At 68.4% G+C, this 56,225-nt stretch carries 57 protein-coding genes (2 of these 57 only partly in view); 26 read left to right on the top strand and 31 right to left on the bottom strand.

From position 1 onward, the window contains the following. Positions 1-4,538, bottom strand: the 5' portion of a protein-coding gene (locus AB0G47_RS13480) for an FtsK/SpoIIIE domain-containing protein (protein WP_360768163.1). The gene continues 160 nt to the left of window position 1, outside the view; 4,538 of the gene's 4,698 nt are visible here — the first part of the coding sequence; its start codon is at positions 4,536-4,538; the stop codon falls past the left edge of the window. A 226-nt stretch (positions 4,539-4,764) separates the two neighbouring features. Between AB0G47_RS13480 and AB0G47_RS13485 the strand changes: the two genes are divergently transcribed. Further along, entirely contained in the window at positions 4,765-5,064 is a 300-nt protein-coding gene (locus AB0G47_RS13485) for a WXG100 family type VII secretion target (protein ID WP_360768166.1), read from the top strand. Between the two features lie 473 nt (positions 5,065-5,537). Here the strand turns inward: AB0G47_RS13485 and AB0G47_RS13490 are convergent, their stop codons facing one another. The 7 genes from AB0G47_RS13490 to AB0G47_RS13520 form a co-directional block, all read right to left on the bottom strand. Continuing rightward, positions 5,538-6,143 carry a hypothetical protein gene (locus AB0G47_RS13490; protein ID WP_360768169.1) on the bottom strand — a complete coding sequence of 202 codons (606 nt, stop codon included), beginning with the start codon at positions 6,141-6,143 and terminating at the stop codon, positions 5,538-5,540. Further along, on the bottom strand, positions 6,140-6,769 hold the full coding sequence (locus tag AB0G47_RS13495; RefSeq protein ID WP_360768172.1) for a hypothetical protein: 630 nt from the start codon (positions 6,767-6,769) through the stop codon (positions 6,140-6,142). The genes AB0G47_RS13490 and AB0G47_RS13495 overlap by 4 nt, the downstream gene beginning before the upstream one ends. After that, positions 6,753-7,097, bottom strand: coding sequence for a hypothetical protein (locus AB0G47_RS13500; RefSeq protein WP_360768174.1), 345 nt, complete (start codon positions 7,095-7,097; stop codon positions 6,753-6,755). Before AB0G47_RS13500 ends, AB0G47_RS13495 begins: the two co-directional genes overlap by 17 nt. Before the next feature lie 131 nt (positions 7,098-7,228). Then, the gene (locus AB0G47_RS13505) at positions 7,229-8,494 is read right to left on the bottom strand and encodes a putative T7SS-secreted protein (RefSeq protein WP_360768175.1); all 1,266 of its coding nucleotides are present in this window, start codon (positions 8,492-8,494) and stop codon (positions 7,229-7,231) included. A 12-nt stretch (positions 8,495-8,506) separates the two neighbouring features. After that, positions 8,507-8,800 (bottom strand): hypothetical protein, encoded by a 294-nt coding sequence (locus AB0G47_RS13510; protein WP_360768177.1) that lies wholly within the window; start codon positions 8,798-8,800, stop codon positions 8,507-8,509. An 819-nt stretch (positions 8,801-9,619) separates the two neighbouring features. After that, positions 9,620-10,705, bottom strand: coding sequence for a hypothetical protein (locus AB0G47_RS13515; protein WP_360768180.1), 1,086 nt, complete (start codon positions 10,703-10,705; stop codon positions 9,620-9,622). After that, a complete protein-coding gene (locus tag AB0G47_RS13520) occupies positions 10,702-11,373 on the bottom strand; it encodes a hypothetical protein (protein ID WP_360768183.1) in 672 nt (223 codons plus the stop codon). The genes AB0G47_RS13515 and AB0G47_RS13520 overlap by 4 nt, the downstream gene beginning before the upstream one ends. Positions 11,374-11,675: 302 nt before the next feature. Here AB0G47_RS13520 and AB0G47_RS13525 point away from each other — a divergent pair, with 302 nt between their 5' ends. The 4 genes from AB0G47_RS13525 (at position 11,676) to AB0G47_RS13540 (ending at position 15,032) form a co-directional block, all read left to right on the top strand. Continuing rightward, positions 11,676-11,945, top strand: coding sequence for a hypothetical protein (locus tag AB0G47_RS13525; RefSeq protein WP_360768186.1), 270 nt, complete (start codon positions 11,676-11,678; stop codon positions 11,943-11,945). 68 nt (positions 11,946-12,013) lie between these two features. Continuing rightward, positions 12,014-13,291: a putative T7SS-secreted protein gene (locus AB0G47_RS13530; RefSeq protein WP_360768189.1), complete on the top strand. Its 1,278-nt coding sequence runs from the start codon at positions 12,014-12,016 to the stop codon at positions 13,289-13,291. Further along, positions 13,291-14,130 carry a hypothetical protein gene (locus AB0G47_RS13535; RefSeq protein ID WP_360768191.1) on the top strand — a complete coding sequence of 280 codons (840 nt, stop codon included), beginning with the start codon at positions 13,291-13,293 and terminating at the stop codon, positions 14,128-14,130. Before AB0G47_RS13530 ends, AB0G47_RS13535 begins: the two co-directional genes overlap by 1 nt. Next, positions 14,127-15,032 carry a hypothetical protein gene (locus AB0G47_RS13540; RefSeq protein WP_360768193.1) on the top strand — a complete coding sequence of 302 codons (906 nt, stop codon included), beginning with the start codon at positions 14,127-14,129 and terminating at the stop codon, positions 15,030-15,032. The genes AB0G47_RS13535 and AB0G47_RS13540 overlap by 4 nt, the downstream gene beginning before the upstream one ends. Positions 15,033-15,094: 62 nt before the next feature. On the opposite strand, the gene AB0G47_RS13545 is transcribed toward AB0G47_RS13540, so the two are convergent. From AB0G47_RS13545 to AB0G47_RS13620, 16 genes are all read right to left on the bottom strand, one after another. Next, on the bottom strand, positions 15,095-15,694 hold the full coding sequence (locus AB0G47_RS13545; RefSeq protein WP_360768196.1) for a hypothetical protein: 600 nt from the start codon (positions 15,692-15,694) through the stop codon (positions 15,095-15,097). Further along, positions 15,691-16,194 carry a hypothetical protein gene (locus AB0G47_RS13550; RefSeq protein ID WP_360768198.1) on the bottom strand — a complete coding sequence of 168 codons (504 nt, stop codon included), beginning with the start codon at positions 16,192-16,194 and terminating at the stop codon, positions 15,691-15,693. The genes AB0G47_RS13545 and AB0G47_RS13550 overlap by 4 nt, the downstream gene beginning before the upstream one ends. 148 nt (positions 16,195-16,342) lie before the next feature. Continuing rightward, positions 16,343-16,726, bottom strand: a complete 384-nt coding sequence (locus tag AB0G47_RS13555) for a hypothetical protein (protein WP_360768199.1) — start codon at positions 16,724-16,726, stop codon at positions 16,343-16,345. Positions 16,727-16,771: 45 nt separating this feature from the next. After that, positions 16,772-18,142 (bottom strand): hypothetical protein, encoded by a 1,371-nt coding sequence (locus AB0G47_RS13560; RefSeq protein ID WP_360768202.1) that lies wholly within the window; start codon positions 18,140-18,142, stop codon positions 16,772-16,774. Continuing rightward, positions 18,139-18,438, bottom strand: a complete 300-nt coding sequence (locus AB0G47_RS13565) for a hypothetical protein (protein WP_360768205.1) — start codon at positions 18,436-18,438, stop codon at positions 18,139-18,141. Before AB0G47_RS13565 ends, AB0G47_RS13560 begins: the two co-directional genes overlap by 4 nt. A 345-nt stretch (positions 18,439-18,783) precedes the next feature. Beyond that, positions 18,784-19,419, bottom strand: coding sequence for a hypothetical protein (locus tag AB0G47_RS13570; protein ID WP_360768208.1), 636 nt, complete (start codon positions 19,417-19,419; stop codon positions 18,784-18,786). Beyond that, a complete protein-coding gene (locus AB0G47_RS13575; protein WP_360768210.1) occupies positions 19,416-20,132 on the bottom strand; it encodes a hypothetical protein in 717 nt (238 codons plus the stop codon). Before AB0G47_RS13575 ends, AB0G47_RS13570 begins: the two co-directional genes overlap by 4 nt. Next, positions 20,122-20,535 carry a hypothetical protein gene (locus AB0G47_RS13580; protein ID WP_360768213.1) on the bottom strand — a complete coding sequence of 138 codons (414 nt, stop codon included), beginning with the start codon at positions 20,533-20,535 and terminating at the stop codon, positions 20,122-20,124. The genes AB0G47_RS13575 and AB0G47_RS13580 overlap by 11 nt, the downstream gene beginning before the upstream one ends. A gap of 11 nt (positions 20,536-20,546) precedes the next feature. Then, positions 20,547-21,893 carry a DUF308 domain-containing protein gene (locus AB0G47_RS13585; RefSeq protein WP_360768215.1) on the bottom strand — a complete coding sequence of 449 codons (1,347 nt, stop codon included), beginning with the start codon at positions 21,891-21,893 and terminating at the stop codon, positions 20,547-20,549. A 68-nt stretch (positions 21,894-21,961) separates the two neighbouring features. Next, positions 21,962-22,255 (bottom strand): hypothetical protein, encoded by a 294-nt coding sequence (locus tag AB0G47_RS13590; protein ID WP_360768216.1) that lies wholly within the window; start codon positions 22,253-22,255, stop codon positions 21,962-21,964. A 176-nt stretch (positions 22,256-22,431) separates the two neighbouring features. Next, the gene (locus AB0G47_RS13595; protein ID WP_360768219.1) at positions 22,432-23,718 is read right to left on the bottom strand and encodes a hypothetical protein; all 1,287 of its coding nucleotides are present in this window, start codon (positions 23,716-23,718) and stop codon (positions 22,432-22,434) included. Next, complete coding sequence (locus AB0G47_RS13600) at positions 23,708-25,819, bottom strand: hypothetical protein (RefSeq protein ID WP_360768220.1); 2,112 nt, start codon at positions 25,817-25,819, stop codon at positions 23,708-23,710. Before AB0G47_RS13600 ends, AB0G47_RS13595 begins: the two co-directional genes overlap by 11 nt. Positions 25,820-25,903: 84 nt before the next feature. Further along, positions 25,904-26,929 carry a hypothetical protein gene (locus AB0G47_RS13605; RefSeq protein ID WP_360768223.1) on the bottom strand — a complete coding sequence of 342 codons (1,026 nt, stop codon included), beginning with the start codon at positions 26,927-26,929 and terminating at the stop codon, positions 25,904-25,906. After that, positions 26,926-27,606 carry a hypothetical protein gene (locus AB0G47_RS13610; protein WP_360768225.1) on the bottom strand — a complete coding sequence of 227 codons (681 nt, stop codon included), beginning with the start codon at positions 27,604-27,606 and terminating at the stop codon, positions 26,926-26,928. Before AB0G47_RS13610 ends, AB0G47_RS13605 begins: the two co-directional genes overlap by 4 nt. A gap of 124 nt (positions 27,607-27,730) precedes the next feature. Continuing rightward, positions 27,731-28,405 carry a hypothetical protein gene (locus AB0G47_RS13615; protein ID WP_360768228.1) on the bottom strand — a complete coding sequence of 225 codons (675 nt, stop codon included), beginning with the start codon at positions 28,403-28,405 and terminating at the stop codon, positions 27,731-27,733. 515 nt (positions 28,406-28,920) lie between these two features. After that, the gene (locus AB0G47_RS13620) at positions 28,921-29,805 is read right to left on the bottom strand and encodes a serine protease (protein WP_360768229.1); all 885 of its coding nucleotides are present in this window, start codon (positions 29,803-29,805) and stop codon (positions 28,921-28,923) included. A gap of 154 nt (positions 29,806-29,959) precedes the next feature. On the opposite strand from AB0G47_RS13620, the gene AB0G47_RS13625 reads away from it, so the two are divergent. From AB0G47_RS13625 to AB0G47_RS13675, 11 genes are all read left to right on the top strand, one after another. After that, positions 29,960-30,412: a hypothetical protein gene (locus AB0G47_RS13625; protein ID WP_360768232.1), complete on the top strand. Its 453-nt coding sequence runs from the start codon at positions 29,960-29,962 to the stop codon at positions 30,410-30,412. Between the two features lie 388 nt (positions 30,413-30,800). Beyond that, positions 30,801-31,541 carry an RcpC/CpaB family pilus assembly protein gene (locus AB0G47_RS13630; RefSeq protein ID WP_360768235.1) on the top strand — a complete coding sequence of 247 codons (741 nt, stop codon included), beginning with the start codon at positions 30,801-30,803 and terminating at the stop codon, positions 31,539-31,541. A 17-nt stretch (positions 31,542-31,558) separates the two neighbouring features. Then, entirely contained in the window at positions 31,559-32,413 is an 855-nt protein-coding gene (locus AB0G47_RS13635; RefSeq protein ID WP_360768237.1) for a hypothetical protein, read from the top strand. After that, positions 32,410-33,720 carry an ATPase, T2SS/T4P/T4SS family gene (locus AB0G47_RS13640; RefSeq protein WP_360768239.1) on the top strand — a complete coding sequence of 437 codons (1,311 nt, stop codon included), beginning with the start codon at positions 32,410-32,412 and terminating at the stop codon, positions 33,718-33,720. Before AB0G47_RS13635 ends, AB0G47_RS13640 begins: the two co-directional genes overlap by 4 nt. Before the next feature lie 7 nt (positions 33,721-33,727). Continuing rightward, on the top strand, positions 33,728-34,756 hold the full coding sequence (locus tag AB0G47_RS13645) for a type II secretion system F family protein (RefSeq protein ID WP_360768242.1): 1,029 nt from the start codon (positions 33,728-33,730) through the stop codon (positions 34,754-34,756). After that, positions 34,753-35,682 carry a type II secretion system F family protein gene (locus tag AB0G47_RS13650; protein WP_360768244.1) on the top strand — a complete coding sequence of 310 codons (930 nt, stop codon included), beginning with the start codon at positions 34,753-34,755 and terminating at the stop codon, positions 35,680-35,682. The genes AB0G47_RS13645 and AB0G47_RS13650 overlap by 4 nt, the downstream gene beginning before the upstream one ends. An 80-nt stretch (positions 35,683-35,762) precedes the next feature. Beyond that, positions 35,763-36,014, top strand: a complete 252-nt coding sequence (locus AB0G47_RS13655) for a hypothetical protein (protein WP_360768246.1) — start codon at positions 35,763-35,765, stop codon at positions 36,012-36,014. A gap of 37 nt (positions 36,015-36,051) precedes the next feature. Then, positions 36,052-36,498 carry a TadE family protein gene (locus tag AB0G47_RS13660; RefSeq protein WP_360768249.1) on the top strand — a complete coding sequence of 149 codons (447 nt, stop codon included), beginning with the start codon at positions 36,052-36,054 and terminating at the stop codon, positions 36,496-36,498. Positions 36,499-36,533: 35 nt separating this feature from the next. Continuing rightward, the gene (locus AB0G47_RS13665) at positions 36,534-36,944 is read left to right on the top strand and encodes a TadE/TadG family type IV pilus assembly protein (RefSeq protein WP_360768251.1); all 411 of its coding nucleotides are present in this window, start codon (positions 36,534-36,536) and stop codon (positions 36,942-36,944) included. 2 nt (positions 36,945-36,946) lie between these two features. Then, positions 36,947-37,417 (top strand): pilus assembly protein TadG-related protein, encoded by a 471-nt coding sequence (locus tag AB0G47_RS13670; protein ID WP_360769010.1) that lies wholly within the window; start codon positions 36,947-36,949, stop codon positions 37,415-37,417. A 1,135-nt stretch (positions 37,418-38,552) separates the two neighbouring features. After that, positions 38,553-38,669, top strand: coding sequence for a DUF397 domain-containing protein (locus AB0G47_RS13675; RefSeq protein WP_360768253.1), 117 nt, complete (start codon positions 38,553-38,555; stop codon positions 38,667-38,669). Here AB0G47_RS13675 and AB0G47_RS13680 read toward each other — a convergent pair. Next, positions 38,651-39,040 (bottom strand): DUF4345 family protein, encoded by a 390-nt coding sequence (locus AB0G47_RS13680; RefSeq protein ID WP_360768256.1) that lies wholly within the window; start codon positions 39,038-39,040, stop codon positions 38,651-38,653. The two genes, AB0G47_RS13675 and AB0G47_RS13680, sit on opposite strands and share 19 nt — an antisense overlap. Positions 39,041-39,097: 57 nt before the next feature. After that, entirely contained in the window at positions 39,098-40,666 is a 1,569-nt protein-coding gene (locus AB0G47_RS13685; protein WP_360768259.1) for a substrate-binding domain-containing protein, read from the bottom strand. A 178-nt stretch (positions 40,667-40,844) separates the two neighbouring features. On the opposite strand from AB0G47_RS13685, the gene AB0G47_RS13690 reads away from it, so the two are divergent. From AB0G47_RS13690 to AB0G47_RS13700, 3 genes are all read left to right on the top strand, one after another. Then, positions 40,845-41,189, top strand: a complete 345-nt coding sequence (locus tag AB0G47_RS13690; RefSeq protein WP_360768262.1) for a hypothetical protein — start codon at positions 40,845-40,847, stop codon at positions 41,187-41,189. A gap of 108 nt (positions 41,190-41,297) precedes the next feature. After that, the gene (locus AB0G47_RS13695) at positions 41,298-41,939 is read left to right on the top strand and encodes a hypothetical protein (protein ID WP_360768265.1); all 642 of its coding nucleotides are present in this window, start codon (positions 41,298-41,300) and stop codon (positions 41,937-41,939) included. 23 nt (positions 41,940-41,962) lie between these two features. Beyond that, positions 41,963-42,505 (top strand): SMI1/KNR4 family protein, encoded by a 543-nt coding sequence (locus AB0G47_RS13700; RefSeq protein ID WP_360769013.1) that lies wholly within the window; start codon positions 41,963-41,965, stop codon positions 42,503-42,505. 49 nt (positions 42,506-42,554) lie between these two features. On the opposite strand, the gene AB0G47_RS13705 is transcribed toward AB0G47_RS13700, so the two are convergent. From AB0G47_RS13705 to AB0G47_RS13715, 3 genes are read right to left on the bottom strand one after another with little or no spacing between them, the layout of a single operon-like run. Beyond that, a complete protein-coding gene (locus tag AB0G47_RS13705; RefSeq protein WP_360768267.1) occupies positions 42,555-42,923 on the bottom strand; it encodes a hypothetical protein in 369 nt (122 codons plus the stop codon). 16 nt (positions 42,924-42,939) lie between these two features. Beyond that, a complete protein-coding gene (locus tag AB0G47_RS13710) occupies positions 42,940-44,049 on the bottom strand; it encodes a hypothetical protein (protein ID WP_360768269.1) in 1,110 nt (369 codons plus the stop codon). Beyond that, positions 44,046-44,696: a hypothetical protein gene (locus AB0G47_RS13715; protein ID WP_360768272.1), complete on the bottom strand. Its 651-nt coding sequence runs from the start codon at positions 44,694-44,696 to the stop codon at positions 44,046-44,048. The genes AB0G47_RS13710 and AB0G47_RS13715 overlap by 4 nt, the downstream gene beginning before the upstream one ends. Positions 44,697-45,129: 433 nt before the next feature. On the opposite strand from AB0G47_RS13715, the gene AB0G47_RS13720 reads away from it, so the two are divergent. The 6 genes from AB0G47_RS13720 to AB0G47_RS13745 all read left to right on the top strand — a co-directional run bounded on the left by AB0G47_RS13720 (position 45,130) and on the right by AB0G47_RS13745 (position 54,328). After that, positions 45,130-48,141 carry a BTAD domain-containing putative transcriptional regulator gene (locus AB0G47_RS13720; protein WP_360768275.1) on the top strand — a complete coding sequence of 1,004 codons (3,012 nt, stop codon included), beginning with the start codon at positions 45,130-45,132 and terminating at the stop codon, positions 48,139-48,141. A gap of 94 nt (positions 48,142-48,235) precedes the next feature. Next, positions 48,236-48,940 carry an A24 family peptidase gene (locus AB0G47_RS13725; RefSeq protein WP_360768277.1) on the top strand — a complete coding sequence of 235 codons (705 nt, stop codon included), beginning with the start codon at positions 48,236-48,238 and terminating at the stop codon, positions 48,938-48,940. 96 nt (positions 48,941-49,036) lie between these two features. Continuing rightward, a complete protein-coding gene (gene mqnC, locus AB0G47_RS13730; protein ID WP_360768280.1) occupies positions 49,037-50,236 on the top strand; it encodes a cyclic dehypoxanthinyl futalosine synthase in 1,200 nt (399 codons plus the stop codon). 7 nt (positions 50,237-50,243) lie between these two features. Continuing rightward, positions 50,244-50,843 carry a hypothetical protein gene (locus AB0G47_RS13735; RefSeq protein WP_360768283.1) on the top strand — a complete coding sequence of 200 codons (600 nt, stop codon included), beginning with the start codon at positions 50,244-50,246 and terminating at the stop codon, positions 50,841-50,843. A gap of 144 nt (positions 50,844-50,987) precedes the next feature. Further along, positions 50,988-51,680 (top strand): demethylmenaquinone methyltransferase, encoded by a 693-nt coding sequence (locus AB0G47_RS13740; protein WP_360768285.1) that lies wholly within the window; start codon positions 50,988-50,990, stop codon positions 51,678-51,680. 152 nt (positions 51,681-51,832) lie between these two features. Next, complete coding sequence (locus AB0G47_RS13745; RefSeq protein WP_360768288.1) at positions 51,833-54,328, top strand: zinc ribbon domain-containing protein; 2,496 nt, start codon at positions 51,833-51,835, stop codon at positions 54,326-54,328. Here AB0G47_RS13745 and AB0G47_RS13750 read toward each other — a convergent pair. Further along, a complete protein-coding gene (locus AB0G47_RS13750) occupies positions 54,318-54,647 on the bottom strand; it encodes a PASTA domain-containing protein (protein WP_360768290.1) in 330 nt (109 codons plus the stop codon). The genes AB0G47_RS13745 and AB0G47_RS13750 overlap by 11 nt on opposite strands. Positions 54,648-54,802: 155 nt before the next feature. Next, positions 54,803-55,327, bottom strand: coding sequence for a GNAT family N-acetyltransferase (locus tag AB0G47_RS13755; RefSeq protein ID WP_360768293.1), 525 nt, complete (start codon positions 55,325-55,327; stop codon positions 54,803-54,805). 97 nt (positions 55,328-55,424) lie between these two features. Between AB0G47_RS13755 and AB0G47_RS13760 the strand changes: the two genes are divergently transcribed. Beyond that, positions 55,425-56,225, top strand: the 5' portion of a protein-coding gene (locus tag AB0G47_RS13760) for a geranylgeranyl reductase family protein (protein WP_266863372.1). It continues 489 nt past the right edge of the window; 801 of the gene's 1,290 nt are visible here — the first part of the coding sequence; the start codon lies at positions 55,425-55,427; its stop codon lies off the right edge, out of view.

Here is a 56,225-nt window from a genome sequence, read left to right on the forward strand (position 1 = left end):
TTCTTCACGTCGACCTGCCAGCCGGAGAAGCCGCTGCATACGTCCTCCTCGTCACCGGCGAGGACGATCGCGAGGCCCTGGTCGGCGCCGCGCTGGACGATGCGCTTGAAGTGGCCCTCGGCGTCGCAGTCCTCCAGCATTTCGGCGTCGTCGATGAGCACCACGATCGGCTCGTCCAAAGAGGCCGGGTCGATGGCCTCCTCGAAGTCGTCCTCGTCGATGTCGTCGCCGGTGAAGACCTTCAACACGCCCTCGGTGCCTTCGAGTTGGCGCAGTGGCGACTGGCGCGGGGCCGCGATGACCAGACGTACGCCCTGTGCGAGATAGGACCGGGCCATGTTCATCAGGACCGTGGAGCGGCCGGACTTGGCCGGACCCGCGATGACGAACGCCGGTACGCCGTCGGCGAGATCGGGGCCGTGGCCCATGACCTCGTCGCCGCCGATGCCCACCAGGGCCCACAGCTTGGAGCGGGAGGCCTCCGGGTCGCGCAGCTCCCAGGCCTCGTCGAAGGAGATGCGGCTCGGCAGCGTGTCGACGCGGAACGGGCGCCGATGGCGCGGCACGTCCGCGTCGCGGGCCGTGGCCGCCTCGCCGATCGCGGTGACCGCGGCGGCCTGCCCCTGTCCGGTGACATCGTCCGAGAGCAGCGCGAACTGTGTCTCCGTACCGCTCTCGTTCTTGTACGCGCGGCCCGGCGGGATCTCCTCGGGCACCTTCTTGCTGGGGATGCCGAGCATCGAGAAGTCGGAGCGGTCCGCGAGCCGCAGGCCGTACTTGTCCTCGGTGAGGGAGGAGATGCGGCCGACGAGCAGCTGGCGGTCACCGGTCAGGATCATGTGGATGCCGACGCTCGCGCCCTCACGCATGATCGTCGTGAGCTCGTCCGTCAGGCTGCCGTGGTCGATCTCGCCGAGCGTGGGCAGCCAGCCCTCCCAGCGGTCGAGCAGCACGACCAGGTGCGGAAGGCGGTCGTCCGCGGGCTCGGCGGCCCGCTGCTCGCCGATGTCGGCGTACCCCTTGTCCGCCAACAGGTCTTGGCGGCGCGTGAGTTCGCCCTTGAGACGGTTGACGAGACGGACCACACGCTCGGTCTGGTTACGGCTGACGACCGCGCCGCAGTGCGGAAGCCGGGTCAGGGCGTTGAGCGCGCCGTTGCCGCAGTCGATGCCGTAGAGGTGCACATCGGCACTGGAGTGCGTACGGGCGATGGAGCCCGCGATGGTGCGCAGGACCTGCGAGCGGCCGCTGCGCGGCGCACCGCCGATCATCAGATGCCCGAAGGACGCGAAGTCCACGACGACCGCGCGGCGGGCCTGGTCGCCGGGCAGGTCCTCGATGCCGTACGGCGCGGGGGCCAGCTTGCCGGGGCCCGTCGCGGCCGCCGACACCGGCACCTCGTCGAGCAGCAGCGTCTCGGAGAGCGCCGGCAGCCACGGGCTGTGCTGGGCGGGGATGCCGAGCGTGGCGTTGGCCTCGATGACCGTGTCGACCAGGACCTTCAGGTCGGTGATCTCCTCCTCCTCGCGTGCCTCGGCCTTCGGCTTGACCAGCGTGCCGCGCCCCAGGTTCGCCCAGTCCAGGGAGTCGACCCACGGCGCGAGCAGCGTCGGATCGGCGGCGCCGGGGCGCCGGCCACCGACGCGGCCCGACTGGAAGGGAACGAGCGAGGCATGCCCGAGACGCACGTACGCGCGACCCGGCGTGTTCTTGGAGATGTGCCCGGCCTCGGGGGAGTCGATGACGTCGGAGGACTCGCCGCCGTCCGTCACGCGCAGGGCGATACGGAGGTTGGTGTTGGCGCGGATCTCCGGGGACACGACACCGCTCGGGCGCTGCGTGGCGAGCAGCAGGTGAATGCCGAGCGAACGACCACGCTGAGCGATGTTCACGAGTCCCGTCACGAAGTCGGGCAGGTCGCGCACCATGGAGGCGAACTCGTCGATGACGATGAGGAGTCGGGGCACGGGAGCGTGCGACGGATCGCGCCGCACCAGGTCCTGGTAGTCCTCGATGTCCTTGGCGTCGGCGTCGGCGAGGATGTGCTCGCGCCGCTTCAGCTCGGCGCCGAGGGATTCGAGGGCGCGCTCGACGAGGTGCGCGTCGAGGTCGGTGACCATGCCGACGGTGTGCGGCAGCTTCACACAGTCCTTGAAGGCGGACCCACCCTTGTAGTCCACGAGCACGAAGGTCATGTTCTCGGGGGTGTTGGCGACGGCGAGCGCCGCCACGATGGTCTGCAGCAGCTCCGACTTACCCGAACCGGTCGTTCCCGCGATCAGACCGTGCGGCCCGTCCTTGCGCATGTCGATGCCGAAAGGCCCGTCGTACGACTCACCGATGACGGCCATCGTCGACTGTCCGCCCGCCTGCCAGCGGGCGGTGATGGCGCCCGCCGTCGGCGGCTCCAGCTGCAGCACGTCGAGCAGCCGGCTCGAGCCCGGCAGCGCGGAGTCCTCGGTCTCGCCGCTGATGTCGCGCAGCGCGGACACCGAGCGGGCGAGCCGCAGGCACCAGCTGGGCGACACGAAGTCGGGCCGTACGCCCCGCACCCGCTCGGCGCCGGTCATCTCGACGCGCAGCCGCAGCTCCGGCGCCGCGCTGGACTGGGGAGTGTCGGGCGTGGTCGTGGTGTGCCAGGCCTGGAAGGAGGGGAATCCGCCGGGGGCCTGCTGCGGCGCGGCGGCAGTCGGCTGAAGCGAGCGGCCCTGGTTCTCGTTGTCGTGCTCCTTGGGCTTCGGCTCGGCGACGACGAAGGCCTGGCACTCACCCGGCAGGAACCGCTCCTCGGAGTCGAGGCAGAGCGCGTACATGCCCACGGAAGGGCCCTCGCGCAGCAGCCGCACAACGCCCGGCAGGGACCGCAGCCGCCGCGAGCCGTCCCACACCACGACGATGTCCGGGTCGGAGAAGTTGGCCCCCTGGCTCTTGTTCTCCTCCAGGGCCTTCAGCCGGGCTTCGAGCGTCTGGGTCAGCTCACCGATGCGGGCGCCGACGGTCTCCGCGTCCGTGCCGATGAGTACGTTGATGTCCTGGCCGGAAGACGGCCGGGAATGCGGGAGCCAGCGCACCCAGTCCCAGCTGTCCCGCGCGGTGTTCTCGGTCAGGACGTAGAACTGGACGTCCATCGGGCTGTGCAGCGTCGCGGTCTGCGCCACCGCCCAGCGGCCGAGCGCGGTCGCCGAGTCGCCGGGGCCCGCGATGCCGATGACCCCAAGTCCCTTCAGGGGCAGGGCGACCGGCGCGTCCTCGATCTTCCACGTCACCTGCCGCCGGTGGTCGTCCTTCTCCGGGTCGTCGAGGATGACTTCCGAGGGCATCTGCCCGGTGCCGAACCGGAGGAGGAGATGGTCGGCGTCGGTGCGCCGCCGCTCCCAGAGACGGGTGCGGGGGCCGGTGCTGAGGGCGAGGACGGTGGCGGGGTCGGGGACGGCCTGCCGCCGGTCGAGCCGCTCGGCGACGAGCGCGTCCTGGGCGTCCTTCTCGATCCGCTCCTTGGTCTCCTTGTACTCCTTGACCTGCTTCGCATGGGACTTGCGCCCGTGCTTCTTGTCCATGAAGTAGTTGCCGAAGAGCATGATCGGGCTGAGGCCCGCCATGATCAGGTAGTACCAGCGGTCAAAGATCATCGCGGCGACAACGGCACCCACCAGCGGGAACAGGGCCATCAGCCAGGGCAGCGGCCGAGCTTCATAGTCCCGGGGCGGGGTGGGAAGGCGGAAGGTGGTCTGCCGCTCGGGCGGCCGCAGCCGCGGAGGCCGGTTGTAGTCGAGCCCGGCACCGTCCTCGGACCACTTCAGGGCGGCGTTCGGGGGCGCGTACCGAATCAGTTCGAGCAGAGTGTTCCCGAGCGCGATCTGCGCACCGAGCGGCCACTCACCACTGTCACGCCGCTTTTCGCTGTCCCGCCGCTCTTTCTTGTCCCTCTTCTTGTCCTTCTTCTTGTCCCCGTCGCTGTCGGCGCTCTTCTCCGTGCCGAAGGGCTCACCGTCGAGGGTTACGCCCTCCTTGTCCTTCTCGTCCCCGTGCAGGGTGACTTGGCAGGTGCCATCGGTTGCAACTGACAACGTGAGGGCGCGGTCGTTCATCTCCGGATCATCGATACGGATGTACGCGGCGGGCCCGCTGCCGATGTCGTAGCGCCCGATGCCGAGCCGGTGCACGGCACCCGCCGTCGGCCCGCTGGCGACGCGCAGCTCGACGAGGCCGGTGGGTTCGCCGGGCAGGCAGCCTGCGGGGTCGTTCAGGCTGACGACGGCGCCTTCGCGCAGCGGGGAGGTGCCGACGGTGGCGGTGGGATCGACGGCGTACCCGTCGACATAGACGAGGGGAGCCCCGGCGGCGGGGACTTGATTGCTCCCGAACCCGATCGGAATGATCTGCGCGCCTGCGCCCTGCCCGCCGTCCGCACCGCCGAGGCCGACCTGCCGCGCCAGTTCGACCGCTATGTCCTGCACGGTGGACTCGGGATCGGCGTCGAGGACCACGTCGGCGGTGGCACCGCCGAACGGATCGACGACGGTCAGAGTCAGGCGCACGATCGTCCTCCCCGTAACTGAACAATGGCGTTGACGATAGCCGCTCCACCCTTCCCACTGGCAACGGCCTGTGCACCGGCTCATAGCAGAGCTGTGACTGAACCGGGGTGTGATCCCTTCCGCCCCACCCGTAAGCTGCTGGCGCAAGAGCGGACGATCACACCATCCGCGCGAAACGGGAGCCACGGGGGCTGGCCCTGCGGCGAGTTGATGAGGAGAGAGCCACATGGCCAAGGACCTTGATGTCACATATCAGGACATGCGAGACGCGGCCAAGCACGTCGTCAAGGAGAAGGACAAGCTCAAGGAGAAGCTGGACGGCCTGCGGAAGTACATCGCGAACCTGGTCGAGACCGGCTACGTGACGAAGAGCTCCTCGAAGGCCTTCGACGAGAACTTCGACGAGTTCGTCAAGGGCGCCAAGGACACGCTCGACGGTCTGGACGGCATGGGTGACTACCTGACCAACGCCGCGGACAAGTTTGAGCAGATTGATGACGAGCTGGGGCGGGCTGCGAAGAAGTAGTGGCTCACGGCCTTTCCGAGAGTGGCGGGGCGATGGGGAAGCCTGTCGCACCGCTCTCTCCGGGAGTTGAGGCCGATGAGTGGTGAGGCCGCGGCGGCAGAGATCAGACGCGTCCGACGGGACCGGATGGAGTCGGACGAGCCCGGCACTGTCGTACCCCCCCAGAATCCTCCGCAGCTTCTACACGGTCTCCTTCACCGTCCCGTTCGCGGTCGTCGGCGTCTGCCTGCTGCCCGACCCACGAGGCTTGTTGAACGTGACGCTGATTGCCGCGCTTGCGGCCCTGGTCGCGGATGTGTCGGATGCGGGGTTCGGGTGCTGCGGGATCTCGGGTAGAGAGTGTCAGGTGCCGCATTCCTGCAAAGCCGGCGGGACAGGCCAAGGAGCAGGACCACCATCGCGATCCCACTGGTCGTGTCACGCGGTCCTTCATGCGGCTGTACTCGTCACCTGAGAGCGCGTCTCCGGCAGAACTATGTGTCGAGGTTGACGAAAAGGCTTCGAGCGAAGTCGTCGAACTCGTCGATGTTCGAGGTGATCCACCCGATGTCCTCGCCGAGGGTGCGCACGATCACATCGATGCCAAGAGACTCGATGCGCCAGGCGTAGTTCACCGAGCAGCACATGGCACCGGCCTTGGCCGCGACGAAATAGCGGATCGAGCGCATGCCACGCCCCAAGCGCTCCGTGTCGAAGTCGATCACCTCGGGGTCCTGGACGGCACCCGGCTCGTTCTTCTGGACGAGTTCCTCCAGTGTCGACTCGACGTCACCCTCGCTCGGGCCCGCGTGGACGAGGAAGGTGAGGAACTCCCGGCGGGGATCCGGAACGTAGAGAAAGATCTGGTGCACCGGAACTGTCTGCGGGATCAGCTCGGCTGCGGAATCGAGCTCGAAGGCCAGCACCTTGACCTGCTTCTTGTCGACCGGTTCGTCGTCGACGAGTGCCCAGAGCAGTTCCGATGTACGGCGAGCCCACTTCTTGCGCTCCCGCACGGCACCGCGTCCTTCGCCGAGGACGGGCATGGCGGGCCAGACGGTGGCATCGCTGTCCGTGTCGAGGGAGAAGGTGACGGTCACTCGGTCCTCCAACGGAACGTGGTCATGACGGCGTCGAAAAGCTCGACGAGGATGTCGGTGAAGTCGCCCTTGGGGTCTCCGTCACCGATGGTGCTGAAACTGACGACGACCCATCCGGTATCCGCACCGGACGAGGGCACTTGCACGATGTAGTCGACGTGCCTCGACGGCGCTTCGGCGCCCTTCTCCGGGTCTGCGTCCACTGTGCGTTCTTTGCGTACCGCCGCCGAGCCGGCTACCTCCGCGGGTTCGGAATCCGCGGAATTGGTGAGCAACTGGGTCAGTACGTCCTGCCGACCGACCCCGTCGCGCGTTGCAGTGTCGATTTTGGCGACGATGATGGAAGCGGCGATGAGGTACCCGTGCATGGGCTCCACGGGAAGGTAGAGGTCTACCCCGTCCCGTCGCTGTGCTTCCTTGACTGAAGAGTGCAGCCTTCGATAAAGCTCCAGCCGGGCTTCCGTCACTTTGTCCCTGGGAAGATCGTGCGAAAGCCTCTCGGCAGCCTCATCAACGATCTTCTTGACCGCATCTTGGGTGCCCTCCCGCAGGGGGATCCGCGTCCACCCGGGAGGCACAATCAGGGTGTAACCGAAAGCGTTCCTGGTATCAGTCGGTGGCGTCACGGCGGCTCCTTCGGCTGATTGCCCCATAGGCGAGAGTGATCGCACCGGGCAGCAAAGGCGCTATCAGGACCGCGGGGTAGTGGTGCATCAGCAGGAACAGCGGCGCGAGTTGGGCAAGTCCGCCTCCCGCGAAGTAGAGGATGAATTCCTTCCGCCATCTGCCTTGGTTGTGTAGGACGACGACGCCGATGGACAGGGCGACGACCGCCAGCAACGGCAGTGCTTGTCCTGGAACACGCAGGACACCACTGAGCGATTTCGGGATGGCTCCGGAAGAGATGAGGGCCCCGCCGATGATGACGACGGCAAGGAAGGCGAGGGGAGTCACGATGGCAATCCGCGCGTTCCTGATCACCCTCCCGTCCTCAGGTGAGAGGCCGGTGGCCGCGCCGACTGTTCCGTTGTCCATCATGTAAGAGGCTCCAGGTTCCGTATCTCGCGGCCTGCCGTTGAAAGTGTCTACCAGGCGGACGAGGCCTGCGTCACGCCGTGGCTTGCCTTGAAGTCGTTGTAGCCGTCCCAGCTGGGCTTGTGTGGAATGTCGACCCCATCGCTCACCGCATTCATGGTGTCGTTGTCGCCCAGCAGCTTGTCCCCCCAGTCGACGGCCGTACCGCCGTAGGTGGCTGCCATTGCGAGGCTATAGGTGGCATTTCCACCCAGCTTGGCCCCCCTCGAGACGCCCTCTCCGAACAGGTCTTTGTTCGTCTTGATCCCCTGGCGCACGGAGGCGAGCTCGCTGTCTCCGAGGTGCACGGCTGTGGACCACTTGCTGGGCGGGGGCATCTCGTCGGCCACGCGTCCGGCGCGTCCGGCGATCCCCTTGCGAAGAGCGGTCATCTCCTGGCGGATGCTGGCCTTGGCCCCGTCGTCGGTCGCGCTCGCGAGCCGGTTGGCCAGTTGGTTACGCAGGGACCTGGTAGCCGCAACGCCGTCCTTGAGCTTGGTGACCCGGTGAACCGTGGAAGCAGCACGAGTCGACTTGCTCGCGGCCTTGAGCCCGATCATGGCACCACGACCCAGCCCCATGGTGACCAGCCCGAACGCATCGAAGGCGAGGTCCATCCACGTGGCCTTCCCGGCCTTCACCAGCACGAAGCGGCCTGCCAAGACCATGAATCCCAGCCCGATGACGAGGAAGTTGAGGCCTGGGATGAAGATTGCAGCAATGGCCAACGCCGTCCCGATCCAGCTGAGCACATCGAGAAAGAGCTTGAAACCGTCCGCGTGTTCCTTGGCCCAGGCAACCAAGTCGTCCCACATGCTGTCCTCTACCGCGTCATCGATAGCTTCCAGGATGCTCGTGCGCAACGAGATCGCGTGGCTGTAGTAGTGGGAGGTGGCGGTGAAGAGCTGCTTCCTCGCCTCCTCGACCGCTTCCTCGTCCTTCTCATCAGCCTGCGCTTTGTCGCGTGCCTTTTTGGCAAGGCCTTGGGCATGCTCCAACTCGTCGGCCCATGTGTTCAGGTGGCCCGACACCTTCTCGTAGCGCCCCTTGGTCTTGTCGAAGCGTCCGGCGAGTTCGTCGGACTCTTCCTTCAGACTCTTCGCGTACTTTCCCTTGATGTTGTCGTCATCGCCGAGTTCGCGGAGCTTCTTCACTTGTCGAGCCAGCGTTTCCGCAATGTTCGAGAGGCGTTTTGCCTCCTGGCGGACAGCGACAGGGTCGCCTGGGGTCGGGTCTGATTCGGAAAGTGGGGACCAGTCGACCGGTCGGCGAGCCACGCGAGTTCTCCCTTACTTCTTTTTCTTGCGCTTATTTGCCTCGGCGAGTTCCTTGTCGAGTTTCTCGAAGTTCTCGATTGACTGCTCGACGAGTTTGCCGACCTTTTCGATGTTGTCCAGCATCTCCTTGCGGTGGTCGTCCCAGTTGTCGGTGAAATCCTCCATGGCTCCGGAGATGTAGGGAGATCCGTACTCGTCGCGCAGGTCATCCTGATGCCCGGAACAGCCCTTGAACTCCTTGCGTACTGTTCTCAAGTCCTTCTTGATCGTGTACAGGTAGTCGTAGTCCACGCCGAGATCAGCCATGGTGCACTCCTCGCTCCTTCCCTCTTTAACTTCACATCCAGACACGTGGCTCTGCATCAGGGCCATTGCCGCAGGTCGTCGACTGGAAGCCATGGTTGCGGCGAGCGCGGCTGCAACAGGCAAAGGCGCCGTTTTGAGGTCGACTGCCGGTGGGGCGGAGGGTGTTTCGTGGGCTACGACGCTATCGGTGCGGCTGCCAGTTTCGCTACCGCGAACCTCCTTGCGGAATAGGATGATTGAGGAATATGGGCATGAATCGGACGTTGGTCGCGACCTGATTGTGCCCAGACCTTGGATGGATCCAGATGTCCCCTGGTCGTACTCAACGGTTGCGACCTTTTCGGCTGGCACGGTTGCAGCTGACGAGGGGCGTGAGCGGAGGGGAGAGGGGTTGCAGGGTTGGGTTGTCAGCTGTACGGGTTCCGGTCACGGTCCGGCGCCTTGTCCCTGTTCCACCGCTAAGCGCACGGAAAGTTCCTCACCCGCAATCAGCCGTTCTGGAGCCGTTCGGCGGCCCAGGATCCGGCGGTGAGGAGCGGAAGCAAGGGGGCGACGAAGACTCCAGGGCAGATGCCGATGACCCAAGTGGCGAAGATCGCCAGCGGTGTTATGGCCGCGGTGGAGACGATGCCTCGCTGACTCCCGTGCCTTGCCGCCGGAGTCTGTCGCTGCCGTCCAACTCGGCTGTGTCATAGGCAAGTTCGCCAACAGCAGCTTGTCCGTTGGGCGTATCACGCAGGTGGTCCGACAGATCAAAAAGAGCCTGGTGCGACGGTGAGCGTCGCGCCAGGCCCTGATCGTCTTCCCGTTCTGTGCCGTTCAGCGGTTGATGGACTGGATCTCCTCGACCGTGATGTCCTGCACTGCCTCGATCGTGCCGTTGGGCATGTTGACCGGTGCCGCCTGGCCCGTGCCCGTCCAGCTGATCTCCCAGGTGAGGGATGCCTTGAGCGGGAACGTCTCGCCCCCCGACGAGCGGCGGTAGATGATGCCGCAGGGCGGGGTCTCCTTGGACTTGCCCTTGGCGTAGGGCTCACCGATCTTGCCGTCGACGATGGGGCATTCGCCGTTGGCGGGGATCGTGGTGGCGTCCTTGGTGCCGGGGTTGAGCGTCAGGGACTTGGGGGTGGCGGTCGTCGTCGCCTGGAGGTTGAAGCCGGGGACGTTGATCTCCGCCGTCGCCTCGACCTTGTCGAAGACGGCCTTGTCGAGCCAGGCCCACGTGGGCAGGTTCACCTTGGTCGTGGCCTCGGGCGCGAGGGTGACCTTGGTACCCGGGAGCTCCATGTGCTGGTAGGCGAGGGCGGCCAGCATCTCGGGAGTGATGGCTTCTTCGTGCTGAGGCGGCGGGGGCTCGCCGTTGTCGACCCAGAAGGGCAGGTCTGTGCACCCGGTCCGCTTCAGGTAGTCCGGCTCGTTGGGGTTCTCGACCCCTGCCCAGAACATCCCCTCGCCGTCCTTGTCGACGTTGTAGTCCTTGTAGCCGGGGGTGTCCGTCCAGCCGTAGTCGTCCTCGTAGTGACGTTCCATCTCGTTGATCGCCGCGCCGGCGTGGCCCGTCATGCCGGGTGTGTTCTTGGCGTCCTTGATGTTCTTGGACATCTTCTTCTTGAAGTCCTTGGCGCCAAGGTACGGGGCGTACCAGCAGGGCGGCGGCGTCCAGTTGACGTCTGCCGAGGAGACGTTTCCGCTGGCGCCGTCCTTGGTGACGGCTCCGGAGTACTGGACCTTCGCGGCGGCGTAGATGCCGGTTCCGTCGCCGCCGCCCTTCTCTTCGGTGCTGGCTCCGTTGCCGTTCTTCTCCGGCTCTCCCGCGTAGGCGGGGCCCGTGAGGGTGAGCGCGCCGAGGGCGAGTGTCAGAGCGGCGGTACCGGTACCGAGGGCCGCACGTCGTGGTCTGTTCACTGGCACTTCTCCGCCTTCTCTTCGACGAACACCTTGGCTGCCTGCCAAAGACCCTTGCCTGTCGGGTGCTTGACCATAATGATCTTGAAGTGGTCGAAGTCCGAGATGCTGGGCTTGGTCTTCTGGACCTTCCCGGTCTTGACCTCTTTGCCGTAGAACTTGGTCGAGTCCGCGCAGAACGCGACCTCCACCGAATTGCCGTTCGCCGTGGACCGCGTGGTCGCTTCGTAGTGCCGTCGCGTGCCAGTGGCGGTCCAGCCGTCTTCGACCCGGCTGTCGATCTGCACCTTCGCGTAGTGCAGGCCCTCACCGGTGGCGTAGGTGGTCACGGCCGCGTTCTTGGACGTGCGCTTGTCGACGCCGTGGTAGATGGCCCGGACGAAGTTGGCGGCGTCGTTCATCGCGGCCGCCTCGTTCTTGTCCTTCGGCTTCTCCCAGTCGAAGACCAGCTTCATGTCCTTGGGCAGCGTCAGGTCCACGCCGTCCGGCTTGTCCTCGGCCGGTGCTCCCGACGGGTCGGGGGACTTCTTCGACTTGTCCGCACCCTGCTCGGCGCCGGCGATCTTGTCGTTGTCCTTGGATTCGTCGTCCCCGCTGCCGCACGCGGTCAAAAGCAGGGCTGCGGTCGCGGCGAGCGCGGCGGTGACGGGCATGGTGCGGCGGTTCACAGTCGGCTCCCGGTGGGGCGAGGGGTGTCTCCAACAGGCCGACGTTATCTGTGGGGTTGTTGGTTCCGCCAGGGTCGATTGCGGGGCAAGCCGTCCCATTTCGATGGACTGTCATCGTGTCGTGACGCGAAGTGCGCGGCGTTAAGGCTGCGTGAGTGCTGTCGTCCTGAACCGCTGTTGTGGCACCGGCAGTCGTACGGTTGCGCTCTGGCCCGGTCGCCCACGGAAAGCGGGGTGACGGGTGTCGGTGAACGGGGAGCGGTATGAGTGATTTATCGGTCGACTATGCGGTGTTGCTCAGAGTGAAGAGCAACCTTGACCACATTGCCCATCTGATGAAGCAGCCCGGCCGTGACATGGAAAAAGTGAGCGGCGATGCGATGGGTGTGCTCGAACTCGCCAAGCGCATGGACGATTTCGGTGACGAGTGGTCGTACGGGATCAAGCAGCTGACGAAGTTCTCCGGGAAGGCATCGGAGGCGCTCCTCAAGATCAAGGAGTCCTTCGAGAAGCTGGACGATGAACTCGCCAAGGCGGGCGAGAAGGGCAAAGGCAAGGGGAGCGGTAAGTAGGCATGGCTGAAGCACTGCTTGAGGATTTCCCGGCCTTGGGATTCGTGCCCTGTCCAGGTGACCGAACGGTGGCCGACGACGTGGCCAAGAAGGTCGGCAAGACGGCGAAGGCGCTCACCGAGATCTGCCATGTGCTGCACGGGACCGGTGTCGGCGACTGGAAGGGCAAGGCTGCGGAGGGCTTCCGGGAGAAGTTCGACGACGAGTTCCGGCCCAAGATGGACGAGGCCCGCGACTCATTCCGTGAGGCCTCGTCCGCCCTGACCGACTGGGCCGACTACATGGAACGCAAGCAGAAGGCCGCCGTCGACCTGGAGGCCGATGCTGCCGAGGTCAGCAAGCGGCTGAGCGACGCGTACGAAAAGGTCGGCAAGCTCAACCGCGCCGATGAAGCCAAGAAGGTCGGCAAAGGCGGCAAGGACAGCAGAGCCGCCGAGGAGCACGAGGAAAAGCTCCGGGAGGTCAATCGGACGGTGAACTCCACGGACATCGAACTGGAGGAACTCCGCCGCAAGGGCCGCCGAATGAAGAAGAACTATCAGTCGTACGGCAAGGAAATAGCCGAACGGCTGAAGGCCGCCATGGATATCGCCCCGAATGAGCCCGGCATGTGGGACAAGCTCGGGGATTCGCTCGAAAGCCTCGGAAAGGCACTGGCCGACCTGCCGGGCAAGCTGGGGGACGTCCTCGCCGACATCGGCGAATGGATCAAGGCGCACGCGGACTGGATCACTGTTGTGGCCTCCGTCGTCGGTGTCATCGCCATCTTCTGTCCTGTGCTCGCGCCGTTGGCCATCGGGCTGAGCGCCGTCGCGTTCATGGCGCATGCCGCGGCGTACGGGACGAAGGGGCTCATTCCGCCCTGGGGTCCCAACGCCAGCAACTGGCTGACGCTGGGCGGCGACGCGCTGGGCATGGCGCCCGGTGTCGGCGCCGTGTTCAACGGGGCGAAGGCCGGCGTCACAGCGGGGCGGGCCGCGCAGGGCTTCGCCAACGGCGCCCGGGTCGGGCTGAAGACAGCCGGCAAGACCGTGGCGCGCAAGGTCGACGAGATCGACCCGGTCTCCAAGGTGATCCAGAAGCCTCTGAACGCCGCTGCGACCAAGCTGGGTGTATCGCGGGGAGCCGCCCTGAGCGCCGGGGAAGGTGTCCAGGCCGCCGGCAACCTCGCACTGACCGCTCCGACCGCGATCAACGCCGCTGGGCCGAGCCCCGAGAGGCTCGACACCGCCACCTGGGGCACCGGAGCGCAAACCATCGTCAATGGCTCCGGCGGCGGCAAGTTCGGCGGGGCCATGGCCATCGGCAGCGTGATCGGTCTTGGTGCGTGGGAGGTGTCGGACTGATGACGACGGCTCCTGGAGCGCCGATGCCGGCAGGAGCGGTCGGCCTGCGGCCCGCCATCGGGGAGACCGTGGCAGCCTCCACCGGGCCTTTCCCGGACGGGGCCCCCGACTTCTGGTTCGATCTGCCCCTTGGCTTCTCGGAGTTCGACCTCGACGAGGACTCCGAGGCCCGCATGCTGCGGACCGCCGAGGCGATCGACCCGCTCTTCGCGGACGCCACACCCGTACAGAAATTCAGCCTCGTCCTGTCCGGCGAGTACGCCCTCCACACCATGCTCAAGGCGGGCGCCGAGCACATTTCGACCTGCATGTACCGGATGGCCGACGGCAAGTTGTCCCAGGGGACGCTGGCCGTGTTCGTCGAGCGGCCGACGGTTGGCCCCGGGGTCCAGGACAGGACGGGCTCGGCCAGGCGCACGGCCGAGCAGTGGCATGCGCTGTATCCGGATGCCGAGGCCGCTGTGGTCATGCTGCCGTACGGCCCCTCTGCCCTCTGCATTCGCGACCAGGACCTGATGCTGCCCGGAGCGCTCTGCGGTCTGGACGAATCCGTCCCCACCACGATCCGGTTCGTGGAAGTCTGCGTGCCGCTGAGAACCGGTCCCGGGTCGGCGCTCTTTCTCTTCATGACGGAGGACAGGGAGCACTGGGACGACTACCTCCAGATTCTGGGCGGCATCATGAAGTCGGTCTCGGCGGACGAGATCCCGGCGGACGAGATCCCGGCGGACGAGATCCCGGCGGACGAGATCCCGGCGGACGAGATCCCGGCGGACGAGATCCCGGGGGACGAGGTCCCGGAGGTCCCGAGGGGAGAAGGAGCGAAGCGCCGGCCATGAGTGTTGACACAGGCGGCTCGGCGCGGCAACGGCGTACGCGGTATCGCGCCGTGGTGGCGATCGTCGTCGGCTGCTACGTGACCGTGGTGATCGTGGGGATGTACCTGGTCGCGGGCGCCTTCGGTCTCGGCCTCCAGATACCCCTGTGGATTCTGCACGGGGTGCTTCTCGTCGTGCTGATCCACCGGCTCGGCGTCTCCGGTGAATCCAGCCTGTACGCGACGCTGTTCATCGTGTTCGCCTCTGTGCTCTCCGTGGGGGTCGCAGGCATGGCCCGCGACGACATCACGCTGGAGAGGCGCGGCGAACAGATCTCCGCCACGGTCACGAAGGAACGCCTCGATCCGGCGCAGGGGCGCAAGGCCCGGCACTCCCACTACACGCTGGAGCGGCGGGACGGCACGAAGGTGTTGGGGCCGGAGCTGGAGACGACCTCCGACGCGTACGACGTCGGGCGGGTCCTGACGGTGCTGGAGGATCCCGAGGGCGAACTCGCCCCCCGGACGCTCGGCGAGGCGAGCCCAGCAGGTGAACTGCTCGGCGCCGGATCGTTCGCCCTCGCCGCACTCGGCTCTGTCGGCTGGATGACGTGGCGAGGCTCGGCGGCAGCCAGGCGCAGGGCCGCCCGCGAGCCGGCCAACAGGATGCGGAAGGCGTACAAGGCCATCACGCGCAACCACGCCACGCAGGACGAGCAGGAACGGAAACTTCGTGAGGCCTTGCGCACGTACCCCGCCGACCGCCGTGGCTACATCACGGTCTATCCCGAGGACTACCCCGACGTATCGCATCACCGGGCCGCCCGCATCGCCTGGGAAACGGGGCTGCGCGCGGAGGCTCATGGCAACCGGGGCTCGTGGCGCTTCCGGGAGACCGTGGTCGAGGAAGTCCCGTACGACTGAGTGCTGTTCGGGGCGTGCGGTTCGGGGCGCGTGCGGTTCGGCGGGCGTGTCCTTTGCCGGTGCTACGAGGAGCTGGACGCCGGCGCCAGCCTGATCGTCCGGGCGAAGTCGTCGATCGCGTCGAACGACGCCTCGAGCAGCGCCGGGTCGTCGTAGTGGCCCTTGAGGACCAGGTCGATGTCGTTGGCCGGGTCATTCCACGCGTACGTGACCGACAGCATCAGGACTCCGTCGGGGCCGGTCCAGCTGCGCAGGCAGCGGATGCCCTCGCCGAAGTGGGGGGAGACGAACGGGGTCGTCTCCACGCGCTGGCCGGGGACCGTGACCGTGGGGTCGGGCTCCGCGAGCATCTTCAGGTGCGCGGCGCTGTGCTCCTCGTCGCAGGCGAACTGCTTGGTGAAGAAGACAAGCGGCGCGGCCTGCGGCGGCATCGGGCCGAAGATGAAGCCCTGGTCGGCCCCGATGCGATCGCGTAGCATCGCGGCCGAACCCTCGAGGAACTTCTTCATCTGCCGCTTCTCACGCCAGGTGAGCTTGCGCTGGTGGAGCATGGCGCTCGCATCGAGCTGCAGGTCAAGCCACTGGGCGAACTCCGACTTGGTGCCGCCCAGCGGCATGTGGAACCACAGGGCCGGGTCGGAGTCGGTCTCGACGATCATCATGCGTAGCTCCAGCGGAAGGTGGTCATCACGGCGTCGAAGAGTTCCACCAGGGTCTCGGTGAACTCCGTGTCCATGTCCGGGGCGATCAGTGTGCTGAAGGAGAAGGTCATCCACAGGGCGGGGGTGCTGTCCGGGATCGGCACCGTGTACTGCACCCGCAGCGACGGAACCTCGACCCCCTTGTCCGGATCGGCGGGGCACGTCTCCAGCGTGCGGACGGCCGCCGTCCCGTCGAGTTCCCGCACCGAGGCCTCCTCGGCGTCACGGGCCAGGTCCACGAGAACGGCCTCGGGCTCGATGTTCGGCTTCGGCGCCCCCAGCGGCGCGGAGGCGACGAACGAAGCCGGGATGATCATTCCGTGCATCCGCTCGACCGGCAGGTAGAGCGTCAGGCCGTCGGACTTGCGGGCCTGCCGCGCCGTCTCCTTCAGCTCCTTGGTGAGCTGCAGCCGGGCCTTGGGAATGTCGTCCTTCGGGAATCCGGCGGGGAGTTGAGACACCGATTTCCGTACGATTCGCTGGATCGCCTCTTTCGTTCCCATCTGGAGGGGAATCGTGTCCCATCCGGGCGGCGGGACGAGATTGAATCCGGTCGGTACGCGGACGGGTTCCGCGGGGCTCTCGACAGCCTCGAGGGTCTCGGGATGCTCAGGGTGTGACACTGCGGTTCCGAATCTTCTCTGCGACCCAGGTCGAGCCGACCAGCACGGTGAACAAAGGGGCCCCGATGATCCCGGGCCAGAAGGACGTCAGCAGGCTGGGGACGAGCAGCGCCCAGCCCATGGCGAGGTCGCGGGTCAGCAGCGGCGGACGCCTGCTGGGCGTGGGGTTCTGGACCAGGATCCAGAGGAGATGGAGCAGGCAGGCCGTCAGGCCGGCCCAGTAGATCCAGAACAGGACCTTGCGGCCGCCGTCGGGGAGCACGACGGCGATGGCGATCAGCGGGAGGACGGACACCAGCGCACCGATGACGGTCGCCCGCACCCGGAAATGCGCGCCCGTGCCCAACTGCTCTCTGAGGGACCCAGCCATCTGTTCTTCTCCCGCTCTCCTCAGCCGACCCGGGTCACCCGGGATCTACCAGTGGGTGTCCTCCGCCGGCATCCAGCCGCTTTCCTTCCAGGTGTTGTAGCCCTCGTTGTACGGCTTGTCCCCGGGAGCCAGGCCCTGCTGGTCCAGCCAGCCGATGGAATCGCTCTTGCTCAGGGACTTGTCCATGACGTCGACAGCCATGCCACCGTACCCGGCGGTCATCGCGGCCCCGTATCCCACGTGGCCGAGCTTGGAGGCCCCGCCGGACACGGCGTCCGGGAAGGCTCCCTTGTTCGCGCGCAGCTGGCCGAACAGTCCTGCCGCCTCGTCGTCGCCCAGGTGCGCCCACTTGGAGGCCGATGACACCGAGGTCGGGCCCTTGGCGACAAGGCCCGCGTCCCTGGAGATCTTCTTCAGTGTGAAGTGCCGCAGGTCCGAGAAGAACTTCCGGGATACGTCGTCCTGAGCTCCGGCCATGGCCCTGCTCAGGTCGTTCAGCATGCCCTTGTGCGACCTCAGGCCCGCCTTGAGACCCGCGGTCCTGCTGGTCTGCGCGGCGGCGGAGGTGGCCTTGTTCGCGCCCTTGAGCATGTTGATGCCGCCTCGGCCGATGCCCATCAGGAGCAGGCCGCCGACGTCGAAGGCGAGGTCGGTCCAGGAGGCGTCACCGGAGGCGACCAGCATGGATCTGGTCAGGATGGTCACGACGGCGATCGCGAGGACCAGGACGTTCAGGCCGGGAATCCAGATGGCGACGATGCCGGCGATGGTGGCGATCCAGCCGAGGCCGTCGAGGACGGTTTTGATCCAGTCCGCGTTGTCGTGGAACCACCCCTTGAGGTTGTCCCACCACGAGTCCTCGATGACGTCGTCGATCTCGTCCCTGATCTTGCCCGCGTGGTGTCCCGCGCGGTCGTCGCGGTTGCCGGTGATCTTGTCCAGCTGATTCCGGTATGTCTGCAGGGGATCGTGGTCCGTGCCGCTCTCGGACGGCTTCGGGGTGTTCTTGTCGCCGGAACTGTCGCCGGATTCGCCCTTCTTGGACTTCTCGGCGTCTATCTCGTCCTGCTTCTCCTTCGCCTGGCGCAGCACGCCGTCGGCGTCGGACTGGAAGTCCTCCAACTCGTTGGCCCAGGTGGTGAGATGGCCGTGGACGCGCTCATAGCGGCTGGCCACCTCCCGCATGTGCTTCTCCAGCGTGCCGGAGTCCTCGCGCAGGCGCTTGACGTACTTGCCCTTGAGCTTGTCCTCGTTGCTGATGGCCCGGAGGTTCTTGGCCTGGGTCCGCAGCTTCTTGGCGATCCCCACCATGTGGCGGACCTCGGAGCGCACCTCTTCCGGGTCGCCGGGTACCGGGTCGGAGTCGCGGAGCGGCTGCCAGTCGATCGGCCGGCGCTTCGACGTCGCTGTAGTCACTTCTTCCGCTTCTTCTCGTCGCGCTTGCTCAGCTGCTTCTCGAGATCCTCGAACGCCTTCTTGGTGCCCGAGACGAGCTTGCCGGTGGACTCGATGCCCTCGATGAGCTTGGTGCGGTAGTCGTCCCAGTTGTCCACGAAGTCGCCCATGGCCTCGGCGATCTCGCCGGACCCCCAGTGCTTGTGCATGTCGTCGCGACGCTTCTCGAGGCCCTCGAACGTCGTCTTGAGCTGGCTGAGCGTCCGCTCGGACTCCGCGAGGAACTCGAAGTCGACCGTCAGGTCTGGGTCTGCCACTGCGCTCTCCCCCGGTGGGCGGCGTTACGTTCCTGCGATCACCGGTCGACTGTCGGCTCCCGGTGGGGTGAGGGGTGTCTCCAACGGGCTGACGTTATCCAGGGGGTTGCTGGTTCCGCCAGGTTCGATACGGGGCAATGTGACCCAATTCGGTCCGACTGTCATCGTGTCGTGACGCGGAACCGGCGATGGTGAATGTTCTGGGTGGTGCCGAAGGTTCCGGCGTGAAGATCGCCGACAGGAGGGGGCGGGCGAGGCCGCTCGGCCCGTCCTGTCGGCGGTCTCCTCAGGGAGCCGGGACCTCCGTCGGGAGCCCAGACCTCCGTCAGGGAGCCCGGACCTTCATCAGGGAGTCCAGACACCCAGCGTTCGCGCGAGTTCCTCAAGGTCCTCCGCCGCGCGCAGGACGTGCGCGATGTCCTCGGAGGCGGTCCAGATGGCCACGTCTGCCCCGTGCTCCTCGACCTGCCACGCGTAGCGGACGCAGGCCAGCAGGTGAGGGGAGTCCTCCTGTGGGACGTACCGGAAGGTGGTCATGCCCTTGCCGAGCTTCTCGGACCTGAAGGGCTTGACGACCGGGGGCTCGACGGCGGCCGTGTCGTCCGCCTCGGTCAACGCGCGCAGGGTTTCCTCGCGGGGGCCCGACGCCGGGCCGATCGCCGCGATGACCGCCAGCGGCACCTCGGCGGGGTGGTCGAGGTGGAGGAAGACCCAATTGTCCGAGCCGGGCGGGGCGAAGGCCTCGGCGCAGCGCTCCAGGGTCCCGGCGACGAAGTCGACGCCGTTGGGGCCGGGGTCGAGGTCGCTGTCCGCCCACAGGTCCTCGGCGACTTCCCGCGCCCAGGTGTGGATGTCGTCCCAGGCCTCCGCGGGGGCGCTGCGGCCGGTCCGTGGCGGGACAAGGACCCAGGCGTCGTCATCGACGTCGTCGATGTCGATGATGGGCCAGAAGTACTCTCTCGTCTCCGACGGCACCGTCATGCCCGCCTCCAGCGGAAGTTCGCCATCACGGCGTCGAACCATTCGACGAGGACCTCGGCCAGCTCGTCCCTGGGATCCCCGCCCCCGACCGTCGAGAACGCGGCGACGAACCAGCGGTCCGGGTCGCCCGGCACGGAGAGGATGTACTCGACGCGCCGCGAGGGGAGCTCGGCGCCCTTCTCCGGGGCGGCCCCGGCCACGTGCTCACGGCGTACGGCGAGTGCGCCGTCGATCGCGCCCGAGCTCAGGTCGGCGTCCTCCGCGCCGTCGCTGGAGAGCAGCTGGACAGCCGTCTCGATGGGGTCGGATTCACCGCGCGGACGGCCGGAGGGCCTGGGCACGAGGGATTCGGTCACCAGGATCGACGCCCCGATGTTGAAGTCGCCCAAGGGCTTCACCGGCAGGTAGAGGTCCAAGGCCTTGCTCTTCTGGGCGCCCGCGACGGACGCACGGAAACGGCGTTCCAGTTCGCGTTTGTACGGGCCGATCCTGTCCATGGGGGCGTCGGCGGGTATGCGGGTGAACGCCTCGTCCAGGATCTGGCGAACGGCCTCCTCCGTGCCGCGGCGGAGGGGGACTTGGACCCATTCGGCAGGGAGGAGGAGGCGGTAGCCGGTGATCGGGGTGTCGGGGGCGTCGGGGGCGTCGGTGGCGCCGGGGGCGTCGACGTGGCCGGCGGTTTCCGGCGCCGGCCCGGTGTGCTCAGCCTGCACGGAGGCGCTCCTTGCGGTTCAGGTGCCACATCCCGGCGAGTCCGGCGAGGCATACGGCGACGGCGATCCAGAGAGCCGGGTGGCCCTTGCCGATGGCACCCATCAGGGCGTAGAGGAGGTAGAGGCCGAGTGCTCCCCTGATCATTACTCGCTCACCGGACAGTTCCATCCAGTCCTTCGGATGGCGCGCCAGGTAGATCAGGATCACCGGGGTGAGACTGCACAGAGTCCATTCCCAGGTCGGCATCGATACGAGTTCACGCCCCAGGAAATCCTTGGTCGCAGGCCCGGCGAAGCACCGCAGAAGAGCCAACGCCAGAACGACCTTCATCAGGAAGAGCACCCTGAAGGGGTTCACACGCAACCGCCGGGGGTCGGCCTCAGCCTCCGCGCCCTCTGCCATTGATCTTCCCTTCACCATCGCGATGCCACCGGCCTGGTCATGCGGTCCTTCATACGGCTGTACTCATCGTCTGAAACCGAGTCTCCACTCTTATCAGCCGCGTCCAGCCCAGTGCCGACCATCCACGACCCACGGAGGGCGTCCTTGTGACGCTCGGCCTCGCGGGCGTTGTCGGCGAGTTTCGTGTTGTCCGGGTACTGGTCCCGCCACTTCTTGATGTCCTTCATCTGCCGGCCGAGCTGAGCATCGCCCAGTGCGTCGGCCTTCTCCCGCACATTGATCTGGGGCATCTCGGCATCGCGTACCTCCTTGCCCGCCTTCTTCCCTTCATTCGAAGCCCTCTGCTGCGCCCTGATGCCGCGGGCCCTGGCCTTTGCCCGGTCGCCGCCGGACCTGCCGCCGCCCTTCCGGCTGTTCTTCCTCGCGTTGTCGATCGTGTTCTGGCGGGTCCGCTGCCCCCCTGCTTTGGCAGCGTCGTTGGCCACTCCTGACGCGGTCTTGCGCGAGCTGTTCTGCAGCGCCTTGATCGCCTTGGCCGCCTTGACGCCGTTGCGTGCCATCTTCAGTGCACCGAGGTCCATGACGACATCGAACCAGGAGCCGTTTCCTGTCGCGGCTTGCGCGATGTGGATCGCGGCGACGATGCCGGTCAAGATGAGGGCGACGATGCCGATGGCAGGGAAGAACATGGCGGCGATGCCGATGATTGTCGCGCCCCAGCTCGCGATGTCAGCCAGGGTGTCGAGCCAATCGGCGTCCCCGATCGCCGCCTTGAGATCGTTCCACCAACTGTCCTTCATGTCGTCGTCGATCGAGTCGCGGATCTTGCCGGCGTAGTGGCCCGCGCGCTCGTCGTAGTCCCCGGCCGCGGAGTTGAGCCGCCCGCGGGCGTTCTCCAGATCCTCCTTGGCATTCTTGAGGGCCGGATCCTCGGCGTCGGACCCCTTGTCGCCCTTGCCGTCCTTCTCGCCGTCCTTGCCCTTCTTCTCGGAGTCCGGCTTGTTCTCGTGCGCGTCGATGATGCGCTGGGCTTCCTTGGCGTCATCGAGGGCCTTGTCCGCGCGCTTCTGGAACCCTTCCAGGTCCTCGGCCCAGCCGGACAGGTGGTTCTTGACCTCGCGGTAGCGGTCCTCCGCCTCGTCCAGCTTGCGGCCGAGCCCGCGGGCGTCCTCGGCGAGCTTCTCCGCGTACTGGCCCTTGAGGTTGTCGGCGTCGGCCATCGCCGTGAGTGCCGCGGCCTGGGTGCGCAGATACTCGGCGATTTTCTTCATGTGCTTGACCTGGCCGCGGACCCCCTCAGGGTCGCCCGGTACGGGATCGCTTTCGCGCAGCGGTTGCCAGTCCTTTGGACGTGCCATTTTCCATTCCCCCGAAAGGAGTCCATTGCTCGTCGCTCGTTGCTCAGCCGAGGCCGTTCGAGCAGTGCTTACTTCTTCTTCTTTCCGGCCTTCGCCAGGTCGTCTTCGAGCTTCTTGAACGCGTCCCGGGTGCCCTCCACCTGCTTCCCGACCTCTCCCAAGGATTCGAGGAGGCGCTTGCGGTTCTTGTCCCAGTTGTCGACGAAGTCGCCCATCGCGTCCTTGATGTCGGACGCGCCCACGTCCGACTTGACGTCGTCCTTCCATTCATCGAGGTTCTTGAACTCGTCCTCGATGGCATTCAGTTGGCGCGCCGACTTGTTGAGCAACTGAAAATCGACGATCAGGTCTGAACCGGACATAATCCCCCGCTCTCGTGGCGTTTCCCGCTTCACGCTTCCCGACTCCGTGAATGGTTCGGGTGCGCGGAAGAATACCCAGGAGGCAGGGCAGGGTGCGGAGTTGGCGAACCGTCACGGGCCGCGGTGGTCGGTGGCGTGATGGGGTTGTGGGCGGTGGTGAGTACGGGGCGTGGCCGCTATCCCCGCCCCCGCGAAAACTCCCCCCGCCCCACACGCCCCGCGATCCCGTCATCCCCGTCCCGCAGCAGCGAGCCGTACCCCGTCGCCGCCCACACGCTCCGGTCGGCCGGTACCTCGAAATACGGGACCTGGCGCCCATCGGCGGCGTCGGTGTCCGTCAGTACCTCCGGGGCGCGGCGCGTGCGCACCGCCGTCCCGCACTGTTCGCATGCCGCGATGTGCAGCTGATCGCGGCGCCCCAGCGGGCGCCACCGGATGCGGCGCTCGGCGCGGCCGTGCAGGGGGTTGAAGAAGCAGAGGGGGAGCGGGGGTTCCGTGCCCTCCAGGGCGTCCCGGCCCTCTGCCACCAGGGCGAGCACCCCTGCCAGGTCCGGCAGGCCGCGGGCCCCGTCGAGGACCGTGCCTGCGGCCGCGTAGGCGTCAAGTGCGTGCTGCAGACCGGGAGTTGAGGTGTTCGCCCCCTGGACCGCCTCGCCGAGGGCCACGACCTCCGCCTCCGTCTGGCGGCGCAGAGCCGCCTCATCCGCCTCCCGCGCCGCGGCGAACACGGCCTGGGGGAAGGCGAACGGAGAGCCCGCCGTACCCGTGCCATGACGCCGCCGACGACGTACGAAGAAGAAGAGGCCACCGGCGGCCAGGACGAGGACGAGGGCGAGTGCCGCTGGCATCAGGGACCAGGCTGAGCCGCCCGCACCGGAGTCACCCTTCTCGGCCTCCGCGTCGCCCCCGCCGCCCGACCCCTCGCCCAAGTCGGCCGTCGCCTCCTCGTACGCCTTCTCGCCGTCGCCCCGCTCGATCAGCTCGACCGCCTTCGCGGTCTGGTCGGCGAGCCCGGCGTCCTTCATCTCGTCGAGGAACCCGACCGTGCGGACCGCGTCGGCGGCCTGCTGCTCCTCGCCCGGCCACTCGAAGCCGTTGAGGTCGCCGGTCCACCGGTCGCCGGCGGTGACGAGGATCAGCTCGCGCTCGTCGAGCCGGTCGTGCACGACCTCCGCGAAGACATCGGACTCGCCGTCGTATGCGTCGCCCTGGACGATCGGCACGAGGGCCACCTTGATCGGAAGGCCGGTCTTCTCGATCTGCCGTACGAGCTGCTTCTGACGTGCGGGCGGTACCGAGTCGGCGTACGCGGAATCGACGTACACCGGCGAACGGCGCAACGCGTCGGCGATCTTCTCGCCGGGGCTGGGGGCGGCGGGCGCCTGCGCTGCGGCCGGGGGCGCCGCCACGACAAGAACCGCGAGGGCCATGGCCGCTGCGGCGCGCTTCAGGTCACTGAACACCGGCGTACTCCCGTACCTGGCGGATGAGTTGGGGAATCCCCTGCTGTATCGAGGGCAGCGGCCCCGGCGCCTCCTCGTACGGCACGCGCACTGCTGCCCCTGGCAGGGTCAGCCGCAGCGTATGCGCGTGCCGGGGCTGCGCGCCGACCAGGACGCGGCACTGCGCGCACACGGGGATGGTGCGCAGCCGCTGCTCCTCGGGCGCGTACTGGGCGTCACGCCAGCCCGTCGCGGGCCCGTGCAGCGGATTGAGCGCACAGCACGGCTTGTCGGCGCCGGCGAGCGCCGCGCGGCCCGTCCGGGCGAGGACGATGGCGGCGGCGAGATCGGAGGGCGTGGCGTCGTCGTCGACGTGCCCGTCGGGGTCACGGTCGACGAGCAGCGTGGCGGCGTCGAGACAGTCCCAGACGCGCGTGCGGAGACTGGAACGGAGCGCGGCGTCGGGGTCGAACTCCCGCCCCAGCGCGTCGATTTCGTCGCGGGCGGTGCGGCGCAGGAAGTCGAGGGAGGGCGCTGGAGGCGCGTCGAATTCGGGAAGGGGGTTCGGAGACGCGCTATTGCTGTTCGCGCGGGGCCGCCTCAGGCTCGGCACGGCGAGGCGGGTGATGCCGAGCAGCGAGGCGACGACGCCGAAGACGACCCCGGCGGCGAGGGCGCCGACCATCAGCCCCGGCCAGAAGTCCCCGGAGAACAGCGGCGAGAGTTCGTCGTCCTCGACGGGTTCGGGAGCGTCGTCCATGCCGAGCGAGGAGGTCTCGGGCTCCTTGACGCGCGGTGCGTCATCGAGGAGCTTCATCAACTCGTCGAGCCGCTCACCGAGTCGGTGGTCCCGAGCCCGGTCGTCGTCGTCATCGCCGTACCGAATCGAATCGGGAATCTCGAAGGCGACGAGATTGGCATCGATGCGTACGTCGTACGTGACGACGTCGATGTACCCGCCGAGCGGATCGGCGACGACGTAGACGCCACGCTCACCCTCGGCCCCGATCCGCTTGCGAACGGCCTCGACGAAGATCTCCGGCTCACCGGCGGACTCGTCCTCGGTGAGCTGCGGCACGAGGGCGACGAAGACGGGACCACCGTCGAAGTCCTTGATCTGGCCCCGGAGTTGGCGCAGCTGTCGCGCGTCGAGGACGCGCGGGCTCTCGGGATCGCTGTAGACGGGACTTCGCTTCAGGCCGTCGGTGACGCGTTCGACGCGGGTCGAGAGATCGGCGGAGGTGGGTTGCGGGGTGGCGCTGGAGGTCTCCTGGTCGAAGACGAGGGTGGCGCCGAGGGCGATGGCGACGGCGGCGAGTGCGGCGACCCCGGCTTCGATGCGCAGGGGAGTGAGGTGCCGTCGTGGTTCCGTGGCCGCGCTCCCTCGTACCTGCCGCCGCCAACGACGTACATAAGGGCTGATGAGAAGAATGAGAACGGGTACGCCGGTCAGCGCGATCCCGGTGGCGAAGGACTGGTTGTCGCGGTCGACGGGATCGATGTGCATCTCCGCGACTTCTTCACCGCTGTCACCGCCGTACTGCTTACGGGCGGCCTCCGCGCGCTGGGCTGCTTTCTCGCGCCCCTGCGAGATGACGTCGACGAACCGCTCGAATTTCAGCAACGGCCCGGCGTCGTAAGGAAGTTCATAGAGCGAGACGGTGGAGGCATCATCGGCGGGAGCCGGCACTCCGAAGGCTTCGGCGTCCGCGACCCCCATGTAGTCGACGAGCACATACAGCCCGTCACGCCCGAGCCGGTCGTGCACGGCCCCCAGCAGCCGGTCGTCGCCGATCCCCTGATCGGGGAGGACGAGGACGTAGGTGGGAACACCGGTCCGCTTGGCGAGCTTCGCGAAGTCGGGCGCGGAGGAGCGGGGGATCTCGCGGGGCAGCTGGTCGGTTACGTAGACGGGGTCGTCGCGGAGCCGGTCGGCGAGGGCGGCGGCCTGGGTGGGGGTGTCGTCGGCGGGGGCGGCTGTTGCCGGGGGTGCGAGAAGCCCGAGCAGCAGGAGGAGGAGACAGGCGCCGGCGCCGGCGGGCAGCCCGAGATGGCGTCTGCGACGGCTGCCGCCCGCAGGGTCCACCCCTACGGGTGGACCCTCGCCCCTGTGGACAGCCACGGCTGCCCCGACCTCTGTCACCCGTCCCGCCCCTTTGCTCATTGGGCGCACTTTACTGTCGCTACTGCCGACGGAACACTCGCATCAACGGTTGATGGACTGGATCTCCTCGACGGTGATCGGCTGGTCGTTGCCGTACTCGCCGTCGGGCAGGTCCCCGCCCGCGCCGCCCGTGCCGGTCCAGGTGATCTCCCAGGTGGCGGTGGCCTGGAGGTCGAAGGTGCCGTCGCCCGACGAGCGCTGGTAGGTGACGCCACAGGGCGGCTTCTGCTTCGACTTGCCCTTCGCGTACGGCTCGCCGATCGAATCGTCGTCGTTCATCTCGCACTTGCCGGATGCGGGGTGCAACGTGGCGTCTTCGGTGCCGGGCTTGATGCTGAGCGCGACGGGCTTCGCGACGGTCGTCGCCTCGATGTGCAGCCCCGGGGCGTCGAGCGAGGCGGTCACGGACACGGGCTTGAAGTCCCCCTTGTCGAGCCAGGCCCAGGTGGGGAGATTGACCTTGGAGGGGCCGTCGGGGGCGAGGGAGACTTTGGTGCCGGGGACCTTGATCTGGTTGTAGGCGAGTTCGGCGAGGGTTTCGGCGTCGATGGCCTCGGGGACGCCGGGGTCCTCCCCGTTATTGACCCAGAACGGCGGCTTGTTGCACTTCTGTTGTTCCTCGAGCGTGGCGTCGGGGCTGTACTGGGCGCCCCACCACATCCCTTCTTTCTCCTTGTCGATGTTGTAGTTGTCCTTGGCGTAGGCCCGGTTCTCGTCGGACATGTCCTTCAAGGCATCCTGCGGAGCGCCGGGGTCGTGCCTTGCGGTGAAGTACAGCCGGTCGCGGAACTTCGCGAACTCGCCGGCCTTCCACTCGGGGGCGTACCAGCACGGCGGCGGGGTCCAGTTGGGGTCGACGGACGTCACGGGCCCCGATCCCGGTCCGCCGTTCCCGGACGACGTGTAGCTGATGCGCGCCATGGCGCCGACCGTGTCGTCCTTCTTGGTGGCCGCCGTGTTGCTGTCGCTGACCACGGGGTCTTCACCGGCGACGGCCGGGTTCCCCGAGGCGAGTATCAATGCCGTGCTCGTGGCGATCAGGACCAGCGATATTCGGCGTTTGGTCACCTGCACTCCTCAGCTTTGTCCTGCACCTGAACCTTCTGGGCTCGCCACAGCCCCTTGGCGTTCTTGGAGGGGGTCATGAGGACCTGCCAGGAGTAGTAGTCGTTGATGCTCGGCTCTGTGTGGTGCACCTTCTTGGTCTTCACTTCCTTGCTGTAGAGCTTGGTGCTGTTGCTACAGAAGGAGACAACGCTCGTCTTCTTGTTCTCGGCAGGCGTGACCTTGGTGCGGGAGAAGCGCATCTCTCCGCTGATGGTCAGCCCCTTGTCGACCCGCTGCTTGATCTGGTCCTTGGCGTAGGCCTGAGCGGGACTCTTGAGTTCCGAATAGAACTTGTACGCAGGGTCGTTCATGTTCTGCTTGACGATTCCGTACCGGATGGCGCGGGCGAAATTGTGGGCGTCGCTCGCGGCTGCCGCCTGGTCGGGATCGCTCATGTCGACGTCGTCGAAAACGAGGCTGACGTCCTTGGGAAGCGGCATCTTCGGACGGTCGGTCACGGGAACTTCGCTCTTGCCGGCGCTCGGCGACGCACTCTTCTTCGCGGCGCCGTCATCGGCCCCGGCGATCTTGTCCTTGCCCGAGTCCTCCTCGCCCCCACCCCCGCACGCGGTCAGAAGGAGAGCAGCGGCAGCCGCCATCGAAACGGCGGCGACGGGCAGGGTGCGACTGCGGTTCACGTGGGACTCCCGGTGGGGCGACGGTTCTGCAAGGCATCAGACGGTACTGAAGTGGTCAATGGTTTCGCCAGAGTCGACTTTTGCCTTACCGATTCCGGCTCCGGCTCCGACTGGCGAACACCGCTCAGCGGCACTGCGCGGCCTCGTCCTTGACCTTGGCTTTCTGAGCGAGCCAGAGGCCGTCGGTGCTCTTCGACGGGACCATCTCAATCCGCCAGAACCAGTAATTCTTGGGGCCCGGTTCGAAGGGGATCTTCTCCTTGGTCCGGAGGTCCTTGCCGCTCATCTTGCTCTCGTCGGAGCAGAAGGTGACGACCATGCCCTTCTTGTCCGCGCCCCCGCCCGGCTGCACCTTCGCGTCGCTGTGGGACCGCTCGCCCGTGACGCTGAAGTCGGCCGAGGAATGGTTCCTGATCTGGGACTTCGCGTACTCCCGGGCATCACTGCCCGGCTCCGAGTAGAACTTGTACGCGGCGTTCTCCGGGTCCTGCTTCACGATTCCGTACACGGTTGAACGAGCGTAATTCTGTGCGTCGTTCAGCGCGGCGGCCTGCTCCGGATCGGTCAGCTCGCTCTCCTCGAAGACGAGCCGCACATCGGAGGGAAACTTCATCGCGGGCCGCTCGATCGCGGGCGCCTCGCTCTTCTTGGCGCCGGGCGACGCACTCTTCTTCGCACTTCCGCTCCCCGCGGCCTTGTCCTCCCCCGAGTCACCGTCGTCACCCCCGCATCCCGTGAGCAGGAGGGCAGCGGCAGCCGCCAACGAGACGGCGGCAGGCAGGACACGACTGCGGTTCACGTAGGACTCCCGGTGGGGCGAGGGTTCTTCACGCCATCCGACGCTACTGAAGTGGTCGATGGTTTCACCAGGATTCACGGCAGTGAGTAGTGAAGGTCTCGGGAGCGGCCGCACTGAATAGTTATCGCAAAAGGGGCGAGTTCCGATGGATTCGGGATGATGCTGCGCAATGTTCTGTAAGGGCCCAGAATGTGGGAGAACTGGAGAGGGTCCGCTTACGTGATCTCGAGGAACTCATGACTGCTGTAGCCGAGTTGTTGGACAGGTGTCGGCGTACGAAAACGGGGCGTATTTCCTGGATGGCGGGGAGTTCGAGGTCGACGACGGTCTCCTCGACGAGGCGTACCGGCAGGTTACGGGGAGGGAGCCGCTTGAATGATCGATGTGCTCCCGCAGCGGATTCCGGGGCCTACCCGGAAGAGCCGAACCTCATGAAGCGCTGAACGGGAGAGCCTCGGCCCACTGACAAAGGGTTCCGGGCCCTCCCGTCCGCCTGATCAGGCAGGAGAATCCGCTCAGCGGCGGTTCATGGCCCGCTTCACCTTCTTGCCGCCCGCCGACTCATCCAGCGTCTTCCACAGCTTCGACGAGCTGACCGACGTGTAGACGCCCGGAGCGCCCTGCGCCCCGCAGCCCTCGCCGTACGAGACGACGCCGACCTGGATGGGGGCCCGGCGGCCGGGGACGTGGCGGAAGATGGGGCCGCCGCTGTCGCCCTGGCAGGAGTCCTTCGTTTCAACTCCCGCGCAGAAGTTGACCTTTGAGTCGTACTCCCCGTAACTCGTCTTGCATTCCGCGTGCGAGAGGATCGGGACCTTTACCTCGCGGAGGCGGTCAGGGGTGTTGGGGAGTTCCGTGTCCGTGTTTCCCCAGCCGGCGACCGTCGCCTTCTGGCCCGGGCGGATCAGCGCGTCCGTGCCCTGGGTGGGGAGGGCTATCGGGCTGATTCCCTTGACCGGCTTGCTGAGTTGGATGAACGCTACGTCGTAGGCCTCCTGGCCCTTGAGGTAGCGGGGGTGGACGACCACGCCGCCCTTCGCGGCGTTGCGGATCTGGCCCTGGCCGGCGGAGGAGAGGACCGTACGGCCCACCGCCAGCTGCAGCTTCTTCGGGCTCACGGGCTTGCCCGCGTCGTCGACGAGGCAGTGCGCCGCCGTCATCACCGTGTCCGCGGTGACGAGGCTGCCGCCGCAGAACTGGCGGTCGAGCGCGCTGCCCTGGCCCTTGTCCATGACGGCCACCATGAAGGGGTAGGCGTCGTTGGAGACTTCGGTGCCGCCGATGATGGCGTGCGCCGGGGTGCCCGTGGCCACCAGGGCCAGGGCCGCTGTGGCTACGCCGGTCGCCGCGACGGTCTTGCGCGAGCCGCGTCGTGCACGTGAGGGAAAGGAAAGTCTCATGGGGGTTGAATTTCTCTTTCGTGAGCAGGAGTTTCAGGCCCGGGACACCACCGGCGCTCTGCTCGTGTGACGTGCATTCGCCGGGGCCGCGCCGGACTGTGAGACGGGGGACAAGGGGCATGGGTTCATTGGGCGGTGAGGTTCATTGGAGTACGTGAAAGTTGAATGGGATACGGAGTTCCGTGGGTTCAGTGTTGATGCCGGGGCTTACCTCGCCGCCCTTCCCGGGCTCAAGGGCGTCCTGCCGGACGGGGCTTGGGAGTTCGTCTCCGATGCCGGGCACTACTCGTTCTCAAGTGACCGGTGTGTGAAGGACCTTGAGCTTGCGGAGGTCTCCCTGCCCGTCGCGAAATCGGCCGGCCCCGCCGCCATCGGCTTCCTGCCCAACCCGTGGAAGCACCCCGCCGGGCTGCGGATCGAGTACGTCGGCGTCACCGGGTTCTCCGTCGAATATCACGACTCCATCGACTGGATGGAGGCCATCACGGTGCTGCTCGACGAGGTCCGGCCGGTCCCCGGCGGCGGCATCGTGCACGAGATCGAGCTGACCGACGCCACGATCGTGGTGCGGTGCGCGGACCTTGTGGCGGTGTGGCAAAAGGAATGAGCCGCGGGGGAACCGGCCCCGCCCCTTCCGGCGTCATCCGTGCGGCTGAAGGAACAGCGGTCCGGCAGAAGGCGGATCGGTCGGTGTTCCTCATCACCGCGCCCTGCGCCGCCCGTTGCGCAAAGGGCGTCTATTCGCGTACGCACATCTCTGCCTCTCCAGAGGTTCCAGGAATGCGTGGGAACCATGGAGCGTGGATTGCGCGTGGATAACGATGAGGGGTGCGGGCTCCGGCAGCCTTGGCGCGCCTTGAGGGGCTTATGTGCTGCTGATACGGTGCGATGACTTGACACTGTGCCTGGGGCTGAATAGCCCGCCCGAGGCGAGCGAGAGAGTCGCGAGTGTCCGAAAATGACCGAATCTTCTTGGGCGTGCGGGGAGCAGTTGCGTGAAGATCCAAGAGCGTACGGGGGCGGGCAACAACCGTTCTGCCGCGCCGGTTCAGCCAGCGGTCGGTGAGCGCCTTCCCGCGCCGCCTCGCGAGCGCAAACCGGCACTCGCCGCCCTGGCCGTTCTGCTCATCCTCATCGGCGCGCTCGGCGCCACCGTTCTCGTGCTGCGCGCAGGGGAACGTATCGAGGTCGTGAAGATCACGAACGAGATCCCGGCGGGCGAGTCCGTGAGCGACAGCAACGTCACCTCGGTGATGGTCGCCGAGGACTCGGGCATCAACTACGTGAAGTGGTCCCAGGTCGACAGCCTGAAGAAGCTCAAGGCCACCAACACCATCCCCAAGGGTGCCGTCGCCGTCGGAGAGATGTTCTCCAGCAAGAGCGGGCTGCCCGCGGGCAAGTCGGCCGTCGGCGTCTCCCTCAAGGAGGGGCAGTACCCGGCGGACGGCCTGAAGACCGGCGACACCGTGGACGTCTACCAGGTCGGCGACTCGGCGTCGTCCGGGTCCAGCGACAAGGACACCGGCGGCTCCGCCGGAACCGGTGGCGGCACGAGCGACAGCCCGATCGTCGCCGCCGCCCGCGTCAGCTCCATCGCCGACAAGAGCGACGCCACCGTGAGCACCGGCGCCCTCGGCGTCACGCTCCTGGTCGACAGCGCCGATGCCGCCGCCGTCACCCGGGCCGCGTCCGCGGGGCAGGTCTCTCTCGTCCAAGTGTCTCCCAACGGCAACTAGAGGCGAGTAGAAGAGACATGGCGCTCATTGCTCTCGCCGCAGACAAGGGGTCTCCCGGGGTCACCACCGCGGCCGTCGCGCTGGCGGCCGTCTGGCCCCGGCGCGTCCTCGTCGCGGAGACCGATCCCGCCGGCGGCGACCTGGTCTACCGCAGTGCCGCCGCGCACGGCGGACCGCTCAACCCGAACACCGGCATGCTCAGCATCGCCGCCACCGCGCGGCGCGGCCTCGTGCCCGATCAACTGTGGGATCACACGCAGCCGTTGGCCGGCGGGCTCGAGGTGCTCGTGGGTCTTGGTGTCGCTGAACAGGCTGCCGGGCTCGCGGGCCTCTGGCCCACCCTCGGCCGCGCCTTCTCGCAGCTCGCCGACTCCCCGCACGCTCCCGCCGACGTGATCGCCGACTGCGGTCGCGTCAGTGGGGACACTCCTGCCGTCGAGCTTTTCCCGCAGGCGGCCCTCGTGCTGCTCGTCTCGCGGACCGAGCCCGAGGCCATCGCCCGCGTGCGCGACCGTGCCGCGGCGCTTTCCGCCAAGCTGCACGGCGGATCCCGTGGGGCCGCGTCGCTCGCGACCCCGCTCATCGGCGTACTCCTCATCGCGGACCCCTCGACGTCCGCCAAGCTCGTCCACCAGGTCAACGACATGCTGATGGCCGCGCAGACCGGCGCGCGCGTCGTGGGCACGCTCGCCGACGACCCGGCGGGCGCCGACCAGTTGGCCGGACGCAAGCGCGGCCGGCTCGACAAGTCGATGCTGATCCGCTCCGCCCGCAAGGTGACCGTCGACCTGTACCAGCAGTACGGCGCCGCCTGGGCCACCCCGACCGCGGGCACACAGGGCATGCAGGGCGCGCACGGGGCGGGCCGATGAGCGTTCCCGTCGATCACCAGCTCGTCAAGCGGTTCCGGCAGGACGCCGGTGACCGCATCGCCGAGCAGCGCCGTATCGACCAGGTCTCCGGTGTCACCCCCATGTCGGGCGAGGACGAGCGGCAGTACGCCCGTGCCGTCATCGCCCAGATCCTGGAGGAGTACGCCCGGATAGAGATCAACGCCGGGCGCACCCCGCTGGACGCCGAGACCGAGGAGAAGTACGCGGCCGCCGTGCACGCCGCGCTCTTCGGCGTCGGCCGGCTCCAGCCGCTCCTGGACGACCCCGAGGTCGAGAACATCGACATCAACGGCTGCGACCAGGTCTTCGTCGGTTACGCCGACGGGCGCGAGGTCACGGGCGATCCGGTCGCCGAGACGGATGAGGAGCTCGTCGAACTCATCCAGGTGCTCGGCGCGTACTCGGGACTCTCCTCCCGCCCCTTCGACTCCGCCAACCCGCAGCTCGACCTGCGCCTCCCCGACGGCTCGCGTCTCTCCGCCGTCATGGACGTCACGCGCCGCCCCGCGCTCTCCATCCGACGTGCCCGCATGGGCAAGGTCTTCATGTCGGACCTGGTGGGGAACGGGACCCTGACGCCCGAGATCGGCCACTTCCTGGCCTGCGCCGTCCGGGCGCGCAAGAACATCATGATCGCGGGCGCGACGAACGCCGGAAAGACGACTCTGCTGCGGGCGCTGGCGAACGAAATCCCGCCGCACGAGCGTCTCGTGACCGTCGAGCGGGCCCTTGAGCTCGGCCTCGACCAGTTCGCCGACCTGCACCCCAACGTGGTCGCCTTCGAGGAGCGCCTGCCCAACTCCGAGGGCCAGGGCATGATCTCGATGGCCGAGCTGGTGCGCCGTTCCCTCCGTATGAACCCGTCGCGGGTCATCGTCGGTGAGGTGCTCGGCGACGAGATCGTGACCATGCTGAACGCGATGTCGCAGGGCAACGACGGCTCGCTCTCCACGATCCACGCCAACAGCTCGAGTGAGGTCTTCAACCGCATCTCGACGTACGCCCTCCAGGCCTCCGAGCGGCTGCCCATCGAGGCGAGCCAGATGCTCGTGGCCGGAGCCGTCAACTTCGTCGTCTTCATCCAGCGGCGCAACAACTACCAGACCGGCGGCAAGCTCCAGCGCATGGTGACCTCGGTCCGCGAGGTCAACGGCGTCGACGGCCGCGTCCTGTCCAGCGAGGTCTTCGCGGAGGCCGCCAACGGGCAGGTCGTCGCGCATGCGCCGATAGCTTGCATGGACGACCTGGCCGCGTTCGGCTACCGCCCCGCCGGGCAATGGGGGTGAGCACGACATGAACTCACTCGGCTCGATGGGCGGCCTCTTCTCGCTGCCCGTCCTGTACGCACTGGGCTGCGGCATCGCGGTCGGCGGAGGCCTCGCGGTCCTCGCGATCGCGCTGCGCGGGCTGCCGGTGAAGCCGGAGCACGAGAAGCAGAAGGCCAGCGAGCGGATGAGCGAACTCATCCGGTTCGCGGGCCAGCGGGGCTCGTTGGCCGTCGGTGTCGGTCTCGTGGTTCTGCTGCTCACCCGCTGGGCGGTGGCGGGCATCGCGTCCGGCATCCTCGTCTTCTTCTGGGACAAGCTGTTCGGCGGCGCGGCGGAGGAGCGCGCGCAGATGAAGCGCGTGGAGGCCCTCGCCGCGTGGACGGAGTCCCTGCGCGACACCATCGCGGGCGCGGTGGGCTTGGAGCAGGCGATCCCGGCTTCGGCGCGGGCGGCGGCACCGGTGCTGCGGCCCCACTTGGACGCGCTGGTGGACCGGCTGCGGGCGCGTACGCCGCTGCCGGAGGCGCTGCAGGTCCTTGCGGACGAGATCGACGACGCGTCGGCGGACATCATCGTGGCGGCGCTGATCCTCAACGCGAAGCTGCGAGGGCCGGGGCTGAGGCAGGTTCTCGGCGCTCTCGCCAAGTCGGCGCGTGAAGAGGTCGACATGCGGCAGCGCGTGATGGCGCAGCGGGCGTCGACGCGGCGGTCGGTGCAGATCGTGGTGGCGGTGTCGATCGCGTTCGTCCTCGGCCTTTCGATCTTCAACCGCGACTTCGTCGAGCCGTACGGCACGCCGGTCGGCCAGCTCGTACTCGCCTGCGTCTGCGCGCTGTTCGCACTCGGCTTCTGGTGGCTGCGGAAGCTGTCGACGGTGGAGACGCCGGATCGCTTCCTGATCCGGGATGAGCCGGGGGTGCAGTTTGTGCGGCCTCGGGGGGCGGGTGGCGCGGCCGAGCAGCAGGCGCCGTTGACCGGGCAGGCGGGGCCTTACGGCCAGCCGGGCCAGCCGGGGCAGCCGGGCTTCTCGAATCCTGAAGGGGTACGTCGATGAGCCTGACGATGCCTATCGTGATCGGCGCGATCATGGGCCTGGGGATCTACGCCCTCGTACGCGCCTTGATGCCGTCCAAGCGGAGTGCGGTCGCGACGGTCGCGCGCATCGATGCGATGCGGGCGAGGGGCGCGGCCTATGAGTCGCACCGTTCCCCGGAGAGCAAGTCGGACTCCAGCCGGCTTGGTTCGGCGCGGGCCCGGGTGGGCGTGAGGGTCGCCGAGTTCTATCTGCAGCAGGGCTGGGAACAGCGGTCGTTGCGGGCGGACTTGGCGGTGCTTGATCGGAGCTGGGAGAAATTCCTGGCTACGAAGACGTTGCTGGCAGCCACGGGTGTCTTCTTCGGGCCGTTCCTCTTCGCCATCGTCTGGACGCTGGGATTCGGCAGCAGCCCGATCATCCCGGTATGGCTGGCGCTGGTGTTCGGCGTTCTGTTCTTCTTCCTCCCCGACCTCGAAGTGCGGCGCGACGCCCAGGACAAGCGGCGTGACCTGCGCCGCGTCATCGGTGCCTATCTGGACCTGGTGTCGATGAGCCTGGCGGGCGGCCGGGGCCTCCCCGAGGCTCTGATGGCGGCGGCGGAAGTCTCCGACGGATGGGCGACAAAACGTATCCGAAACGCACTGGCCGATGCCCGGATCACCGGCATCAGCCAGTGGCAGGCGCTCGGCACACTCGGCGAGCAGCTGGGCGTCGAAGAGCTCAAGGACTTGTCGGCTTCCCTCGGCCTGGTGGCGGACGACGGAGCCAAGGTGCGCGAGTCGCTCGCCTCCCGCGCGGAGACGATGCGGCACCGCGAAATGGCCGAGATCGAGGGCAGTGCGGGCGAGAAATCCCAGTCGATGCTCGTCGCGCAGCTGCTGCTGTGTGCTGGCTTCCTGGTCTTCCTCATCTTCCCGGCGGCGATGCGCGTGTTCCAGGTCTAACGAACTTTACGGCGACGGACGGATCCGCCGGACGGCAAGTGCCCGGCGACCTCCCCCCACTCCTGAGAGGACAACTCACCATGAACGGACGGAACTTCAGCACCGGGATCCCGGCTGTGGACTTCCTTGTCACCTTCCTGAAGGGCCGCGTCGAGCGTGCCCGCTCCGGCGAGCTCGACCGCGGTGCTTCCGCGGTCGAGTGGGTCATCATCTCGGCGGTCGTCGTGGCGATCGTCGGCGTGGTCGCCGCCGTCATCAACGGTGCCCTGAAGGGCGGCGCGGAAGACGTCAAGGACTGCATCGAGGGCGCCGACGCCGGCAAGACCTGCTGATCATCAATCGGTTATCGGGGAACGAAGGCGGGGACGAGTGCGCGGGAGCGTGAAGCGATGGGTACGCCGCAGGGTGGAGGCAGCCTCCACCCGCGGTGAATCCGGCATGACCGCGATCGAGTTCGTGCTGCTCACCCCGGTGCTGTTCTTCATGATCTTCGCGACGGTGCAGTTCGCGCTGTACTTCTTCGCGGACCATGTCGCCCAGGCGGCGGCCCAGGCGGGCGCGCGCAAGGCCCGCGCGACGGCCGACGAGAACCCGGGCGGCTGGCGCGGCGAGGCGCGTGACGTGGTCGACGACTACATCCAGCAGCTCGGCCCGCAGCTGGTGATCGGCCCGGACGTGAAGATGGTGGAGCCGAAGGCGAACACGGTCGGCGTGGAGATCACCGCGAAGGTGCCTTCCGTCTTCCCCGGCCTCGACATGACGGTGCGCGCGCAGTCGGCGGGCCCGGTGGAGCGGTTCGTGGAGGACAACGGCTGATGAGGAACGCATGGGCCCGTGCCGTCCTCAACGGGATGCGCGCGTCGGGCCGTCGGTCGGATCGGGGGCTCTCGACCGTCGAGGTGGTCATCCTCGCGCCCGTGATGATCCTCTTCATTCTGATGCTGGTGGCCTTCGGCCAGCTCGTCGATGCCCGAGGGGCCGTCGACGGTGCGGCGCGTGACGCCGCGCGTGCCGGTTCGATCCAGAAGGACCAGGGCACGGCGATGTCTGAGGCGCGGGCTGCGGCGCAGGCCGACCTCGAGGGCATGTGCGTCGGGCCGATCAACGTCAACCAGACGAGCGCGGGCTTCAAGTCCGGCACGTTCTTCACGGTTGAAGTGAGCTGTCAGGTGAGGGGCTTGGGCATTCTCGGCCTCGACATGGAGACGACACTGAAGGCCAGCTTCAGCTCTTCGCTGGACCCCTACCGGAGGTCGGCGTGAGCATCAGTCCCCACCTCGCTCCTCGTATACGAGAATGGGCCGCCGCCCGTCGCGAACGCCTCGACGACCGTGGCTCGGGCGCGGGCGCCGTCATCATCTTCGCGCTCGTCTTCCTCTCGCTCTCGGCGTTCGTCATCGACGGCGGCTTGTCCATCTCCAAGCGGGAGCGGGCCGCCGACATCGCGGAACAGGCCGCGCGCTACGCTGCCCAGGACCTCGACACCGAGGGCATCTACGAAGGTGCCAAGGGCGCACCCATCAACTACGAGAACTGCGACGCGCGCGCCAAGAAGTTCGCCGGAACGATGGGCATGAGCGGCGCGGACATCGCGGCGACGCATTGTGTGACGGCCAACGCCGACCAGGTCGAGGTCGAGGTCCAGATGACCTACAGCCCGGTGTTCACCGGGATGTTCTACGGCGGGGACGTGACGGTGCGGGGGCGCGCGGTCGCGGAGAACGCGGTCGGCTGAGGCCGGGCAGGTATCAGCGACCGGAGTTGGCGCGGAGATGTCGCGCCACGCCGGGCGCGGGGCCGCCGGGTCGTGGAAACCTCGATGCGGGGCTTTGGTGATCCGGTGGTTGATTGGTGCCGGGGCCGCCCAGTTGTCCTGAGGTTGGCGGTTCCGGGCCGGGTGTAAAGGGCGCTCCGCTGCGCTGCGCGTCGGCTTCGCCGATTCCGCTGCGCTCCACCCTTGACACCCACCCCTCCACCGCGAGAAGGAAGACGACCGGGCGGCCACGAAGCGGGGCTCACGGGGACCACCCGGCGGGCCATCCGGCTTCACTGCCGGGTGCGGACTGGTTCGTAGCAGCGCTGCCCGCTGAAGGGGTGCGCGGGCCGCTCGGGGATGGGTCCCGGCTTCGTCAAGCGTCTGCCGACCGGATCTTCCGGGGCGGGTGCAGGGTGGGAGGGGGCCAACTCGCCTACTCCTACGGCTAGTTGATCCCCCCGGGGCTGGCCAGCCTAGGGGGTGGGGAACCTACTTCGGCAAAGTTGCGTTTCGAATCGTGTGCGCCCCCCTTGTGTCAGAACACAACTTTCCCAAAGTAGGTCCCGCACCCCCGGCCATTCGTGACGCGTGACCTGTGACGGCCAGCCCGGAAGAACCGGTCGCCAGACGCTTGACGAGACCGGCACTCATCCCCGGACCGGCCGCGCACCCATGACTCTGACGGCACGTGTGACGAACTAGTCCGCACCCGGCAGGAAAGCCGGATGACCTGATGGCCGGTCCCCGTGAGCCCCTCTTCGTGGCCGCCCGGTCGGCGCTCACCTGCGGTGGAGGGGTGGGTGTCAAGGGTGAAGCGAAGCGGAATCGGCGCAGCCGACGCGACGAAGGAGCGCCCTTGACTCCCGGCCCGGAACCGCCAACCTCGGGAGAACCGGGCGGCCCCGGTGCCGATGAACCACCGGACCGGTAAAGCCCCCGCCCGGCACGCTCGCACCACTTGGCGGGGACGCCACCGTCAATCGGGCCCGGGAAGGTCGATTTCCGCCCAGATTGTTTTGCAGGGGGTCGGGCCCAGCTCCGTACCCCACCGGTCGCACAGTGCCGCGACCAGGAGCATCATCCCTCTGTCCGACTCGGCTTCAGAGGACGGGAGTTGGGGCACCACCCCTCCACCATCCACCTCCGCGACTCCAAGAACCCCCACGGCCCCCAACTGGCCTTCGCCCTGACCGCATGGGGCGACCTCGTGACCTACGCATCCGGCAGCTGAACAGCTGCGGCCAGCAGCCCAGCTGCGCCCAGGGCCTCGACCCAGAAGTAGAACCACGCCGGATAGAAAGCCCTCGGGCGCTCCACCGCTCGGGACGCCAGCCGCCCCAAAGCCATCCCCGCAAGCGCCACCGCGGCCGCCAGCGCGATGCCCCGTTGCAGATCACCGGAAGCGTACCGAGCCGCCCAGCCGAGCAGGCAGCCGAAGGCGACGCCGAACCCGCCGTAGACCGCGCGGACCTCGGCACGCGCTTCCGGGACGGTCAGCTCGATACCGAAAGGGCGGATGAGGGCAGCCGGCGCGATGAGGCCGAAGACGCCCATGCCGAGGAAGAAGAGGGCGGCGACGCCTATCCAAAGGTCAGAGGCCATGGCGAAGAGGCTGCCGCCGAAGCACATGCGCCTTCAATTACCCCCGGGGTAAAGCGCTCAGCCGACCGGGCGGCACAGCAGTGGCTTCTCCAGCTCCGAGCAGGGGCGGTGGCCATGGGCGGGGAGGCTGTCCTTGCCTGCGCCCTCTGTCAGGTAGCGCAGGAAGCCTGCCGCGATCGAGTCGGCGGGGGGCTCTCCGTACGTATACGCGAACTCCGTCTGCCAGTAGGGGTACGCGCCCGCGTCTGCGCCCTCGACCGTGGCCTGGTAGCCCGCGATGCGGACCTGGTTGATGCCTTCGTGGGTGAGCGCGGCGCCCGCCTCGCTGTGGCCGAGGGCTCCCGGGGTCGAGGCCACCGTGTCCAGGAGAATGCCGGTGTCGCCGACCTCACAGCGGCCCGGCTTGCTGCGGTCCATGCCCGCGCAGTCCCCCGAAGTGACCTCCAACAGCTCCTTGTCGTCGAGGACTTGGCTGACGAGGGTGGAGCGGGTGCCGGAGCCGGGGTGGCGGCTGACCAGGTGGACGGGGACGTTGTTGCCGTTGACCTGGGACCAGTTGGTGATCTCGCCCGCGTAGATCTGGCGTACCTGCTTGAGGGAGAGGTCCTGGACGCCGGCGTCCTTGTTGACGGACAGGGTGAAGAGGGAGAGGGCGACCGGGCGGGGAAGGAGCTGGGGGCGGCCGTCGCCCTTGGCCCCGTCGGTGAAGGCGAGCCGGTCGGGGAGGCCGGCCCCACCGGCCTTCCCCGTACCGGCCTTCCTGCCGGCGGCCGCCAAGGAGTCGAGGCCCGCGACACTGCCGTTGAACGTGTTGTCCGTGATGGGGATCCTGGCGCCCGTGCACTTCCTCACGTACCGCTTCGCGGCCTCCGCGACGGCTTCCTTGAAGGCGGTGGAGCCGGAGAGGGTCAGCGTGCCCTCTGCGCAGTCCACGGGTGCCGCCTGGGCGGTGGCGTCGTCCCTGGTGAACGTGGTGAAGGACTGGGCGGCGGCGATCAGCACCAGCAGGGCGATGAAGACCATGACGGGCTTCGAGGCGAAGGTGTGGCTCTCGGTCTTCTTGATGCGGCCACCGCGTACGCCGCCCTTTATGCCGGCGACGACATCGGGATCGGGGAACTTCCGCCCGGCTGGGAAGTCGGGGTCGCGTTCCAGGACGGCGAGGACCTTGTAGTGGGTGCCGCGGTTGAGGGGCACGCGGGGCAGCTCGATCAGCCCGTTGTCCATGCGGAGCCCGGCGGCCCCCTCGAAGCAGGGGCCCAGGTAGTCGTGGCTGTACTCGGTGACGACCATGCCGTCGACGCGGCGGCCGGGAAAGCTGATCCGGATGCCGACCTGGTCGTCGTCGCGTACGACGTAGTCGTTGGCGTCGATGTGCGTCCAGCCGCTGTTCTGGATGCGGAGCAGGACGAAGGACGGGTCGACGAGGGAGGTGCCGTTCTGCTGCATCTGCCGCAGCACCCCGGCGTGCGGATGGGTGTCCGCGTTCTTCGCGGTGGTATCCATCTGCACGCGGTAGCCGAGCCGTTTGCGCCCGGCGAACCCGAACTCCCACAGCGCGGCACCGACCGGTATCGCAAGCCCGAGGGCGGCGACCGCCGACTCCCAGGAAAATCCACCACTCATCGCCGTACGACCCCCCGTTGGCTGCACGCAGTTGATTGGGTGGCCAAGTTATGAGGGGGGAGGAGGCTGATTCCGGTCAACGAGCGGTGTTTCCAGGGGAATTCATCGAGCGGCCGCCTGCGGCGACCAGGGATTCATCGGCTGTTGGGGTAGGTGTTGGGAAAGCAAGGGGGTAGATGTGGCTGGTGAACTGCAGCACAGGCTCATGGCGCGGCGCGAGAGGCAGGAACTCGACCGGATGCTGCGTGCTGCCTCCGAGGTGGTCACGGCGCGCACGTTGGCGTCCGCGGAGGTGCCCGACGGGGTTCTGGAGGCCGTACGGGGATTCTGGAGCACGTCCGCCGAGTTCGATGCGGCGCTGAACGACGATGCCCCCGACGAGCTTCTTGACTCCTGGGTGCAGGAACTACTCGCCCGGCACGGCTTCCTCACATCGGCTTTCCTGTTCACCGACCTCGGCGCGGTGGCAGCGGTCATTGAGCAGGAGTACCGGTTCGAGTTCTTCGTCTCACACCTGACGTAGCACGGACCCACGGACCCACGGAGCCACGGAGCCACGGGAGAGTGGGCCGGCGGCTGCTCATAAGCTGACCTGGAACGGCACATGCCGACGGAGGAGACAGGAACAGCCATGGCCCGGTATACGGAACCGCAGACCATCGCACGCGGCGGATTCAGCATCAAGGTGCCGGAGACGTGGTGGGAGTTCGACGTGCGTCCGGAGTCGCGCGACGCGTCCATCCGGCAGATGATCAACGATCGCGTACGCGCCCGCCCGGAGCTGGCCCCGCACCGGGAGACCTTCGAGGCGTTCTTGCGGAAGGCGTCGAAGGACGCCTGGCAGTCCGGCGCCCTGTACTGCGGCTGCATGGCGGAGAGCTTCGGCGGCGATACGCCGGTCACCGGCTCGGTCACGGTCTCCCTGGTCGGCGCCCGCACGCCCAGCGGCGACGTCCTGCCCACGGACCCGGACCGCATCGTCGCCCAGCTCGGCGTGCGCCAGGCCAAGCGGGAGGGCGACACGTGGCGGAAGGTGGAGACGGTCGACATCCCGGGAGTCGGCCTCGCGGCGCGCACGTACGGCCTTGAGGACATCACCGTGCCGGGCGACGAGCGCACGATCCGCGTCGTCCTGATGCAGACCTTCATTCCGGTGCCGGGCCAGGAGGGGAAGGTCGCGCTGGTCTCGGGCAGCAGCCAACTCCTCGAACTGGCGGACTCGTTCTTCGACATCTTCGATGCGGTGACTTCTACTTTCCGCTTCGCGGAGTAGGGAGGATGCCGACTCAGACTCAGATGGCCTCCACCCTGGAACGCCTCGCCGCGCTCATTCCTCCCGTCGGCCCTCGTCGCTCGCGGGACTGGGCCGCCGTGGAGCAGCAGCTCGGCACCGCCCTGCCGCAGGACTACAAGGAACTCGTCGAGACCTACGGAGGCGGGGTCTTCGACGAGACCGTCTGGCTCATGGATCCCGGATGCCGAGACGAGGGCTACAACCTCCTCGACCAGGCGAAGGAACGCGCCGAGATCCTGGCCGACCTGTGGGAGTTCGAACCCAAGCCGCCGCAGCTGCTGCGGGACGACGGGGCCGAGGTGTTGCCCTGGGCGTACATCGAGGGAAGCGGCGCGTACCTCTACTGGCTATGCCGACCGGGGCAGCATCCTGACGAGTGGACCGTCATGTTCAACGAGGGGCGGGGCCCGGAATGGGAGTACCACCCCGCCCAGTGCGCGCCCTATCTCCTTGCCGTACTTACTGGAGAGGCAGACACGGTGTACTTCCCCGAATTTCCCCCCGATGAGCATCAGTTCGACTCGAACGACGACATCCTCGGGTAGCCGGGCCGGCCAGCCGTGAGCAGCGGTCTGAAATCCGCCGCCCGTCCGGCTACTTCCCGTCGCCCTTGCCCTTCCCGTCCCCCTTGCCGCCCTTCCCGCCCTCGCCCTTGCCCGCCTTCACCGCGTCGTTGACTTCCTTGGCCAGGTCGTCGTCCAGCTTCTTGAACTCGCGTACGACGGCGTCGGACAGGTCCGCCAACTGGTCCAGCTGCTGGCCGATGTCCTCGCGGCCGTCCTCCCAGTTGGACTCGAAGTCTTCGAGCGAGTCGTAGACGCCGCCGTCGCCTATGTCGTCCTTGTAGGACTCGAAGGTCTTCTTGGTCCGGTTCATGCGGTTCTTGATGGACCGCAGCCGGCTGCCGTAGTCCTCCAGGTCGGTGAGTGGGATGCTGAGGTCACTCTTGCCCTTGCTGCCCATGTGCGCCTTGCCCCCGTCAGCGGTTGATCGACTGGATCTCCTGGACGTTCATGTCCTGCGTGGTCTCGAAGGTGCCGTCGGGCAGGTCGTCGCCCGTGCCCTGTGAGCCCTCCCAGGAGATCTCCCAGGTTACCGATGCCTTCAGCTGGTACGGCTTCCCGTTCGTGGCCCGCAGGTACTTGATGCCGCACGGCGGGTCCTGCTTGGACTTGCCCTTGGTGTACGGGGTGCCGATGCTGCCGTCGGCGTTGATCTTGCACTCGCCGGATGCGGGGAAGGTCTCCGCGTCCGGCGTGCCGGGCTCCAGGTGGAGGCTCTTCGGTTTTGCTGTGGTCTCCGCCCACAGGGGGGTGTTCGGGAGCTCCGCGCGGACCTTGACCTCCTTGAAGGTGCCCTTGTCCAGCCACACCCAAGTCGGCAGGTTCACCGTCGACTTGGCCTCGGGCTTCAGCTCGACCTCGGTGTCGGGGACCTTCACCTTGTCGTAGGCGTACTCGGCGAGCATCTCGGGTGTCGGGGCGTTCGGGTCGTCCGGGATCTCGCCGTCCGGGACCCAGAACATGATGCGGCCGCAGTCCCAGGACTTGGGGTCCGAGGAGTCGGGCGCGACGCCGCGCCAGAAGCGGCCGTCCTTGCCCTCGTTGTAGTCCTTGTAGCCATCGGCCGAACTGTTCGTCGGCTTGTGCAGGTCGAAGTTGTCGGCTGGTTTGCCGTCGCGGTAGTGGTCGGTCCAGAGCTCCTTGCCGAACCAGGACTCGTGGATGCCGACGTCGCCGCCGCCGTCCGTGTCCACGAACTTCTTGAGCTCGGCGGAGGTGAAGGCCGGCTCGTACCAACAGGCCGGGGGCTCCCAGTTGGGGTCGATCGGGGCGAGGTTGCCCTGCTTGCCGCCGCCGTCCCCGCCGCTGGGGTAGCTGAGCTTGATGGAGGAGACTCCGGCCGACAGATTGCCGTTCTTGTCGGCACCGCCGCCGGATGGTTCTTCGGTCGGGGGTTTCGTGGTGCCGCCGGGAATGTCGTCGGCGTACGCCGTTCCCGTTCCCGCGGCCCCCAGGATCAGTGCCGCCGCGCCTGCCGCGACGCACCGCCGTGCGCGAAAGCTCTTGGTCGTCCCCGGCCTTGTCATCCCCGGCATTCCTTCACCCTCCCCTGGACCTCGACCTTCTGCGCCTTCCAGATCTTGTCCGCGCCCTTCGGCGGGCTCATCAGGACGCTGAACTTCTGGTAGCTGTCGAGGGATTCCTTGCTGTAGTGGATCTTGTCGCCCTTGATGTCCTTGCTGAAGGACTTCGCCTGGTTGCGGCAGAAGGTGACCAGGACGGCCTTCCCGCCGCTCAGTTCGGTGGCCTCGGACTTGAAGTAGCGGTCCGTCCCCGTGGGCACCCAGCCGCCGTCGATCCACGCCTTGATCTGAGTCTTCGCGTACGTGGATGCCTGCGCGCCCGAGTAGTACTTGTAGGCGGGGTCGTTCACGTCCTGCTGGACGATGCCGTGCTTGAGCGCCCGGATGTAGTTGGCCGCGTTGTCGACGGCCTTCGCCTGCTTCGGGTCGGAAGGCTCGGCGAAGTCGAAGACCAGCTTCAGGTCCTTCGGGACGCTGACGTCCGGGCCCTCTCCCTCGGGCGACTCCGAAGCCGCCGGCTTCTCGGACCCCTGTCCCGCGCCCTCGATCTTGTCCGGGGATTTGTCGTCCCCGCCGCCCCCACAGGCGGTCAGGAGCAGGGCCGCGCTGGTCACCAGCGCGGCGACGGTGGGCATGGTGCGACGGGCCACGGTTGCAGTCCCCCAGAGGTCGGCATGTGCAGGAGAGAATGAAGCCGGACGAAGTTATCAGGAGCGGGTTACCGGAACTGGTGCGCTCTGTGAAGGCTCCCGCGTTCGGCGTGATGACGGAAGCGAATGGTCCTCAAGTGCTACGCGGGCGCAGCGAATCCGTGCCGGAACTGTGACGAGGGGGACGTGTGCGGTCGCCTGCCCGGTCAAAGGGGAGGCCCGACAGTTCAGCAGCACGCAGAACGAGTTGGGCCTTCGGTGCAACTCAGGCGTAAACGGGCACCCGTAAGGGCCGCTGCCCCTGTTTGACCTTCCGTCGCTTCCGTACCATCGCCTAATGAAGGTCGAAACCATCGCCTAAGAAGGTCGAATCGACGGCCTCCAGCCGCTCATCCGCTCCCTCCCAGCAGCAGAGGACACCAGGACACCCGCCATGGCGCGCACCACTTCAAGCTCTACGGGCCCGTCGGCTCCGCGGAACCGGACGCCGCAGCCGCTGCCCCGGCGTCGTCGTACGTTCGGGGACTTCGTCAAGGCGTTCCTCGCCTTCGTCGCCCTTGTCGCGCTGGTCGTCGGCGTGCCCGGAGCCCTCGCGTACGCCGTGGGGTGGCCGCTGCCGGGCGGTTCGCCCTCGCTGGAGTGGCTGCAGCAGGAGATCACGGTCGGGACGTTCATCAACGTACTGACCGTCGTCGTCTGGCTCGCCTGGGCGCAGTTCACCGCCTGCGTGCTCGTGGAGGTCAAGGCCGCGCTGTCCGGCGTAGGCATGCCGAACCGGATTCCCGGCGCCGGCGGCAGCCAGCTCCTCGCCCGGCAGCTCGTCGCCGCGCTGCTGCTCGTGGGTGCCACCGCCGCCAGCTTCGCGCCCGGGCTCTCGCAGTTCGGGCAGTCGCTGGAGGGGAACCAGAAGCCGGCCTCCGCTGCCTCCGCCCAGCAGACGCCCGGTGGCCTCTTCGGGCAGGAGCAGGCCGGGAGCGCCGCGAATGCCATCGCCGAGCAGGCCGACCAGGCCGCCGCCCATGCGGAGGGCGGTGGCAGCAACAAGAAGGACGGGGACACCAAGTACTACCGGATCCAGCCGCCGGAGGGCCGTCACCACGACTCCATGTGGGAGATCGCCGAGCGGCACCTGGGCGACGGGCGCCGGTACAAGGAGATCTACCAGCTCAACAAGGATCGTGAGCAGCCGGACGGGTCGCGGTTGTCCGAGGCCAGTCTGATCCGGCCAGGTTGGATCATGGAGATGCCCGCGGACGCGCACGGCGGCGAGCTCGTCGAGATGCCCGACGAGGCGCCCAAGATCTCGCAGGACGTGAAGGAGCAGATCTCCGACTACGCCAAGTCCGGGGATCACAAGGAGGGTGGCGGCCAACAGGACAGCGGCAGCGGCAGCGGCGGCCAGGAGCAGGGCGGCGGCGGGTCCGTCGATCGCGATACCGCGCACATCACCATTCCTGAGCAGCGGCCCTCCGAAGGGGGCGGGCAGGGGCAGCAGGAAGCGCCCGCCGCCAGCAGTGGGAGTGACTCCGAAGGGTTCTCCTTCGGGCTCCCCGAAGCGCTCCTCGGGGCGCCCCTCCTCGCCGCCGGACTGCTCGGCGCGCTCGGACGCCGCCGGCGCCACGCGCTGTGGCAGTCCGCCATGGGCGCCGTCGGCGGCCGCCGCGGCATGGAGCCGCCGACACCGACCGGGGGTGCCGCGGCCGCGCAGGACGCGCTGCTCGTGGGCGCCGACCCCGACGGCGTACGCCTGCTCGACCTTTCACTGCGTGGCCTCGCCGCATCGCTCGCCGAGGAGTCGCGTGCCCTGCCGACCGTCTACGCTGCCTGGCTCAGCAACGGCGATCTGCATCTGCAGCTCGCCCAGCCCGCCGGGCGGCCGCCCGCGCCGTGGCAGCTGGGACAGGACCAGACGTTCTGGATGCTGGCGCGCACCGATGCCGAGCGGTACGAGGATGTAGATACCGCCGCTCCCTATCCGGGGCTCGTCAGCCTCGGCACGCTCGACGACTCGCGGCTGCTCCTCAACCTGGAGGCCGTGCCCGGCGTCGTGTCGCTGAGCGGACGTGAGGCCGACCGTGCCGCCGTGTTCGCGTCCGTCGCCGCGGAGCTCGCCACCAACGGCTGGTCGGACCGCATGACCATCACGCTCGTCGGCTTCGGCCAGGACCTGACGCCGCTCGCGCCCAACCGGCTGCGCCACCTCGACGACATCGAGGCGCTGATCGAGACGATGGAGGCCGAGACGCGGCAGCGGCGTGGTGCGCTGGGGGCGGCCGGGCACGACTCGGTGCTCACCGGGCGTACGGGCCCGGCCCAGCACACCCGCTGGGCGCCGCACCTCGTGCTGCTCGCCGCCGAGCCGACCGGCGACGACGCCGTGAAGCTCGCCGAACTGGCCGCGGACGCGAGCCGGTTGGGCATCGGCTACCTCGTCGGCACCGAGTCCGGCGACCTGCCGGGCGCCGCCTGGGAGATGGAGATCACCCGCGAGGGCAAGCTGCTCGCCCCGCTGCTCGGGCTCGAACTGGAGGCGCAGACGCTGCCGGAGGCCCTGCAGCGGTCCGTGGTCGAGCTGTTCGTCGAGGCCGACCCGGGGGACGGGGCCACCGGCTCCGGTTCCGGTTCCGGCCGTGCGGCGACCGCTCCGCCGTTCCTCGTCGACGTCACCGAGCAGGGCAGGCCCGCGGTGTACGCCCGCCTTGTCGGTACGTACGAGATCATCGGCCTCGACACTCCGGACGGCGAGCGCAGTCCGCTGATGCACGAGGCGCTCGCGCTGCTCCTGCTGCACCGCGAAGGTGTGCACCCCCGGGTGCTCGCCTCCGCGCTGTGGCCGCGCGGTGTCACCGAGGACGTCCGGGACGCGCTCGTCGACCGGCTGCGGGAGTGGCTGGGGACAGAGCCTGACGGGTCGCCGCGGCTGCGGGCCGACCAGAGCGGGCGGCTCACGCTCGCCAAGTCCGTCGTCTCCGACCTGGACGTGCTGCGCTCGCTCTACCACGAGGCCACGCAGGGGCGCGGTGCCAACAGCCGTGCCGTGCGCGGGCGGATGCTCACCGATGCCTTGGTGCTGGTGCGCGGGCCGCTGCTCGCCGACCGGCCGCAGGAGCGCTACGGCTGGCTCACGCACGAGATCATCGACGCGCAGCTGCCGCTGCTCGTCGCCGACATCGGGCTCGCCCTCTCCGAGTTCCACCTGGAGAAGGGGCGCGCGGAGAAGGCCATCGAGGCGCTGAACGCGGCGCTCGGCTCCGCGCCGGGCGATGAGCGGCTCTGGAACGAGCTGCTGCGGGCCACGCATGCCACGGGTGACTCCGCGCGGTTGCAGGCGGTTGCCGCGGATCTCGTCGCCCGTAGTGGGGCTCGGGGTGTGCCGCCCCGGACGGAGGCCTTGCTCGACGAACTGCTTCCTGCCTGGCGCAGTGGCCTGACCGCGGTCAGCTGACGCCTGGCTGTATCGGAACTCGGCAGCCGGGGCGTTGTGCCCACCTGTTCCGCCCTGCGGAACGCCTGCCCACAACGGGGGAGTACGGAGTCTCTTGGAGCTGATCCTCGCCGTCGGCGGCGCCCTCTGGGGCGCCCTCGTCGGGCTCTTCGTGCCGCGTGCCGCGTACCGTCTTTCGGTTCCGCCCGGCGAGGGCTGGCGCGCCGAGACCCCGGAGGGGGCGGCCCTCACCTCCTGGGTCGGGCTCGCCGGGGGCTACGGGCCCCGGACCTCCGGGACCGTCGTCACCACCGCCCTCGTCTGCGCCGCTCTCGCCCTCACCACCGGCGCGCGGCCCGAACTCGGCGTCTGGATGCTGCTCGCGCCCTTCGGCGTGCTGCTCGCCGTCGTCGACTTCACCGTGCACCGGCTGCCGGACGTGCTCACGCTGCCGCTCGCCGGCGCCGCGCTCGCGCTGCTCGGGGGCGCCGCGCTGCTGCCCGAGCACGGCGGTTCCTGGCTGACCGCGCTGTACGGCGCGCTCGCGCTCGCCGGTGCGTACTTCCTGCTCTTCCTCATCAACCCCAACGGCATGGGCTTCGGTGACGTGAAGCTCGCCCTCTGCCTGGGGGCCGTGCTCGGCTGGTACGGCTGGGGCGTGCTGCTGCTCGGCACCTTCGCCGGGTTCCTGCTCGCCTCGCTGTACGGAGTGGGGCTCGTCATCGCCCGCCGCGCCGGGCGCAAGACGGCGATCCCGTTCGGTCCCTTCCTGATCGGCGGCGCGTTCGTGGGCCTCATGATCGGGGCGTACGCCGCCTGACGTGGCACGGGGCGGGACCGCCTGACGTCGGGCGGCACAAACGGCTGGCGTACGCTGGATCAGTCCGTCCGCAACCCCTATGAAAGGGACCTCCCGGTGACCGAGAAGGCCGACCTTCAGTCCGTCCTCGACCGTGCCGCCGCAGGTGGGCGGATCACCCCCGAGGAGGCGCTCGACCTCTACCGCGACGCCCCGCTGCACGCGCTCGGCGCCGCCGCCGACGCCGTGCGCCGCCGCCGGTACGCCGGGACCGAGCACATCGCGACGTACATCATCGAGCGGAACATCAACTACACGAACGTCTGCGTGACGGCGTGCAAGTTCTGCGCCTTCTATGCCGCCCCGAAGGACACCAAGAAGGGCTGGAGCCGCGACCTCGACGACATCCTGCGCCGCTGCGCGGAGACCGTCGAGCTGGGCGGGACGCAGGTCATGTTCCAGGGCGGACACCACCCGGACTACGGCGTCGAGTACTACGAGAAGCACTTCGCCGCCATCAAGAAGGACTTCCCGCAGCTGGTCATCCACAGCCTGGGGGCGAGCGAGGTCGAGCACATGGCCCGCATCTCCAAGGTCTCCGTGGAGGAGGCGATCCAGCGCATCAACGCCGCGGGCCTCGACTCCTTCGCAGGAGCGGGTGCCGAGCTGCTGCCCGCCCGCCCGCGCAAGGCCATCGCGCCCCTCAAGGAGAGCGGCGAGCGCTGGCTGGAGATCATGGAGACCGCCCACAACATGGGCGTCGAATCCACCTCCACCATGCTCATGGGCACGGGCGAGACCAACGCCGAGCGCATCGAGCACCTGCGGATGATCCGCGACGTACAGGACAGGACCGGCGGCTTCCGCGCCTTCATCCCGTACACGTACCAGCCCGAGAACAACCACCTCAAGGGCCGCACCCAGGCGACGATCTTCGAGTACATCCGCATGATCGCGATCGCGCGGATCTTCCTCGACAACGTCGCCCACATCCAGGGCTCCTGGCTGACCACCGGCAAGGAGGCCGGCCAGCTGACCCTGCACTACGGCGCGGACGACCTCGGCTCGGTGATGCTGGAGGAGAACGTGGTCTCCATGGCCGGCGCCAAGCACCGCAACAACCTGCGCGAAATGATCGACATGATCCGCACGGCGGACCGCGTCCCGGCCCAGCGCGCCACGACGTACGAGCACCTCGTCGTGCACGACGACCCGGCGAACGACCCGGTCGACGACCGCGTCGCCTCGCACATCTCCTCCACGGCGATCGAGGGCGGCACGGCCCACCCGGAGCTCAAGCTCCTCGCCTCCAACTGAGGTTCCGTTGCTGACACTTCACGTCGCCGAACGCTCGCCGGAGACGGCGGTCCTGGCCGACGGCGCGAACATCGCCGCCGTCGGCCCGCCCGAGGAACTGGCCGCCGCGCACCCTTCGGCCCGCGTCCGGAACTGGCCCGGCATCCTCACGCCGGGCCTGCTCAACCCGTACGGTCCCGAACTCCTCGAAGCCACCTACCACCCCGACCCGCGCGAGGCCGCCGAGCTCGGCACCGAGCCCATCGGCGGGGAGCGGGCGGCGGCCATCTTCCGCGCGGACCCGTCCCGCCTGGGCGCGAGCGCACGCCGGGGCGTACAGCGGCTCCTCGCGCACGGCACGGTGGCGGTGGCGGGCGAACTCCGCGCCCGCCCGGTCCTGGACGCCGTCCGCAGGGCGGGCCTCGCGGTGGGCGCCCGCCCACCACAGCTCCCGGGCCCGCCGTCCTTGTCCCCGACCCCGCTGGTCCTGCTGCCACCTCTGACGACGGGCGGCCCGGCCCGCTTCGCGATCTTCGACGTCACCGACCGGGCGGACCTGGTGCGACGCGGCGCGGGGACGTGCGTGGCGACGGTGATCGGCGGACGTCTGGTGTACAGGTCCCGCTGAGGAAGCTGCGGGGTGCGCCCCGTAAGGGGCGCGGGGAACTGCGCGAGCAACCAAAGACGAACCCGCACCCGCAGCAAACACCGCGACACGGCAGACGGGGATGCGCCCGCCAGGAAAGAAGACCGGCCTGACACAATAGGCCGGGTGACCCGCGCCTCCCTGGACAAGCAGCCGCACGAAGTCGCCTCGATGTTCGACGACGTGGCGGAACGGTACGACCTCACGAACGACGTGCTGTCGCTCGGCCAGGCCCGGCTCTGGCGCAAGGAGGTCGCGAAGGCGGTCGACGCGCGCCCCGCGCAGAAGGTCCTCGACCTCGCCGCGGGCACGGCAACCTCGTCCCAGCCGTTCGCCCGAGCGGGCGCGTACGTCGTGCCCTGCGACTTCTCGCTCGGCATGCTCCAGGTCGGCAAGAGGCGGCACCCCTGGATGCCGTTCACCGCGGGCGACGCGACGAAGCTGCCGTTCAAGGACGACACGTTCGACGCCGTCACGATCTCCTTCGGGCTTCGCAACGTCCAGGAGACGGACCAGGCGCTGCGCGAGATGTACCGCGTGACGAAGCCCGGCGGCCGGGTCGTCATCTGCGAGTTCTCGCACGCGACGTGGGCGCCGTTCCGCACGGTCTACGAGGAGTACCTGATGCGGGCGCTGCCGCCGGTGGCCCGCGCGGTGTCGTCCAATCCCGACGCGTACGTCTATCTCGCGGAGTCCATCCGCTCCTGGCCCGGGCAGCCGGAGCTGGCCGCGCGGCTGCGGGGCGCGGGCTGGTCGAAGGTGGCGTGGCGGAATCTGACCGGTGGCGTGGTGGCGCTGCACCGGGGGTTCAAGGCGTAGCTCCGGGGGCTTCCTGAACGGGAGTTGACGGGAACCGGCCACCGGGCAAGATGTGTCCGTTGATACGACTCTGCCGAACCGCCTCGGGCGCTGCGAGCTCGGTGGGCACGAGTCGGTCCTGCTGGTCATCTCCCCAATGACGGAGCGTTCCCATGGCGTCGCCGCAATGTCCCCAATGCGGGTCATCCATTCCTGATGAGGCTCGCTTCTGCATGAAGTGCGGGCGGGAGCGGGTGCGGGACACGTCCGTGGACGCGGGGCCCGACGTGCCGCCTGAGGCCGAGTTGGGCGTACCCACAGGGGTTGAGTCCAGCGGCGGTGAGGCTGCTGCCGAAGCGGAACCGGCGGTGCCAGCCGCGCCTCTCTCACCACCCCCGCCCCCGCCTCCGCCCGCGCCCGCGTACGTCCCCGCGCCGCCCTCGCCGGTGGGTGCCTTCCTGGGGCGAGCGTTTCGTGGGGACTGGGCCGGGGCCGCGCAGGCCGCCCTGTGGCCGGTGGGTCTTGTGCTGATCGCGGCTGTGGCGCTGGCCGTTCCCTCCTACGGGCAGGGGGACGACGGTGAAGACGTCGTCGTCGGGTTCGGCACCCGGATGCGGATCGCGCTCGCCCTGCTGCTCCAGGCGGTCGGCGGCGGCTTCGAGATCTCGGGCGGCGAGCGGCAGGAGACGATGTTCGGGGGCGGGAGTTCCGGCGGCGACCTCGCGTTCGACGGCAGCGCCACGCTGCACCTGATCCCGCTGACCGCGACCGCGCTGTGGATCGGGGCCCTCTTCATCGGCGTACGCATCCTGCGCAGTCGTGTTCTCGTACGCGGCGGGGGACACGGAGGCGGCGGCACCGCGGGGCTTGAAGCGGCCCTGCGGGTCACGCTGTTGGTGACCGGCGGGATCCTCGTGCTCGGTCTCTTCGCGCAGCCCGAGATCGAGGGCGTCGAGATCTCCTCGTCGCCCGTGCTCGCCACGCTCGGCGCGCTCGTCCTCGCGCTCGCCGTCTCCTGCGGTGTGCTGCACCGCGCCGACTTGGGCCAGTGGCCCGCCCAACGCCCCGCCTGGCAGGCGCTGTTCCGAGCTACCGGCACCGCGCTGCGCGCGCTCGCCGTCGTGCTCGTGCTCTGCTCGGTCGTCGCGTTCATCAGCCTCACCCAGATCGACGACCTGGCCGGCGCCATGGACCTCGACGACGCCGATGTGTCCCCGCTGCTGATTGCCCTGCTCGTCCTTCCCAACCTCGGCATCGCGCTCCTCGGCCTCGGGTGGGGAGCCCCGCTCGACGCGTCGGTGCAGAGCAGCAGTTCAGGGTTCGGCGGGGGCTATGAGAAGGAGTCGTTCGGCCTCTCCGAGCTGGGCGATGTCACCAACTCCTGGGCTGTCGTGGGTGCGTTGGCGCTCGGCCTGGTCTGCGCGCTGACCCTCGGCGTCCTCGCCGCGCGCCGCTCCGCGCACCGAGGGGAGCAACTGCTCGCCGCCGGAGTCTTCTTCGGGCTCGTCCTGCTGCTCGCCGGGGTCGGCGGGCTCGGCGTCGAGGCGGCCGGGAGCGCGTCGTCGGAGTTCGGCGGCGGCATGAGCGGCTCGGGCAACGGCAGCTTCGAGGCCGGCGTGAGCGTGCCGGACGCGCTGCTGTTCGGGCTGCTCTGGGTGTCCGCGGCGGCGTTCGTCGCGCCGTTCCTGCTGCAGATCCTGGGCCAGCGGTCGGGGGTTGTCCCGGCGCCGGTCCCGCCGATGCCGGCCGGCCCCGCGGGAACTGCCGCTCCGGGAGCGGGGGTTGCACCGGATGCGTCCGCGGCGGCATCGGCTGCTGCATCTCAGGCTGCGTCCCCGGCTGCACCTCCGGCCGCGTCACCCGCACCGGCCGCATCCCCCGTACCCGTACCCGCAGCCGCACCCCCCGTATACGACCCCCACACCTTCCACCTCGGCCGGCGGCCCCCCGAGCCCCGCAGCCGCGTCGGCCTCTGGGTCGGCACCCTCGCTGCCGCCTTCGTCGTCGGGGGTGGCGCCGCGGCCGGCGTCCTGCTCTGGCAGAGCAACGGCGACGACAAGGGCGACAACGTGGGCAAGGACGACAAGCCCGCCGTCAGCCGCAGCGAGCAGCCCGACGGGTCGCCGTCCCCCTCGGCCACGCCCACCCCCACGGCCGAGCCGACCGCGACCCCCGACGCCGTGGACGACGATGAGACCGCCGGCGGCCAGGTGCCCGCGGGGTCCGAACTCGTCAGCGATGTCAGCGGCTTCGAGTTCGCCGTCCCCGAGGGGTGGTCCCGGCAGGGTGAGGACCGGCCGGGGCAGATCGTGTACGCCGGGTCGACCGGCCGCGAGGAGTTTCTCGTCGGCGTCGTGCCGAACGCCACGTACACCTCGTACGAGAACTTCACGACGATCGAGAAGGACGCCAAGAAGGACCCGGAGAAGTCGGACTACGAGCGGATCCGCCTTGAGCCGAACACCTTCCAGGGCCGCGGCGGCGCGATCTGGGAGTACACCTACACCGACGCGTCTGGCCGCGAGATCCATGCGCTGAACCAGAGTTACGTCGCGGACAACGGCACCGAGTACGCCATCCAGCTCTCCTGGCGCGCGGACTTCTGGCCCGCGGGCGAGGGCGAGAAGATCCACCGCATCGCGCTGGAGCACTGGCGGATCAACGGCTGACGCGGCCCGGCTCGTCCAGCTCCCGGAGCAGTCCGCCGTCCGGCGGGGCGGGGCGGCGCGGTTCACGGACCCCCGCGCCGCCGTCGCCCTCGCCGGGCCCGAGTTCGAACCAGACGGTGACGACGGCGTCGCGCGGGATCCACGTGCCGGGGAGCGGGTACTGCCGCACCACGTAGTCGGTGACGGCGAGCCGGAAGTCCGGGAGGTCCGGCGCCACGAGCAGCACGCCGTGCCGCGCGGCCGACTCGCGCGCGTCGACGGCCATGAGCCCGACCAGCCGCGGCACGCGCACTTCGGCGTTCCTGGGCGTCTTCGTCACGGATGTCACCCCCCGGGCGGTACCGGCAGGGTAGCCCTGGCGCGGCATCGCCGGAAGCGGTGAGCGCCCCGAAGGGGCGCGGGGAACTGCGCGCCCAGCCAGGATGGTGCCGCAGACGAATGACAGCGCGGCGCCCCACGGCCTCCCGGCGAGCGCTAAAGCACAAGACCGAAGCGATGCCCCTGCCGCTGTCCCCCCGGAAGCGTAAACGTCTCCTCAAGGCGCATGCCGAGCCGGCCCGCCACCGCCACCGACCGCTCATTGCGTACGTCGACCATGGCCACCACATCCGCTATCCCCGCGGCGCGCACCCGCTCAAGGGTGGCCCGCGCCGCGGCCGTGGCGTACCCCTTGCCCCAAGCGGAGCGCCCCAGCCGCCAGCCGATCTCGATCTTGCCCTTGGGGCCCCAGTCGTGCGGCCACGGCTGCGCCCCCGTGAAGCCGATCGGCTCGCCGTCCGCGTCGAGCAACGTCCAGAAGCAGAAGCCCAGTTCGGCGTCGTGTCTGCGCTGCCGGGCCGTCAGCTCCTCGTACACGGACATCTCGGCCGACACGCCGCCGTGGAACTCCATGACGTCCGGGTCGTCGAACAGCCGGTGCCAGACGAAGGCGTCCTCGTCGGTGGGGACGCGCAGCTGTACGGCGGGCAGGGTCTGGTGCGGCGGTGCCTGCTTTGTCACGGGTGGCCCTTCGGCTGGTGGATCAGTACCGCTGCATAGACTGCCCATATCCCGTGCCCGCTGGCACACAGATTTCGAGCCTTGGGGAGAACCCGCCGTGACCGAGCCCCAGCCCCTCACCGAACACACCGCAGATGTGATCGTCGTCGGGGCCGGGCCAGCCGGCTCCACGACGGCCTACTACTTGGCGAAGGCCGGCCTCGACGTACTCCTTCTTGAGAAGACGGCGTTCCCAAGGGAAAAGGTCTGCGGCGACGGTCTGACGCCGCGCGCCACCAAGCAGCTCGTCTCCATGGGGATCGACATCTCCGAAGAGGCGGGCTGGCTGCGGAACAAGGGTCTCCGCATCATCGGCGGCGGCGTTCGGCTCCAGCTCGATTGGCCGGAACTCGCCTCCTACCCGAACTACGGCCTGGTCCGTAAACGCGACGACTTCGACGAGCAGCTCGCCCGGCAGGCCCAGAAGGCGGGCGCACGCCTGCACGAGCGATGCAACGTCGGCGCCCCCATCGTCGACGACCGCACCGGCCGCATCACCGGCGTGCACGCCAAGCTCGGCGAGGAGAAGACCCCGGTCACCTTCCACGCGCCGCTTGTGGTCGCCGCCGACGGCAACTCGACGCGGCTCTCGCTGGCGATGGGGCTGCACCGCCGCGACGACCGTCCGATGGGCGTCGCCGTCCGTACGTACTTCACCTCGCCGCGCCATGACGACGACTACCTGGAGTCCTGGCTGGAGCTGTGGGACCGCCGCGGCGCTCAGGACCGGCTGCTTCCCGGCTACGGCTGGATCTTCGGCATGGGTGACGGCACGTCGAACGTCGGGCTCGGCATCCTCGACTCGTCGGCCGCCTTCAAGGAGCTCGACTGGCGCGAGGTGTTGAAGGCCTGGTGCGCC

This window comes from Streptomyces sp. NPDC021622 (assembly GCF_040640795.1).
Taxonomy (GTDB): domain Bacteria; phylum Actinomycetota; class Actinomycetes; order Streptomycetales; family Streptomycetaceae; genus Streptomyces.

Bases quoted from the DNA above. Each gene is read 5' to 3' on its own strand.
- AB0G47_RS13485 (WP_360768166.1), top strand. From the start codon at position 4,765: ATGGCCAAGGACCTTGATGTCACATATCAGGACATGCGAGACGCGGCC.
- AB0G47_RS13510 (WP_360768177.1), bottom strand. From the start codon at position 8,800: ATGGCTGATCTCGGCGTGGACTACGACTACCTGTACACGATCAAGAAG.
- AB0G47_RS13535 (WP_360768191.1), top strand. From the start codon at position 13,291: ATGACGACGGCTCCTGGAGCGCCGATGCCGGCAGGAGCGGTCGGCCTG.
- AB0G47_RS13540 (WP_360768193.1), top strand. From the start codon at position 14,127: ATGAGTGTTGACACAGGCGGCTCGGCGCGGCAACGGCGTACGCGGTAT.
- AB0G47_RS13545 (WP_360768196.1), bottom strand. From the start codon at position 15,694: ATGATGATCGTCGAGACCGACTCCGACCCGGCCCTGTGGTTCCACATG.
- AB0G47_RS13555 (WP_360768199.1), bottom strand. From the start codon at position 16,726: ATGGCTGGGTCCCTCAGAGAGCAGTTGGGCACGGGCGCGCATTTCCGG.
- AB0G47_RS13570 (WP_360768208.1), bottom strand. From the start codon at position 19,419: ATGACGGTGCCGTCGGAGACGAGAGAGTACTTCTGGCCCATCATCGAC.
- AB0G47_RS13580 (WP_360768213.1), bottom strand. From the start codon at position 20,535: ATGGCAGAGGGCGCGGAGGCTGAGGCCGACCCCCGGCGGTTGCGTGTG.
- AB0G47_RS13585 (WP_360768215.1), bottom strand. From the start codon at position 21,893: ATGGCACGTCCAAAGGACTGGCAACCGCTGCGCGAAAGCGATCCCGTA.
- AB0G47_RS13590 (WP_360768216.1), bottom strand. From the start codon at position 22,255: ATGTCCGGTTCAGACCTGATCGTCGATTTTCAGTTGCTCAACAAGTCG.
- AB0G47_RS13620 (WP_360768229.1), bottom strand. From the start codon at position 29,805: ATGAGACTTTCCTTTCCCTCACGTGCACGACGCGGCTCGCGCAAGACC.
- AB0G47_RS13635 (WP_360768237.1), top strand. From the start codon at position 31,559: ATGGCGCTCATTGCTCTCGCCGCAGACAAGGGGTCTCCCGGGGTCACC.
- AB0G47_RS13640 (WP_360768239.1), top strand. From the start codon at position 32,410: ATGAGCGTTCCCGTCGATCACCAGCTCGTCAAGCGGTTCCGGCAGGAC.
- AB0G47_RS13645 (WP_360768242.1), top strand. From the start codon at position 33,728: ATGAACTCACTCGGCTCGATGGGCGGCCTCTTCTCGCTGCCCGTCCTG.
- AB0G47_RS13650 (WP_360768244.1), top strand. From the start codon at position 34,753: ATGAGCCTGACGATGCCTATCGTGATCGGCGCGATCATGGGCCTGGGG.
- AB0G47_RS13655 (WP_360768246.1), top strand. From the start codon at position 35,763: ATGAACGGACGGAACTTCAGCACCGGGATCCCGGCTGTGGACTTCCTT.
- AB0G47_RS13665 (WP_360768251.1), top strand. From the start codon at position 36,534: ATGCGCGCGTCGGGCCGTCGGTCGGATCGGGGGCTCTCGACCGTCGAG.
- AB0G47_RS13680 (WP_360768256.1), bottom strand. From the start codon at position 39,040: ATGGCCTCTGACCTTTGGATAGGCGTCGCCGCCCTCTTCTTCCTCGGC.
- AB0G47_RS13685 (WP_360768259.1), bottom strand. From the start codon at position 40,666: ATGAGTGGTGGATTTTCCTGGGAGTCGGCGGTCGCCGCCCTCGGGCTT.
- AB0G47_RS13695 (WP_360768265.1), top strand. From the start codon at position 41,298: ATGGCCCGGTATACGGAACCGCAGACCATCGCACGCGGCGGATTCAGC.
- AB0G47_RS13700 (WP_360769013.1), top strand. From the start codon at position 41,963: ATGGCCTCCACCCTGGAACGCCTCGCCGCGCTCATTCCTCCCGTCGGC.
- AB0G47_RS13705 (WP_360768267.1), bottom strand. From the start codon at position 42,923: ATGGGCAGCAAGGGCAAGAGTGACCTCAGCATCCCACTCACCGACCTG.
- AB0G47_RS13710 (WP_360768269.1), bottom strand. From the start codon at position 44,049: ATGACAAGGCCGGGGACGACCAAGAGCTTTCGCGCACGGCGGTGCGTC.
- AB0G47_RS13720 (WP_360768275.1), top strand. From the start codon at position 45,130: ATGGCGCGCACCACTTCAAGCTCTACGGGCCCGTCGGCTCCGCGGAAC.
- AB0G47_RS13745 (WP_360768288.1), top strand. From the start codon at position 51,833: ATGGCGTCGCCGCAATGTCCCCAATGCGGGTCATCCATTCCTGATGAG.